At 64.6% G+C, this 47,902-nt stretch carries 45 protein-coding genes, 1 tRNA gene and 2 pseudogenes; 17 read left to right on the forward strand and 31 right to left on the reverse strand.

The window, feature by feature from the left end:
• Positions 1-122: 122 nt before the first annotated feature.
• The 3 genes from ruvA to dnaA are packed head-to-tail and all read right to left on the reverse strand — an operon-like array spanning position 123 to position 2,750.
• Positions 123-743, reverse strand: a complete 621-nt coding sequence (ruvA, locus tag ACE3OG_RS14525; RefSeq protein WP_374309889.1) for a Holliday junction branch migration protein RuvA — start codon at positions 741-743, stop codon at positions 123-125.
• A 7-nt stretch (positions 744-750) separates the two neighbouring features.
• Positions 751-1,272 (reverse strand): crossover junction endodeoxyribonuclease RuvC, encoded by a 522-nt coding sequence (gene ruvC, locus ACE3OG_RS14530; protein WP_374309891.1) that lies wholly within the window; start codon positions 1,270-1,272, stop codon positions 751-753.
• Between the two features lie 23 nt (positions 1,273-1,295).
• A complete protein-coding gene (gene dnaA, locus ACE3OG_RS14535) occupies positions 1,296-2,750 on the reverse strand; it encodes a chromosomal replication initiator protein DnaA (protein ID WP_374309893.1) in 1,455 nt (484 codons plus the stop codon).
• A gap of 303 nt (positions 2,751-3,053) precedes the next feature.
• Between dnaA and ACE3OG_RS14540 the strand changes: the two genes are divergently transcribed.
• Positions 3,054-3,200 (forward strand): hypothetical protein, encoded by a 147-nt coding sequence (locus tag ACE3OG_RS14540; RefSeq protein WP_374309895.1) that lies wholly within the window; start codon positions 3,054-3,056, stop codon positions 3,198-3,200.
• A 384-nt stretch (positions 3,201-3,584) separates the two neighbouring features.
• Here ACE3OG_RS14540 and rpsT read toward each other — a convergent pair whose 3' ends face one another.
• The 10 genes from rpsT to ACE3OG_RS14590 all read right to left on the reverse strand — a co-directional run bounded on the left by rpsT (position 3,585) and on the right by ACE3OG_RS14590 (position 16,826).
• Positions 3,585-3,851, reverse strand: coding sequence for a 30S ribosomal protein S20 (gene rpsT, locus ACE3OG_RS14545; RefSeq protein WP_374309897.1), 267 nt, complete (start codon positions 3,849-3,851; stop codon positions 3,585-3,587).
• Between the two features lie 110 nt (positions 3,852-3,961).
• A complete protein-coding gene (treS, locus tag ACE3OG_RS14550; protein WP_374309899.1) occupies positions 3,962-7,225 on the reverse strand; it encodes a maltose alpha-D-glucosyltransferase in 3,264 nt (1,087 codons plus the stop codon).
• Positions 7,226-7,398: 173 nt separating this feature from the next.
• Positions 7,399-8,961: a trehalose-6-phosphate synthase gene (locus ACE3OG_RS14555; protein WP_374309902.1), complete on the reverse strand. Its 1,563-nt coding sequence runs from the start codon at positions 8,959-8,961 to the stop codon at positions 7,399-7,401.
• A gap of 186 nt (positions 8,962-9,147) precedes the next feature.
• On the reverse strand, positions 9,148-10,788 hold the full coding sequence (locus ACE3OG_RS14560; RefSeq protein ID WP_374309904.1) for an ABC transporter ATP-binding protein: 1,641 nt from the start codon (positions 10,786-10,788) through the stop codon (positions 9,148-9,150).
• A gap of 7 nt (positions 10,789-10,795) precedes the next feature.
• Positions 10,796-11,431, reverse strand: coding sequence for a hypothetical protein (locus ACE3OG_RS14565; RefSeq protein WP_374309906.1), 636 nt, complete (start codon positions 11,429-11,431; stop codon positions 10,796-10,798).
• Positions 11,432-11,457: 26 nt separating this feature from the next.
• Positions 11,458-11,841, reverse strand: coding sequence for a hypothetical protein (locus ACE3OG_RS14570; RefSeq protein WP_374309908.1), 384 nt, complete (start codon positions 11,839-11,841; stop codon positions 11,458-11,460).
• Between the two features lie 71 nt (positions 11,842-11,912).
• Positions 11,913-13,073, reverse strand: coding sequence for an ABC transporter permease (locus tag ACE3OG_RS14575; protein ID WP_374309910.1), 1,161 nt, complete (start codon positions 13,071-13,073; stop codon positions 11,913-11,915).
• Positions 13,073-14,167 (reverse strand): microcin C ABC transporter permease YejB, encoded by a 1,095-nt coding sequence (locus tag ACE3OG_RS14580; RefSeq protein ID WP_374309912.1) that lies wholly within the window; start codon positions 14,165-14,167, stop codon positions 13,073-13,075. Before ACE3OG_RS14580 ends, ACE3OG_RS14575 begins: the two co-directional genes overlap by 1 nt.
• A 6-nt stretch (positions 14,168-14,173) precedes the next feature.
• Positions 14,174-16,105: an extracellular solute-binding protein gene (locus ACE3OG_RS14585; RefSeq protein ID WP_374309914.1), complete on the reverse strand. Its 1,932-nt coding sequence runs from the start codon at positions 16,103-16,105 to the stop codon at positions 14,174-14,176.
• A 178-nt stretch (positions 16,106-16,283) separates the two neighbouring features.
• Positions 16,284-16,826, reverse strand: coding sequence for a cytochrome c family protein (locus tag ACE3OG_RS14590; protein ID WP_374309916.1), 543 nt, complete (start codon positions 16,824-16,826; stop codon positions 16,284-16,286).
• A gap of 212 nt (positions 16,827-17,038) precedes the next feature.
• On the opposite strand from ACE3OG_RS14590, the gene ACE3OG_RS14595 reads away from it, so the two are divergent.
• On the forward strand, positions 17,039-17,899 hold the full coding sequence (locus tag ACE3OG_RS14595) for a prephenate dehydratase (protein ID WP_374309918.1): 861 nt from the start codon (positions 17,039-17,041) through the stop codon (positions 17,897-17,899).
• Between the two features lie 14 nt (positions 17,900-17,913).
• Here ACE3OG_RS14595 and ACE3OG_RS14600 read toward each other — a convergent pair whose 3' ends face one another.
• From ACE3OG_RS14600 to ACE3OG_RS14615, 4 genes are all read right to left on the reverse strand, one after another.
• Complete coding sequence (locus tag ACE3OG_RS14600) at positions 17,914-19,161, reverse strand: TIGR03862 family flavoprotein (protein WP_374309920.1); 1,248 nt, start codon at positions 19,159-19,161, stop codon at positions 17,914-17,916.
• Positions 19,162-19,179: 18 nt separating this feature from the next.
• Complete coding sequence (locus ACE3OG_RS14605) at positions 19,180-19,557, reverse strand: response regulator (RefSeq protein ID WP_374309922.1); 378 nt, start codon at positions 19,555-19,557, stop codon at positions 19,180-19,182.
• Positions 19,554-19,844, reverse strand: a complete 291-nt coding sequence (locus ACE3OG_RS14610) for a chaperone modulator CbpM (RefSeq protein ID WP_374309924.1) — start codon at positions 19,842-19,844, stop codon at positions 19,554-19,556. Before ACE3OG_RS14610 ends, ACE3OG_RS14605 begins: the two co-directional genes overlap by 4 nt.
• Positions 19,845-19,994: 150 nt before the next feature.
• On the reverse strand, positions 19,995-20,894 hold the full coding sequence (locus ACE3OG_RS14615) for a DnaJ C-terminal domain-containing protein (RefSeq protein WP_374309926.1): 900 nt from the start codon (positions 20,892-20,894) through the stop codon (positions 19,995-19,997).
• Positions 20,895-21,176: 282 nt separating this feature from the next.
• On the opposite strand from ACE3OG_RS14615, the gene ACE3OG_RS14620 reads away from it, so the two are divergent.
• Both ACE3OG_RS14620 and ACE3OG_RS14625 read left to right on the forward strand, forming a co-directional pair.
• Complete coding sequence (locus ACE3OG_RS14620; protein WP_374309928.1) at positions 21,177-21,644, forward strand: DUF1236 domain-containing protein; 468 nt, start codon at positions 21,177-21,179, stop codon at positions 21,642-21,644.
• Between the two features lie 169 nt (positions 21,645-21,813).
• A tRNA-Met gene (locus ACE3OG_RS14625) sits at positions 21,814-21,890 on the forward strand.
• Here the strand turns inward: ACE3OG_RS14625 and ACE3OG_RS14630 are convergent.
• Positions 21,847-23,463 (reverse strand): recombinase family protein, encoded by a 1,617-nt coding sequence (locus ACE3OG_RS14630; protein ID WP_374309978.1) that lies wholly within the window; start codon positions 23,461-23,463, stop codon positions 21,847-21,849. The two genes, ACE3OG_RS14625 and ACE3OG_RS14630, sit on opposite strands and share 44 nt — an antisense overlap.
• 665 nt (positions 23,464-24,128) lie before the next feature.
• On the opposite strand from ACE3OG_RS14630, the gene dcm reads away from it, so the two are divergent.
• The 3 genes from dcm to ACE3OG_RS14645 are packed head-to-tail and all read left to right on the forward strand — an operon-like array spanning position 24,129 to position 27,085.
• Positions 24,129-25,397, forward strand: a complete 1,269-nt coding sequence (gene dcm, locus ACE3OG_RS14635; protein WP_374309930.1) for a DNA (cytosine-5-)-methyltransferase — start codon at positions 24,129-24,131, stop codon at positions 25,395-25,397.
• Between the two features lie 28 nt (positions 25,398-25,425).
• Positions 25,426-25,857, forward strand: a complete 432-nt coding sequence (locus tag ACE3OG_RS14640; RefSeq protein ID WP_374309932.1) for a very short patch repair endonuclease — start codon at positions 25,426-25,428, stop codon at positions 25,855-25,857.
• Positions 25,844-27,085 (forward strand): type II restriction endonuclease, encoded by a 1,242-nt coding sequence (locus tag ACE3OG_RS14645; RefSeq protein WP_374309934.1) that lies wholly within the window; start codon positions 25,844-25,846, stop codon positions 27,083-27,085. The genes ACE3OG_RS14640 and ACE3OG_RS14645 overlap by 14 nt, the downstream gene beginning before the upstream one ends.
• 20 nt (positions 27,086-27,105) lie before the next feature.
• Here the strand turns inward: ACE3OG_RS14645 and ACE3OG_RS14650 are convergent, their stop codons facing one another.
• Positions 27,106-27,381, reverse strand: coding sequence for a hypothetical protein (locus ACE3OG_RS14650; protein ID WP_374309936.1), 276 nt, complete (start codon positions 27,379-27,381; stop codon positions 27,106-27,108).
• Between the two features lie 279 nt (positions 27,382-27,660).
• Here ACE3OG_RS14650 and ACE3OG_RS14655 point away from each other — a divergent pair, with 279 nt between their 5' ends.
• Positions 27,661-27,825: a hypothetical protein gene (locus ACE3OG_RS14655; RefSeq protein WP_374309938.1), complete on the forward strand. Its 165-nt coding sequence runs from the start codon at positions 27,661-27,663 to the stop codon at positions 27,823-27,825.
• 75 nt (positions 27,826-27,900) lie between these two features.
• Here the strand turns inward: ACE3OG_RS14655 and ACE3OG_RS14660 are convergent, their stop codons facing one another.
• Positions 27,901-28,548, reverse strand: a complete 648-nt coding sequence (locus ACE3OG_RS14660; RefSeq protein WP_374309940.1) for a recombinase family protein — start codon at positions 28,546-28,548, stop codon at positions 27,901-27,903.
• 52 nt (positions 28,549-28,600) lie between these two features.
• On the opposite strand from ACE3OG_RS14660, the gene ACE3OG_RS14665 reads away from it, so the two are divergent.
• Both ACE3OG_RS14665 and ACE3OG_RS14670 read left to right on the forward strand, forming a co-directional pair.
• On the forward strand, positions 28,601-28,957 hold the full coding sequence (locus ACE3OG_RS14665; protein ID WP_374309942.1) for a hypothetical protein: 357 nt from the start codon (positions 28,601-28,603) through the stop codon (positions 28,955-28,957).
• Entirely contained in the window at positions 28,954-30,498 is a 1,545-nt protein-coding gene (locus tag ACE3OG_RS14670; protein WP_374309944.1) for a beta strand repeat-containing protein, read from the forward strand. The genes ACE3OG_RS14665 and ACE3OG_RS14670 overlap by 4 nt, the downstream gene beginning before the upstream one ends.
• Here ACE3OG_RS14670 and ACE3OG_RS14675 read toward each other — a convergent pair.
• Genes ACE3OG_RS14675 through ACE3OG_RS14690 form a run of 4 tightly spaced genes read right to left on the reverse strand, consistent with a single transcriptional unit; the run spans position 30,495 to position 33,030 of the window.
• Complete coding sequence (locus ACE3OG_RS14675; RefSeq protein WP_374309946.1) at positions 30,495-30,866, reverse strand: hypothetical protein; 372 nt, start codon at positions 30,864-30,866, stop codon at positions 30,495-30,497. The genes ACE3OG_RS14670 and ACE3OG_RS14675 overlap by 4 nt on opposite strands.
• Positions 30,847-31,068: a hypothetical protein gene (locus ACE3OG_RS14680; protein ID WP_374309948.1), complete on the reverse strand. Its 222-nt coding sequence runs from the start codon at positions 31,066-31,068 to the stop codon at positions 30,847-30,849. Before ACE3OG_RS14680 ends, ACE3OG_RS14675 begins: the two co-directional genes overlap by 20 nt.
• Positions 31,061-31,366, reverse strand: coding sequence for a hypothetical protein (locus ACE3OG_RS14685; protein WP_374309950.1), 306 nt, complete (start codon positions 31,364-31,366; stop codon positions 31,061-31,063). Before ACE3OG_RS14685 ends, ACE3OG_RS14680 begins: the two co-directional genes overlap by 8 nt.
• Positions 31,363-33,030: a type IV secretory system conjugative DNA transfer family protein gene (locus ACE3OG_RS14690; protein WP_374309952.1), complete on the reverse strand. Its 1,668-nt coding sequence runs from the start codon at positions 33,028-33,030 to the stop codon at positions 31,363-31,365. Before ACE3OG_RS14690 ends, ACE3OG_RS14685 begins: the two co-directional genes overlap by 4 nt.
• Before the next feature lie 148 nt (positions 33,031-33,178).
• Here ACE3OG_RS14690 and ACE3OG_RS14695 point away from each other — a divergent pair, with 148 nt between their 5' ends.
• From ACE3OG_RS14695 to ACE3OG_RS14710, 4 genes are all read left to right on the forward strand, one after another.
• Positions 33,179-33,637 (forward strand): helix-turn-helix domain-containing protein, encoded by a 459-nt coding sequence (locus ACE3OG_RS14695; protein ID WP_374309954.1) that lies wholly within the window; start codon positions 33,179-33,181, stop codon positions 33,635-33,637.
• Between the two features lie 234 nt (positions 33,638-33,871).
• Positions 33,872-34,231, forward strand: coding sequence for a MobC family plasmid mobilization relaxosome protein (locus ACE3OG_RS14700; RefSeq protein ID WP_374309956.1), 360 nt, complete (start codon positions 33,872-33,874; stop codon positions 34,229-34,231).
• Positions 34,194-35,597 (forward strand): relaxase/mobilization nuclease domain-containing protein, encoded by a 1,404-nt coding sequence (locus ACE3OG_RS14705; RefSeq protein WP_374309958.1) that lies wholly within the window; start codon positions 34,194-34,196, stop codon positions 35,595-35,597. Before ACE3OG_RS14700 ends, ACE3OG_RS14705 begins: the two co-directional genes overlap by 38 nt.
• Before the next feature lie 338 nt (positions 35,598-35,935).
• Positions 35,936-36,658: a hypothetical protein gene (locus tag ACE3OG_RS14710; RefSeq protein ID WP_374309960.1), complete on the forward strand. Its 723-nt coding sequence runs from the start codon at positions 35,936-35,938 to the stop codon at positions 36,656-36,658.
• Positions 36,659-36,747: 89 nt separating this feature from the next.
• On the opposite strand, the gene ACE3OG_RS14715 is transcribed toward ACE3OG_RS14710, so the two are convergent.
• The 6 genes and pseudogenes from ACE3OG_RS14715 to ACE3OG_RS14740 form a co-directional block, all read right to left on the reverse strand.
• Complete coding sequence (locus tag ACE3OG_RS14715; RefSeq protein ID WP_374309962.1) at positions 36,748-38,088, reverse strand: hypothetical protein; 1,341 nt, start codon at positions 38,086-38,088, stop codon at positions 36,748-36,750.
• An 801-nt stretch (positions 38,089-38,889) separates the two neighbouring features.
• Positions 38,890-39,537, reverse strand: a complete 648-nt coding sequence (locus ACE3OG_RS14720) for a hypothetical protein (RefSeq protein WP_374309964.1) — start codon at positions 39,535-39,537, stop codon at positions 38,890-38,892.
• 222 nt (positions 39,538-39,759) lie between these two features.
• Positions 39,760-39,921, reverse strand: a complete 162-nt coding sequence (locus tag ACE3OG_RS14725; protein ID WP_374309966.1) for a hypothetical protein — start codon at positions 39,919-39,921, stop codon at positions 39,760-39,762.
• Between the two features lie 137 nt (positions 39,922-40,058).
• A pseudogene (locus ACE3OG_RS14730) lies at positions 40,059-40,334 on the reverse strand (recombinase family protein); the annotation flags it as partial.
• A gap of 140 nt (positions 40,335-40,474) precedes the next feature.
• Positions 40,475-40,846, reverse strand: a pseudogene (locus ACE3OG_RS14735) (recombinase family protein); the annotation flags it as partial.
• Entirely contained in the window at positions 40,846-41,031 is a 186-nt protein-coding gene (locus ACE3OG_RS14740; protein ID WP_374309968.1) for a hypothetical protein, read from the reverse strand. The pseudogene ACE3OG_RS14735 and the gene ACE3OG_RS14740, both read right to left, overlap by 1 nt.
• 360 nt (positions 41,032-41,391) lie before the next feature.
• Between ACE3OG_RS14740 and ACE3OG_RS14745 the strand changes: the two genes are divergently transcribed.
• Positions 41,392-42,648, forward strand: a complete 1,257-nt coding sequence (locus tag ACE3OG_RS14745; RefSeq protein ID WP_374309970.1) for a DNA cytosine methyltransferase — start codon at positions 41,392-41,394, stop codon at positions 42,646-42,648.
• Here the strand turns inward: ACE3OG_RS14745 and ACE3OG_RS14750 are convergent.
• Positions 42,635-43,174 carry a very short patch repair endonuclease gene (locus ACE3OG_RS14750; protein ID WP_374309972.1) on the reverse strand — a complete coding sequence of 180 codons (540 nt, stop codon included), beginning with the start codon at positions 43,172-43,174 and terminating at the stop codon, positions 42,635-42,637. The genes ACE3OG_RS14745 and ACE3OG_RS14750 overlap by 14 nt on opposite strands.
• Positions 43,175-43,181: 7 nt before the next feature.
• On the opposite strand from ACE3OG_RS14750, the gene ACE3OG_RS14755 reads away from it, so the two are divergent.
• Together ACE3OG_RS14755 and ACE3OG_RS14760 are read left to right on the forward strand one after the other, a co-directional pair.
• Positions 43,182-44,672, forward strand: a complete 1,491-nt coding sequence (locus ACE3OG_RS14755; RefSeq protein WP_374309974.1) for an ATP-binding protein — start codon at positions 43,182-43,184, stop codon at positions 44,670-44,672.
• The gene (locus tag ACE3OG_RS14760; RefSeq protein ID WP_374309976.1) at positions 44,669-46,897 is read left to right on the forward strand and encodes a Z1 domain-containing protein; all 2,229 of its coding nucleotides are present in this window, start codon (positions 44,669-44,671) and stop codon (positions 46,895-46,897) included. The genes ACE3OG_RS14755 and ACE3OG_RS14760 overlap by 4 nt, the downstream gene beginning before the upstream one ends.
• The last annotated feature ends 1,005 nt before the right edge of the window (positions 46,898-47,902 follow it).

Consider the following 47,902-nt stretch of genomic DNA (forward strand, 5'->3'; position numbering starts at 1 on the left):
CTCCACTGAGCCTCGTTCAGCTCATAGCGTCGCACGCCCATCGATGCGCTCCGAATCAAAAAAATCCGCAGCCCATTGATTCCGCGCCAAACGCAAAAATGAACCCTGAATGTCGATTGGTCCTAGGAGAGGTTCTGCGCGAGCTCCTTCAGCCCGCGCCGGATGAGCTCGCCGGCGCCCGCCTCCGGCCCCAGCGCCTTGAGCGAGGCCGCGACCGCCGACGAGGCCTGCGCGCGGGCGTAGCCGAGATTGACCAGCGCCGAGAGCGCGTCGGCCGCCGCCCCGCCCTGCGGCGCGCCCGCGCCGGACGCCTCCGAGAGCCCCGCGAGCGGCGCGCCCGAGGCCGGCGCCCTGTCCTTCAGCTCGGCGACGATGCGGGCGGCGAGCTTGGCGCCGACGCCCGGCGCGCGCGAAAGCGCCGCCCTGTCCTGCGCCGCGACGGCCGCGGCGAGCTCGTCCGCGCCGAGCGCCCCGCCGATGGCGAGCGCGACGCGCGCGCCCACCCCCTGCACCGACTGCAGCAGGCGGAACCAGTCGCGCTCGGCCTCGCCGAGGAAGCCGTAGAGGCGGATCTGGTCCTCGCGCATCTGCGTCTCGACATGCAGCGCGGCCGCCTCGCCGCGCCCCGGCAGCGCCTGCAGGACGCGCGGCGAGCAATGGACGAGGTAGCCGACGCCCTGCACGTCGAGGACGACGTGGTCCTCGCCCTTGGCGTCTATGAGGCCCCTGAGCCTTGCGATCATCGCGGCCTCATCGCGCTCTGGCGGCAGCCGCCTGCGCCAGCGCGCGGCTCGCGCGCAGCCGCGCATGGGTCAGCGCGACGGCGAGCGCGTCGGCGGCGTCGGGCGTGCCGGCGTCGCTTCTCGGCAGCAGGAACTTCACCATGAGGCCGATCTGCGGCTTCTCGGCGTGGCCGTTGCCGGTCACCGTCTTCTTGATGAGGTTGGCGGCGTATTCGGCGACCGGCAGGCCGGCGAGCGCGGGGGCGAGCAGCGCGACCCCGCGCGCCTGGCCGAGCTTCAGCGCCGACTGCGGATCGGCGTTGACGAAGGTCTCCTCGACCGCCGCCTCGTGCGGGCGCAGCTCCGCGATGACGCGCGCGAGCCCCTCGTGGAGGGTCCGCAGCCGCTCGGCGAGGCTGAGGTCGGAGCGCGAGCGCAGGCTGCCGCAGGCGAGGAAGGCGAGCCGCGAGCCCTGCGCCTCGATCACGCCCCAGCCCATGTTGCGAAGGCCGGGATCGACGCCGAGGATGCGGATTGGCGGAGCGCTCATCGGCGCAGCCTAGCAGAAAGGCGTCACTCCATCAGCATGCGCTTCAGGAGCTCGAGCTCCTCGGTGAGCGCGGCGTCCTTGGACGCGAGGCCGTCGATCTTGCGCACGGCGTGCAGCACCGTCGTGTGGTCGCGCCCGCCGAAGCGCCGGCCGATCTCGGGCAGCGAGCGCAGGGTCAGGGACTTCGCGAGATACATGGCGATCTGGCGCGGCCGCACGACGTTGGCCGTGCGCCGCGAGGACAGGATGTCGGCGCGGCTGACGTTGAAATGGCTGGCGACGAGCTTCTGGATGTCCTCGATCCGCACGCGCTTGGGCTCATGCGAGCGCACGAGGTCGCGGATGGCGAGCTCGGCGGTCGAGACCTCGAGCGGCGCGCCGCTGAGCGAGGCGTGGGCGAGCAGGCGGTTGACGGCGCCGTCGAGGTCGCGGCCGTTGGTCTGGATGGTTCTGGCGACGAAGGCGGTCACGTCCTGCGGCACGTCGAAGGCGGGGTTGGCGCGCCGCGCCGCGGCGATGCGCCCCTCGAGGATGCGCACGCGCAGCGCCTCGTCGAGGCCGCCGATCTCGACGCACAATCCGCCGGCGAGGCGCGAGCGCACGCGCTCGTCGAGGCTTTCGAGCTCGGACGGCGGCCGGTCGGCGGCGATGACGATCTGCCGATGCGCGTCGATCAGCGCGTTCAGCGTGTGGCAGAACTCCTGCTGGATCGACTTGCCCTGCAGGAACTGGATGTCGTCGATGACGAGGATGTCGATGCCGCGCAGCTTCTCCTTGAAGGCGATCGCCGTCTGCGCCTTCAGCGCCGAGACGAAGCCGTACATGAAGCGCTCGGCGGTGAGATAGACGACGCGGCGCCCGAGCGACTGCGCGTCATGCGCGGCGGCCTGCAGGAGATGCGTCTTGCCGAGGCCGACCGCGGCGTGGAGGTAGAGCGGATTGTAGGTGAGGCGCTCCTCGGGCGTCGCGGCGGCGACGCGCTGGGCGGCGGCGAGCGCGAGCTGGTTGGAGCGGCCCGCGGCGAAGGTGGAGAAGGTCAGCCGCGGATCGAGCGGGGAGCCGGCGAGGATGTCGGTTTCGGCCTCGGCTTGCGCCTTGCGCGGGGCCTCCGGCGCGCGCGGGGCGGGCTTTTGCGCGGGCGCCGCGGGGCGCGCCTCCTCCTCCGCCTCGGGCGCCGCGCCCTGCGGACGGTTCGAGGAGCGCACCGCGAGCGCGAGCGTGCGCACCTGTGGCAATTCGGCGGCGAGCGCGGCGAGGAGCTTCTCCGCGTAATGCGACTGGATCCAGCTTTTCAGGAAGCGCGTCGGCACCGACAGCGACGCGACGCCGTCCTCGACCGTTTCGAGCTCGAGACGACCGAACCACGAGGAATAGACGTCTTCGCCGACGTCGGCCCTCAGGCGGCGTCGGACGCGCATCCAGGCCTCGCCGTCGCCGCGATCTTGGGAATGGTCCTGAAAGGTGCGCAAAGTGAGCATCGGCCTTCTTCTAAGCGATACGGACGCTTCGCGCCGCGGCGACGCGGCGCGGCGACGGCTGGTCGGTGGGAAAAGGGGTGCGCCGTCTAGAGGCGGTCGGGAGGCGCCGTCGTGGCGGAGGGCGCGCCAAGGTCGGTCGCCGGGCCGGAGGCGCCTTGCGGCTCTTGTGCTCTGCGTCGACCCATGACCTGTTTCTCCCCTCTCGCGGCGCCGCCGCGGACGCCCGCGGCCGGCGAAATTATAGCGCTATACTTATAGAGGCAGGACTTCGCGCGCCCGCGCGAAGTTGCGCGAACTAAAAGCATGCGCTCCTATTATGAAGAAAAAGTTCGCCGACTTTGGAACAAGATGGCCGCCTTGTCGTTACGCCGACTCATTGTCGTTTTTGCGAAAAGCGAGTCGAAACAACAGGCCGAGCACTTGGCCCCCGCCGCCGTCGAGCGGATTTGACTCTAGCATAGGAAGGACCGGCCGCAAGCCGCCCGCCGTCCGAAATTTCCGCGCCGCGGGCGCAAGCGCCGCCGCGAAACGTAAAAACGTCGAAAAACTGTCACTAAGAGCCTGATTCCACGCTCTCGGCCGCAGACGCGGCGAAGATGCCGCAGACGGTTTAAAAGAATCCGAAGCCCGACCTGAATCACGGGGAAAACTCCCCTTCCCCCGCGCGCGCCGCGGGCGGCCGCGCGCTTTGTCTACAAGTCGTTGTGAATCATGGCGAATGACTGTGCGGAACGCGTCACGACGCGAACGCAAGCGATCGACGCAAGCGCGGCGCGAACGCGAAAAGCCCGGCTTTCGCCGGGCTCGGGGCCGTCGCTGAAACGTCGGATTCGGCTACTTGCCGAGGGCGCTCACGCGGGCGCTGAGGCGCGAAACCTTGCGCGAGGCGGCGTTCTTGTGGACGATGCCCTTCTGGGCGGCGCGCATCACCAGCGGCTCGGCGGCGCGCAGCGCGCTGAAGGCGGCGTCCTTGTCGCCGGAGGCGATCGCCTCCTCGACCTTGCGCACATAGGTGCGCATCTGGCTGCGGCGCGACTTGTTCACGGCGGTGCGCCGCGCGATCTTGCGGACGGCCTTCTTGGCCGACGGGGTGTTCGCCATCTTGATAAAGGTCCTGGACGAGCTTCGCCGAACGCCGCAGGCAGGCCCGGGCGCGTCAAATCGGAAGCCGCGCTTATAGAGGCCGGGCGCGGCCGCGTCAACGCGTCGGCCTAAATCATGCGCGCCGCGCGGTCGAGGATGGCGTTGAGCGATTTCGCCGCGGTCGCGAGCTTCTCCTCGTCCGTGTCCGGCGCCTCGACGTCCTCGAAGGCCGCGCCGATCATGTGCAGGACCAGGAGCCGGCGGCGCGTGTCCCTGTCCTCCACGGCGGCGGGGCCGCCGCGCACGGCGCTCATGTAGGAGTCGACGAAGATCTCGGAGAACTGCACGAGGTTCTCGGCGAGCCGTTCGGACGCGGCGACCGGGTCGGGCACGAGGGTCGCGACGGCCCGCTCCGCCGCCGCCACCACCTTGGCGAAGGACACGATCATGGTCGCGACGTCGCGCAGCGGCGAGGCCTTGACGCGCGTTCCGCCCGGCCCCGGCGCGCCGCCCCTGAAGCCGACGATGATGACGTCGTCCTTGACCACCAGCGCATGGGCGAGCCGGTAGTCGCCATGCGCGCAGATCTTGCTCGCTCCGACCGGCGGCGCGGCGTCGAGCGCCGCAAGGAGCGCGAACATCTCCTCGCGGCGGTCGAGCAGCCGTTCGGCCTCCGATCCGCCGCCGTCGCCGCTCGCCTCCTCGTATCGGTCGAACACGCGCTCCGCCGCGGCGCGCAGGCTCCCGACGTCGGCGCGAAGGTCGTCCTGGGTCAGCGGCTCGGCGGCGAGCGCCGCGTCCGTCGTCGGGCTGGCCAGCGCCTGATGCATCTGCGCGGTGCGAAGGCCAAGACGCTGCATGTGCGGCATGTAGGTCGAAAAGCTCGGCGTCTCGGGCGAGGCCTCGGCGTCGGGGCTCGCGGGCGAGAAGGCGTGCGCCTCGAGGATGCGCTTCAGGGCGTCGAGCGTCCAGGTCCAGGCGTCGCCCTGGCAACGCGTGAAGGTTTCGAGCGAGGCGAGCGCCTGGCGCGTCCCGTCAGGGCCGACGCGCCAGGCGACGCCGAGCAGGCGCGGCGTGTTGGGGAAGCGCCCCTCCTGAGTGAGGAAGCGCCGCACGCGCAGGTCCGGCCGCTCGCCGTCCTCGAGCCTGCGGACGATCTTCAGCGACAGCTGCTTGTCGAGCACGAGCGTCGAATGGCCGCGCGCCGCCGCGAGCTCCTCGACCTCGTGCGCCGCGACGGCGAGCTCGGGCGCGGCGGCGTCGAACGGCGAAAAGACGATCTCGCCGCCGCGCCGGGTGGCGATCCGCGCTTCGGCCCGGAACGCCTCGAGCATGGCGCGGGCGAACGGCGGGCAGCTTTCGGCGTCATAGAGCAGGCCCATCTGGGCGCCGCGGCGCAGCTTGGCCGCCGCGGCGAGAGGGGGCGGCGCGCCATCGCCGCCCTCGCGCTCGGCCGCGAGCGGGGTGAAATAGGCCGCCCTCTCGCCCGCCTGATCCTTCACGTCGAGCAGGGCGAGGAGATGGCGGCGCTCCTCGCCGTCGCCGTCGCCGACGAGGACGGCGCTGTCGGCGAGCGCGACCGTGAAGCGCCCAAGGCCCGCCGGAAACCAGCGCCGCGAGCGCAGGAACTGCGGCGCGACGTCCCGCTCGAAGGCGGTCAGCTCGCGGCCCGAGAAGATCGTCTCGATCGGCCCGACGGCGACGAGGGTGAACAGCTCGGGCGGGCTCTCGAGGCGCCCGCGCTCCTGCGGCAGGGGCTCGAGGCGGAACCAGTAGAAGCCGTAGGCCGGCAGCGTCAGCATGTAGGGGAGCTCGCCGATCGGCGGGAACTCCGAGCCGGCCGTCATCTCGACCGGCTGCGCGCCGCGGAATTCGGAGAGGTCGAGCTCGACCGCCTGCGGCGCGCGCGAGACGTTGACGACGCACAGGATGCGCTCGTCCTCGCTCTCGCGCAGATAGGCGAGCGTCTTGCGGTTGGCGGGATAGAGGAAGCGCAGCGTCCCGCGCCCGAAGGCGGCGGTCGAACGGCGCACGGCGATCATCCGCCGCGTCCAGGTGAGCAGGCTCGACGGGCTCGCAAGCTGCGCCTCGACGTTGACCGCGTAGAAGCCGTAGACGGGATCCTGGATCGCCGGCAGGAACAGCCTCGCCGGGTCGGCGCGGCTGAAGCCGCCGTTGCGGTCGACCGACCATTGCATGGGGGTGCGCACGCCGTCGCGGTCGCCGAGATAGATGTTGTCGCCCATGCCGATCTCGTCGCCGTAATAGACGACCGGCGTGCCCGGCATCGAGAACAGGAGCGAGTTCAGGAGCTCGATCTTGCGGCGGTCCTTCTCGAGCAGCGGCGCGAGGCGGCGCCTGATGCCGAGGTTGATGCGCGCGCGCTTGTCGGCGGCGTAGAACGACCAGAGGTAGTCGCGCTCCTTGTCGGTGACCATGGCGAGGGTCATCTCGTCATGGTTGCGCAGGAAGATCGCCCACTGGCCGCCTTCCGGCAGGTCGGGCGTCTGGCGCAGGATGTCGGTGATCGGATGGCGGTCCTCCTGCGCCAGCGCCATGTAGATGCGCGGCATCAGCGGGAAATTGAACGCCATGTGGCACTCGTCGCCGTCGCCGAAATATTCGCGCGCCTCCTCCGGCCAGACGTTGGCCTCGGCGAGCAGCATGCGGTCGGGATAGTCGGCGTCGATCGCCGCCCGGATCTTCCTGATGATGGCGTGCGTCTCGGGCAGGTTCTCGCAAGGCGTGCCGTCGCGCTCGACGAGATAGGGCACGGCGTCGAGCCGCAGGCCGTCGACGCCCATGTCGAGCCAGAAGCGCATCACGTCGAGGACCGCCTCGATCACCTTCGGATTGTCGTAGTTGAGGTCGGGCTGGTGCGCGTAGAAGCGGTGCCAGTAATAGGCGCCGGCGACTTCGTCGTAGCTCCAGTTCGACTTCTCGATGTCGCAGAAGATGATCGGGACGTCCTTGTACTTCTGGTCGGTGCCCGACCAGACGTAGAAGTTGCGCGCCGCCGAGCCCGGCTTCGCCGCCCGCGCGCGCTGGAACCACGGATGCTGGTCCGAGGTGTGGTTGACGACGAGCTCGATGATCACCCTGAGGCCGCGCTGGTGCGCCTCGCGCACGAAGGCCTTGAAGTCGCGCAGGCTCCCGTAGGCGGCGTTGATGTCGCGATAGTTCGAGATGTCGTAGCCGTCGTCGCGCAGCGGCGACGGATAGAAGGGCATCAGCCAGATGGCGGTGGCGCCGAGATCCTTCACATAGTCGAGCTTCTGCGTCAGCCCGGCGAAGTCGCCGACGCCGTCGTTGTCGCTGTCGAAGAAGGATTTGACGTGAAGCTGGTAGATGATGGCGTCGCGGTACCAGCGCACGTCGCTGCGGTCGATCATGAAGCTCGCTCTTTCGGGATTGCGTCGACGGACGGGCCGCGCGGCCGCGCCCCGCAGCCTTGAACGGCGCAGCGCCCGGGAAGGATCCCGGGCGCCGAGGATGGGACGAAGGAAAGAGCGGAATCAAGACGGCGGCGATCAAGAAATCGTCGCCTTGAGGGACCCGGCCGGCGTCAGTTGGGCCGCGCCGGCTTCGGGCGCGCGGAGCCAAGGTCCTGCGCGCAGAACCACGGCTCGGCGTCGGCGATCGTCCCGGAGCGGACGATCGAGCCCGCCGGATGCAACGAGCTCTCGACCTCGGCCTCGTCCTCGCCGGCGATGGCGGAGAGGCAGCGCGCCGCCCAATGGTCGATGCTGTTGTCGCGCAGCGCGCCCATCAGCTCGCGCCAGCGCTCCCGCCGCTCCTCGAGCGGCATCGCCACCGCCCGCGCGATCGCCGCCGCGGTCGCCTTGACGTCGTAGGGGTTGACGATGAGCGCGGCCTTCATCTCCTGCGCGGCGCCGGCGAATTGCGAAAGCACCAGCACGCCCGGATCCTCCGGCGACTGCGCCGCGACGAATTCCTTGGCGACGAGGTTCATGCCGTCGCGCAGCGGCGTGACGAGGCCGACCCTGGCGAGCCGGTAGAGGCCGGCGAGCGCCGACTGGCCCATCGGCTTGTTGATGTAGCGCAGCGGCGTCCAGTCAAGGTCGCCGAAGCGGCCGTTGAGCGCGCCGACGGCCTCCGCCACCTCGCGCTCGATGCGGGCGTATTCGGGCACCTCCGAGCGCGACTTGGGCGTGATCTGCAGCATGGTGACGCGCGCCTTCGCCGCCTCCGGGCAGGCCTCGAGAAAAGCCCCGAAGGCCTCCAGCCGATGCGTGATCCCCTTGGAATAGTCGAGCCGGTCGACGCCGATGACGAGGTCGCGGCCCTCGAGGCTCGCGCGCACGCGCTTGACGAGGGCGTTGCGCTCGGCGAGCCTCGCCTCGAGCGCGAAGGCCTCCGGATCGATCGAGATGGGGAACGCCTCGACCTCGAAGGCGCGTCCGAAGGCCTCGATCCGCCCGTCGGCGAGGACGCGGGCGGCGCCCGCCTCGATCAGGCAGTCGCGGAAATTGTCGGCGTCGGGCCGGGTCTGGAACCCTGCGACGTCATAGGCGCTGAAGGCGCGCAGCAGCCGCCGGTAATGCGGCGTCGCCGCCGCCGTCGCCGGCGCCGGCCAGGGGATGTGGTGGAAATAGCCGATCCGGTTCTTCGCGCCGAGCTTGCGCAGCTCGTCCGCCAGCGGGATCATGTGATAGTCATGCACCCAGACGATGTCGTCGGGGCGCAGCAGCTTCATGAGGCGGCGCGCGAAGAATTCGTTGACGCGGAAATAGCCCTCGGCGTGCCGCTCGCTCATATGGGCGAGGTCGAGCCGGTAATGGCAGATCGGCCAGAGCACGCGGTTGGCGAAGCCGTGGTAATAGTCCTCGACGTCGCGCCGCGTGAGGTCGCTGACGGCGAAGGTGATCGGCCCCTGCGTCCTCTTCTGCGTCTCGCGCGATTCGGCGTCGGCCGCGGTCTTGCCCGACCAGCCGAACCAGACGCCGCCCCGAACGTGCAGCGCCGACTGGAGCGCGACCGCGAGGCCGCCCGCGGCGGGCGCGCCGTTGGAGGGAGCCGGAACCCTGTTCGACGCGACGATCAACCTGCCGACAGACTCGCCGGCCCTGGCGAAGACCGGCTTGTAGAGAAGGTCGAGGTTAACCATGGTCGGGCTTGTCTCCTCTTCTGGCCTGATCCTTGCCTCGTCAAACGCCCAAGCGGCGAAATCGTTGCGAAGTCCGGGACGCGCCTCCCTGTCGCCGCCAAATCTTGGCGCTGAACATGGCGAAGCTTTGGCTCGCCGGCGGCCGCGGCGCGGCGTCCTCGCGACAAAGTGAGGTTTTGGCTGGCCTTACGTGGCGAGCTCGGCGCCGGCCTCAGCCTTCATGTCGAAGGCGGCGGCGAACAGGGCCCGCGTGTAGTCGCTTTGCGGGTCGGCGAGCAGGCGCGCGGCGGGCCCCTGCTCGACGAGCCGGCCGGCGCGCATCACCATGATCTCGGTCGAGAGCGCGCGCACCACGCGCAGGTCGTGGCTGATGAACATATAGGCGAGGCCGCGCTCCCGCTGCAGATCGCGCAGAAGGTCGACGATCTGCGCCTGCACGGACATGTCGAGGGCCGACGTCGGCTCGTCGAGGACGACGAATTTGGGCTCGAGCGCCATGGCCCGGGCGATGGCCACGCGCTGGCGCTGGCCCCCCGAGAACTCGTGCGGATAGCGGTCCATCGCCGCCGGATCGAGGCCGGCGGCCTCGAGCGCGCGGGCGACGATCTCGCGCTTCTCCTCGTAGGAAAGACGTCTTCTCTGCACGGAAAGCCCTTCGGCGACGATGTCGACGATCGGCAGGCGCGGCGACAGCGAGCCGTATGGGTCCTGGAAGACGATCTGCATGTCGCGCCGGCGCGGGCGCAGCTCCTTCTGGCGCAGCCCGTCGATGCGGTTCCCCATGAACACGATCGGACCTTGCGAGCGGATCAGCCGCAGCAGCGCGAGGCCGAGCGTCGTCTTGCCCGACCCCGACTCGCCGACGACGCCGACCGTCTGTCCCTCGCGGATGGCGACGCTCACCCCGTCGACCGCCTTCACATGGCCGACCGTGCGGCGGAAGAAGCCGCGCCGGATCGGGAACCACACCCTGACGTCCCGCGCCTCGAGGATCGGCCGCGCCTCGGGGTCGAACGGCGGCGGCGCCCCCCTGGGCTCTGCGGAGAGCAGCGCCTTCGTGTAGGCGTCGCGCGGATGGGCGAACACCTCGCCGACCGGCCCCGCCTCGACGATCGCGCCCTTGCGCATCACCGCGACGTCGTCGGCGATCCTGCGCACGATGTTGAGGTCGTGGGTGATGAACAGCATCGCCATGCCGTGGCGGGCCTGAAGGCTTTTCAGAAGCTCGAGGATCTGCGCCTGCACGGTCACGTCGAGGGCGGTCGTCGGCTCGTCGGCGATGAGCAGGTCAGGCCGGTTCGCCAGCGCCATGGCGATCATGACGCGCTGGCGCTGGCCGCCGGAGAGCTGGTGCGGATAGGAGGAGAGCCGCTCGGCCGGGTCGGGGATGCCGACCTCCTCGAGCAGCTCGACGACGCGGGCGCGGATCCTGTCCGCCCCGCGCGCGCCGTGCAGCTCGAGGATCTCGCCGATCTGCCGCTCGATCGTATGCAGCGGATTGAGCGAGGTCATCGGCTCCTGGAAGACCATGGTGATCCGCGCGCCGCGGATCGCGCGAAGGCGCGGCGCGGGCAGGCTCAGCAGGTCCTCGCCGTCGAACAGCGCGCGTCCCGCGATCTGCGCCCCCTGCGGCAGCAGGCGCACGAGCGAGAGCGCGGTCACGGATTTGCCCGAGCCCGATTCGCCGACGAGCGCGAGGGCGCGCCCGCGCGCCAGCGAAAAGGAGACGCCGCCGACGGCGCTCGTCAGCGCGTCGCCGGAGCGGAAGGCGACGGAGAGGTCCTGAACGTCGAGGAGCGGGACGTCGGCCGTGGGGCGTTCCGGCAATAAAGGCTCACCAGTTGTTCTGGATCAGCGTGATCGTTGGGCCGGCGAGGACGATGGGCGGCATGACCGGCGCCGTCAACCCCCACGGATGCAATGTGTCCGCGGCCGGCGCCGTCCCCTGCTGCGCCTCCATCGGGCTGCTGAAGAGATCGGCGCTGGAGAGGGAGCTATGGTCCGAATTGTCGAGTCCGAGGGCGTGGATCAGCTCATGCGCCGCGATCACCAGCCTGCCGGGATCGCCGAGCAGGCGTCCCTTCGCTCCGCCGATCTTCGGCGTCGCCGGCACATAGGTGAAGGCCTTGGCGACCGTCGCGTTCGAGCCGAAGACCTGCTTCACGAGATTGGTGTGGCCCTCCATGGCGTCGCCGCTCAGCTTGTCGCTGAAGGACTGGTTGAACGCCGTGAAGCTGGCCGTCCCGTTGATCGTGTCGAACTGGACGTCGGCGCCGCCGACGCCGCTCGGGTCCGGCGGGCTCGTCGCGAGAACGAAGACGACGCCGAGCGAATGCTTCGCCGAAAGGGCGTTGACGTCCGCCATGGCCTTGGCGAAGACCTTGCCCCAGGCGCCCTTGGCGACATTGGGCGTCGGGAAAATCGAAAGCCGCCCCGCGGCCTTTACGGCGGCTGTCCATGGCGTCGGCATCGTCCGCCCTCCCCGGCGATCGTCCTTCAGGCGTTGCGGTCGTCGTCCTTGTGGAAGCAGCAGACGCAGCCCGAAACCATGATCTTTCGTCCGCGCTCACGCTCGAGCATTTCGTCGTCGAGCGCGGCGATCGTCATCTTGCCGACGATGTCGTCGGCCTGCGACTGATAGGAGCGGTTGACGATGTCGCGCGCCTGCTTGAAGCCGAGCGCCGCGGCGGCGGTGGAGGGGCCATAGAGCTTGGCGGCGAGTTCGCCGGATGCGATGCGCGCGCCGTCGATCTCGATGAGGGCGATCTGGATGCGGTGCACGTAATCGCCGGCGCAGCCCTGCGTCACATGCCAGCGATCCTCGGCGAGGCAGCCCCGCAGCCTCGCGTCGTTGCGGAACAGTTGCGAGCGCAGCGGCATCGCCTCGATCCTCCCGGAAGGACCTTCGCACAAAAGCGCCGGACGCAGAAGCGCCTCGCGAACGGCCGGCGCTAGCGCAGCGCCTTCCTCGGATCGAAGGCGTCGCGCACCGCCTCGCCGATGAACACCAGCAGCGAGAGCATGAGCGCGATGACGACGAAGCCGGTGAGGCCGAGCCACGGCGCCTGAAGGTTCGACTTGCCCTGCAGCAGAAGCTCGCCGAGCGAGGGCGAGCCGGGCGGCAGGCCGAAGCCGAGAAAATCGAGCGCCGTCAGCGTGGTGATCGATCCGTTCAGCACGAAGGGCAGGAAAGTCAGCGTCGCCACCGTGGCGTTGGGCAGGACGTGCTTCAGGATGATCGCCGGATCGGAGAGGCCGAGCGCCCGCGCGGCGTTGACATATTCGAAGTTGCGCGTGCGCAGGCATTCGGCGCGCACGACATGGACGAGCGACACCCAGGAGAACAGGAGCAGGATGCCGAGCAGCACGAAGAAGCTCGGCGTGATGATCGAGGAGATGATGATGAGGAGATAGAGCTGCGGCAGCGACGACCACACCTCGATGAAACGCTGCGCGACGAGGTCGGTCCAGCCGCCGTAATAGCCCTGCAGCGCGCCGGCCGCGACGCCGACGATCGAGGAGACGGCCGACAGCGTCAGCCCGAACAGCAGCGACAGCCGGAAGCCGTAGATGAGCCTCGCCAGCACGTCGCGGCCCTGGTCGTCGGTGCCGAGCCAGTTCCATTCGATCGCCCTGCAGCCGCCGTCGGGATCGGTCTTGCTGAAGCGCTTCGAGGCGGCGAGGCACTGCGCCTTGCTCAGCATCCAGGTCGGCGGCGAGGGCGCGGGCGTCGGCAATTGCCGGTTGATGGTGCGGTAGGAGAAGCGGATCGGCGGCCAGACGATGAAGCCGTTGGCCTTGATCTCGCTCGCGATGGTCTCGTCGCGATAGTCGGTGCGCGCCAGGAAGCCGCCGAACTTCTCCTCCGGATAGTCGCGCAGGATCGGGAACAGGGCTTCGCCCTTGTACATCACGAAGATCGGCCGGTCGTTGGCGATGACTTCGGCGAACAGCGACAGGACGAACAGGGTCATGAAGATCCAGAACGACCAGTAGCCGCGCCGGTGCGCCCTGAACAGGGCGAGGCGGCGCCGGTTGATCGGCGAGAGGCCGCGCTTGGCCTCCCGCACGACCGGCGCCGTCGCCTGCGCTTCGAGGACCGGCGCGTCCATCACGCCTCCCGCGTCGAGAAATCGATGCGCGGATCGATCCACATATAGGTGAGGTCCGAGGCGAGGTTCACGAACAGGCCGATCAGCGCCATGATGTAGAGGTTGGCGAACACCACCGGATAGTCGCGGTTGACGATCGACTCGAAGGAGAGAAGCCCGAGCCCGTCGAGCGAGAAGATCGTCTCGATGAGCAGCGAGCCGCTGAGGAAGGCGGCGACGAAGGCGCCCGGAAAGCCGGCGACGACGATCATCATGGCGTTGCGGAAGACGTGGCCGTAGAGCACGCGCCGCTCGGTGAGGCCCTTCATGCGCGCCGTCAGCACATATTGCTTGCGTATCTCGTCGAGGAACGAGTTCTTGGTGAGGAAGGTCTGGGTGGCGAAGGCGCCGAGCGTCAGCGCGGCGACCGGCAGGGTGATGTGCCAGAAATAGTCCCTGACCTTGCCGACGAGCGAGAGCTGGTCGAAATTTTCGGAGGTCAGGCCGCGCAGCGGAAAGATCTGCCAGAACGAGCCGCCGGCGAACAGCACGATCAAGAGGATGGCGAACAGGAAGCCCGGGATGGCGTAGCCGACGATGACCAGCGCCGAAGTCCACACGTCGAAGCGGGAGCCGTCCGACACCGCCTTGCGCACCCCGAGCGGGATCGAGATGGCGTAGGACATCAGCGTCATCCACAGGCCGAGCGAGATCGAGACCGGCAGCTTCTCCTTGATGAGGTCGATGACCGGCGCGTCGCGAAAGTAGGAGCGGCCGAAATCGAACAGCGCGTAGTTCTTCAGCATCATGAAGAAGCGCTCATAGGCCGGCTTGTCGAAGCCGAACTGCTTTTCGAGCTCGGCGATGAATTTCGGGTCGAGCCCCTGCGCGCCGCGGTATTTCGCCGAAAAATCCCCAGCCGCCGCGGCGCTCTCGGCGGCGCCCCCTCCCCCGCCGAAATTCGCCGTCGCCCCGGCGTCGAGCCCCTGCAATTGCGCGAGGATGCGCTCGACCGGGCCGCCCGGAGCGAACTGCACGATGACGAAGGAGATGAGCAGGATCCCGAAAAGGGTCGGAATCATGAGCAGGACGCGGCGCGCGACATAGGCCAGCATCGCGCGTCACCGGCCGGGGAATTTCATGGCCGCCGCCTTGCCGGCGTCGATCCACCAGTTGTTCACGACGCCCATCTCGTAGCGCGGGCCGCGCTCCGGCCGGCCGAACACGTCCCAGAAGGCGACGAGATGGTTCGGCTTGTTCCACATCGGGACCCATGGATGCATGGCGCGCAGGATGCGGTCGATGGCGCGGCAGATTTCGACGAGCTCCTCGCGCGTCTCGACCACGAGCGCCTTCTCGATCAGCGCGTCGACGACCTTGCTCCTGATCCCCGAGATGTTGCGCGAGCCGGGCAGGTCGGCGCTCTGCGAGCCGAAGGTCGCGCGCATCCCCTCGCCCGGCGCAAGGCCAAGGCCGAAGCGCGAGGTCACGACGTCGAAGTCGAAATCGTCGAGCCGGCGCTTGTACTGGGCGGCGTCGACGATGCGGTAGCGCGCCTCGATCCCGAGCAGGCGCAGGTTCTTGATGAAGGGCGCGGTGTGCGGCTCGAGCGCGCCGTCGAAGTCGAGGAACTCGATCTCGAAGGGCTTGCCGTCCGGCAGCAGCAGGCTCGCGCCCTGGCGCTTGCAGCCCGCCGCCGTGAACAGCTCGTTGGCCTGGCGCAGCAGGGCGCGGTCCTGCCCGGAGCCGTCGGAGACGGGCGGCGTCGCCGCCTCGCCGAACACCTTCGGATCGAGCTCGGCGCGAAAGGGCTCGAGCAGCGCGAGCTCCTGCGGCGAGGGAAGCCCCGAGGCGGCGAAGGGCGAGTTCTGGAAGAAGGAGACGGTGCGCGAATAGACCCCATACATGATGTTGCGGTTGGTCCATTCGAAGTCGAAGGCGAGGCCGAGCCCCTCGCGCACGCGCTCGTCCTTGAACTTGTCGCGGCGCATGTTGAAGAACCAGCCCTGCGTGCCCATCGGCGACTCGTCGGGCAGGCTCTCGCGCCTGACGCGCCCGTCCTTGACGGCGGCGAAATCATAGCCGGTCGCCCAGACGGCCGAGGTGAACTCCTCGCGGAAGGTGAAGGTCCCGGCCTTGAAGCCCTCGAAGGCGACCTTGCGGTCGGCGAAATATTCGAAGCGCACGCGGTCGAAATTGGACTGGCCGACGTTCACCGGCAGGCTCGCGCCCCAATAGTCGGGGACGCGCTCGAAGACAATATAGCGGCCCTGATCGAAGCGGCCGACCTTGTAGGCGCCCGACCCCAGCGGAGGCTCGAGCGTCGTCTGGTCGAACTCATGCGCCGCATAATAGGCTTTCGAGAAGATCGGCTGGCCGGCGACGATGAGCGGCGCCTCGCGGCTCCTCTGCGCCTTGAGCCTGACCATCACCACGTCGTCGGCCTCCGCCTCGGCGGCGTCGAGGTCGCGCAGCGCCTGGCGGATCGAAGGATGGCCCTTGTCCTTCAGGATGTTGAGCGAGAAGGCGACGTCCTGCGCGCTCAAGGGCGAGCCGTCGTGGAAGCGCGCCTCCCTGCGCAGGAGGAAGCGGTAGGTCGAGCGGTCGGGCGAGACGCGCACGGCGCGCGCGACGAGGCCGTAGAGCGAATCCGGCTCGTCGGCGTTGCCGGTCATCAGCGTGTCGAAGACGAGGCCCATGCCGGCCGCGCCGTCGCCCTTCAGGATGAAGATGTTCAGCGTGTTGAAGGTCGTGAAGTTCTGGTTGCCGGACGTCGAGCTGACCTGCAGCGAGATCTCGCCGCCCTTGGGAGCGTTCGGATCGACGTAGGCGAAATGCGGAAAGTCCGGCGGCAGGGCGAGGTCGCCGAAGATCGAGAGCCCATGCGTCTCGCGCTCCGCGTCGGGCGCTCTCCCCTTCGGCGCGGCATCCGCGCCCGCGTCGGCGAAAGCGTCGAAGCCCGCGAGCTGCGGCGCGGCGAGGCCGAGCGCGGCCGGGGCGAGCGCCGCCCGGCGCAAGAGCAGGCGACGCGTGAAGGGCAGGGAGAAAGGCAAGGAGCGTCCCTCGTTCAGGCGGCGCAGGGAGCCTAAGCAGACCGCGCGCGAATGGAAACCCCCCGCCGCGGGCGCGGCGGGGCGCGCAAGGATGCGCCGCGCCCGCCTGCCCGAGGGTAAAAAGCGCGTGTCGTGGAGAGAATTTAACGCGAAGCGCGCGGAGCGCCCGCGACGGCTCCTATTTCGCCGGCAGCGGGACGGGGCTGTCGGACAAGGTGTGGAGATAATTGATGATGTCCGCGCGCTTCTGCGGATCAGGCTCGCCGGCGAAGGACATCTTGGTGCCGGCGACGAAAGTCTTGGGCGAGGCGATGAAGTGGTCGAGGTCGTCGAAGGTCCACTCGCCGCCCTTGGCCTTCATGCCGTCCGAATAGCCGAAGCCGGCGATCGAGCCCTTCGCCCGGTCGACGACGCCAAAGAGCGGCGGGCCCGCCTTGGCGGCGCCGCCCTTCTCGAAGCTGTGGCAAGCCTGGCAGGCCTTGGTCAGGCCCTGCCCCTTGGCCGGATCCGACTTCGCCAGCCGCTCGGGCAGCGGCGCGGCCGCGGCCGGCGCCTCGCCGCCTTCATGCGCCGCCGTCTCGACCGGGACGGGGAGAGCGTAGCCCGGAGTCTTGAGATGCGAGTGCGAGAAAATCATCTGGCCGATGACGCCAAGGCCCATGGCGAGCAGCAGCGAGCCAAGGACTGCGCCCGCGATCTTGTTGGCTTCGAAGGTGAACAAAGGCGTCTTCTCCCGTAATTTGCCTGTCTTGACCGATCTGGGGATCGCGTCCGAGCTTGACCGGCGCGCAGGTTATCCGCTCGTCGGGGCTTCCCACAACAGGATTTGCGAAGCGGCGCGCCTTCGCAAATCGCGCCGCCCGCCCGCGCCTTCCCGAGCGGCGCTCGCCGTGCCATAGAGCGGGCCGCGAAAGCGTGAGGAAACCTTTGTCGATGTCAGCCAAGACCATCGCCTATCAGGGCGAGCCCGGCGCCAATTCCGAGATGGCCTGCGAGGAGCGCTTCCCCGGCCATGCGCGCCTGCCCTGCGACACCTTCGAGGACGCGCTCGGGGCGATCGGCGACGGACGCGCCGAGCTCGGCATGATCCCGATCGAGAACTCGATCGCCGGGCGCGTCGCCGACATCCACCATCTCCTGCCCTCCGCCAACCTGCATATCGTCGGCGAGCATTTCCTGCCGATCCGCTTCCATCTCCTCGGCGTCAGGGGCGCGCGGCTCGAGGACGTGCGCGCGATTTACAGCCACGTCCACGCCCTGGGGCAGTGCCGCAAGCTCATCCGCGGGCTGCGGGCGGCCGCTCACGTCGCCGCCGACACGGCCGGCGCGGCGCGCGAGGTCGCCGAGTGGGGCCTGCGGGACAGGGCGGCGCTCGCCACCGCCCGCGCCGGGGAGATCTACGGGCTCGACGTCCTCGCCCGCGACGCCGGCGACGAGCCCGGCAACACGACGCGCTTCGTCATTCTCGCGCGAGAGCCGGCCCACCCTCCTCCAGGAAACGGCCCGACCATCACGACCTTCGTGTTCCGCGTGCGCAACGTGCCGGCGGCGCTGTACAAGGCGCTCGGCGGCTTCGCCACCAACGGCGTCAACATGAGCAAGCTCGAGAGCTACATGATCGGCGGGGCGTTCGCGGCGACGCAGTTCCTCGCCGACGTCGACGGCCACCCCGAGGATCCCGCGCTCGCCCGCGCGCTGGAGGAGCTCGCCTTCTTCTGCTCCGAGGTGAAAATTCTGGGCGTCTACCCGGCCGATCCCTACCGGCGCGAGGCGGCCGGATCCGCCGCGGCCTGACGAGGCGTCCCGGCTCAGCCGCGCGCCGCGGCGCCGGCCCACGCGGCGGCGCCGCGGCCGGCGACGGCGCCGGTGGCGAAGCAGGCCTGCAAAAGATAGCCTCCGGTCGGCGCCTCCCAGTCGAGCATCTCGCCGGCGACGAACACGCCCGGAAGCTTTCGCAGCATGAAGGCGTCGTCGACCTCCTCGAAAGCGACGCCGCCGGCGGTCGAGATCGCCCGCTCGAGCGGCGCGGCGCCCGACAGGCGCACCGGGACCGCGTTGACGAGGCGCGCGAGATAGGCGGCGTCGCGCTCGCCGAGGGGCGCGCCGCCCTGTCTGCGCGCGGCCTCCTGCAGGAGGCCGGCGGCGACGGGGGAAAGCCGCAGGCTCTTGCGCGCGAAGGCGCCGAAGGATTGCTTGCGGTCGCGGGACGCGATGCGGCGCGTCAGCTCCTCCTGCGCCGCATCGGGCTTCAGCGCGATCTCGAGCATGGCGAAACCGTTCGCCGCGACGGCCTCGCGCAGCGGCGCCGAAAGCGCGTAGAGCGCCCCGCCTTCGAGCCCGGCGCGGGTCACCACGACGTCGCCGCGCGCGGCTGCGCCCTCGAACATGACGGCGACGCCCTTCAGCGGCTCGCCCTCGAACAGGTCGCGGAAATGCGCGGACCAGTCGACGAGGAAGCCGCAATTGGCGGGCCGCAGCGGCCGCGTCTCGATTCCCGCCTCGCGCAGCGGCGCGAGCCATCCCCCGTCCGATCCGAGCCGCGGCCAGCTCGCCCCGCCGAGCGCCAGCACGACGGCGTCGACGGCGACGCGCGCCGCGCCCTGCGGCCCCTCGAACAGCAGCGCGCCGTCGTCGAAGCCGCGCCAGAACTCGCGTCCGCGCAGGACGACGCCCTGCGCGTCGAGGCGTCTTCGCCACGCGCGCAGCAGCGGCGAGGCCTTGAAGGCCGAGGGAAAGACGCGTCCGCTCGTGCCGACGAAGGTCGGCTGCCCGAGCTCCTCGCTCCATCGCCGCAGCGCGGTCGGCGGGAAGGCCTCGAGCGCCGCGCGCAGGCGCTCGCGCGCCGCGCCGTAGCGCGCGAGCAGGATCTCGAAATCCTCGCTGTGGGTGAGGTTGAGGCCGCCGCGGCCGGCGAGCAGGAACTTGCGGCCGGGCGCGGCCATGCGGTCGTGGACGGTGACGCGCGCCCCGCGCGTCGCCGCCGCCTCGGCGGCCATCAGACCGGCGGGGCCGGCGCCGATGACGGCGACGTGAGGCTGACGGGAGGCGACGGCCATCGGGAGCCAGCCCGGACGTCAGGAGGTCAGCCGCAGCTCGGCGCGCGCGAGGAAGGCGGCGAGCGCCTCCTCGGTCGCCGGCCGCGGGATGAAGGCGACGTCGAGCGCGCGCGCCCGCGTCCAGGCGTCATCCTGCGAGCAGATGACGGCGAGAGGAATGTCGCTCCGCGCGCGCCGGATCAGCGCGGCGAGCTCGAGCCCGTCCGCGCCGGGACGGCCGAAGTCGATCAGCGCGAGGTCGACCGCCCCCTGCGCCACCGCGCCGAGCGCCTCGTCGGCGTTGGCCGCCTCCTCGAGCACGGCCTGGGGGCGGATGCGCGCCGTCGCCAGCGCGAGCGGCGCGCCGGCCTCGCAATCCTCGGCGACGAGGATGCGCAGCCTCCGCGCCGCGCTCATCGCCGGCCGCTCGCGGGCGTTCGGCCGGCCTGCGCCAGCGCCTCGCCGAGCGCCCGGCGCAACCCGTGCATCTGGTCGATGAGATGCAGGATCACGTCGATTCCCTCGTCGTTGACGCCAAGGTCCGCCCTGAGCTCGCCGATCAGCTGCGCGCGCGCGAGGTCGCCCTCCGAGAACGTCTCCTCGCCGTCCGGCCGCGGCGGGCTGACCCACCGCTCGGCGATATAGGCTTCGAGCGTCGCCGCCTCGATGCGCGCGCGGACCAGGAACTCCCGCCGTTCGATCATCGCTTCCTCCGTCTTCGCCGCCTTCATGCGCCCGCACGCCGGCGGCCTAGGACGCGCTCCGAGCTTCCCTGTTCGCAGAACGCGCTTCAACCATTTGTTTAAACGCGTTTTTCCTCAACGCAAAAGTGTGCGACTTCTTCTGAAAATACGTTAGAGTCCGAGCTTGCCGCGCGGATCATAGCCCGCGCCGGCCCAGCCGGAGACGAACGCCTCGAGGTCCGCGTCAGGCTTGTCGGGCAGGGCGATCGAGAGCGTCACATATTCGTCGCCCCGCCCGCCCTCGCGACGCGCGGCGCCCTTGCCGCGCAGCCGCAGCTTCGTCCCTGAGTTCGCGCCCTTCGGCAGCTTCATGCTCACTGCCCCGGTCGGGGTTGGCACCGGAACCTCGCTGCCGAGCACGGCCTCGGCGAGGCTCACCGGCAGGGTGAGATGGATGTCGTCGCCCTCGCGCGTGAAGAACTTGTGCGGCGCGACCTCGATCTCGACGAGCGCGTCGCCGGGCTCGCCGCCGTCGCGGCCGGGCTCGCCCTCCCCTTTCAGCCGCAGCGTGCGGCCGTCCTCGGTCCCCGGCGGGACGGCGACCTCGATCGAGCGCCCGTCGGGCAGCATGACGCGGGCCGAGCCGCCGTTGACCGCGGTGAGAAAGTCGACCCGCAGCCGGTAGCCGACGTCGCGCCCGCGCAAGGGGCCGCGCCGGCGCGCGCCGCGCAGGATGCTCGCCAGCGCCTCGTCGTCGAGGAAATCGGCGTAGCCGGCGTCGCTGGCGTAGGGCTCGCCCTGCGGCCCGCCGGCGTAGGAGCGGTAGTATTGATGCTGCGGGCGCTCGGCGCCGGAGGCGTCGATTTCGCCCGCGTCGAAGCGCCGGCGCTTCTCCGGATCGTTCAAAATATCGTAAGCGGAGGCGGCCGCCTTGAAGCGCTCCTCGGCGGCCTTGTCGCCCGGATTGAGGTCCGGGTGATGCGCCTTGGCGAGCTTGCGGTAGGCCTTGCGGATCTCGTCGGACGTCGCTGAGCGGGGGACGCCCAAAACCTCGTAGGGATCTGCGCTCACCGCCCGTTCTCCCGTCGCGCCGCCGTCTCGGCCGCGAGCCTGATTACACCAAAGCCGGCGACGTTGCAGCCCGATTCGTCAAGTTCGCGTGAGCGCGAAAGTCGGCCCGCGCGCTTGAAGCGCATGTGAATTCATGCTTGACCAGAAGGGTTCGCCGCGCTTCGCCCGCCGGCGCAAGCCCGCCGCCGGCGGGCGCGAGGCGAAGCGGCGACCGTCCGTCGCCCTCGAGCGGCGTCCGTCGCCCGATCCGCCAGATTCAATCCGCCAGGGGATTCCTCACCAATGACCTCGAAGCTCACTATGCTCGGCGCTCTGCTGCCGCTGCTCGCTCCCGTCGCGGCGTTCGCCGACGACCCCATTTCCGGCATGCAGTACGGCTGGAGCGAAGGAGAGCGCTCCGGCGGTCCGATCGGCGGCCTGATCGGCGGCGCCGGCGGAGCGCTCGTCGGCGGCGTCGCCGGCGGAGCGCAGGTGGTCGGCGGCGTCGTCGGCGGCGGCGCCCAGATCCTGACCGGCGTCGCCCCGGCGCATTGGCCGAGCCTGCAGACCTACGTCCATCAGTACGGGATTCCGACGCATTCCTATTCCGGCCCGGTGGCGGTCGGCATGCGTATCCCCAAGGGCGTTCCGCTCTATCGCGTGCCGGAGCAGTACGGCGATCCCCGCACGCTGTTCACGGTCGTGAACAATCAGGTCGTGATCGTGCATCCGGGCACCCGCCGCGTCGTCCAGGTGCTTCCGGCCGCCTGACGCGGACAGGACGCGCGAGGACGCTTTCCGCCTCGCGCGCCCGCCCAAGCGTGGCGCATGCGGAGCAGCCCATGCCGGCGCGGGCCCGTCGCTCGACGCTTCGTCGTCCGCTTGACACCTGACGCCCCTTGCGCCTATCCAAGCCGCGCATCGCGCCGCAAGGCGTCGGGGCGGAGTAGCTCAGCCGGCTAGAGCAGAGGAATCATAATCCTTGTGTCGGGGGTTCGAGTCCCTCCTCCGCTACCAACGTTCCCCCCCACATGCGCGCCTGCGGGAACACATCGTGACCGATGAGCGCCGCGAGACGGCCGCGCACCTCGATATTGAGGCGTTCGCCTGTCTGCGTCGGGTGAACGATGATTGCGGCCACCAGCTCGCGCAGCGCCCGCACCGGTTCCTGATCGTCGCCCAGCGTTTCGGCGCTCAGCGCCTGGTTCAGGTTCTCGACCTGTTGCCGGTACCGCAGGATCGCGGCCGGGTGCAGGCTGACCATCTCCGGCGGCTTCTCGGCACAGGCAAGATCGCTTTCAAGCTTTTGCCGTTCCGCGCGCAGCGGCGGCAGCCGAAGTTTCATTTCCTCGTCTTCGCTGAAGCCCTTCGCATAGGAGTCGATCAGGCGGTCAATCTCGCGCGTCACCTGTCCGATGCGGCGCTCTATGCGCGCGCGGCTGACATTCAGACTCGCGGCGAGGCGCTTGCGCTCGTCGTTATACGTCCGGACGTATTCGGCAATCAGCGCCGGGTCAGTCAGGTTCGCTTTCAGACCGTCGAACACCGTCCGCTCGACGGTCTCAAGGTCATAGGCGCGCCGGTGATCGCAGGCACCGCCTTCCTTCATCTGCGTGCACTGGATGCGGACGCGGTTGTTGCGCCTGTCCTTCATGGACATTCCGGCACCGCAATGCCCGCACCGCAGAAGGCCGGACAGCGGACGCCGGGGCGTCCGTTTCTGGTGCGGCTTCGGACCGCCGCGCTCCAGTTTCGTGGCGACCGCCTTCTCGTAGATGTCCTGATCGACGATGCGCAGATGCGGCGCGTCAATCGCCTGCCACTCGGAAGGCGGGTTCGGCCGCGACACGCGCTTGCCCGTGTCCGGATTCTTGATCATCCGCACCTTGTTCCAGACGATGCGCCCGGCATACAGCTCGTTCAGGATCAGCCCGTTATGGCGCGCCAGCGAACCGTTGATCGTGGACGCCATCCAGTGCCCGCCGCGCGGCGGCGGCACCTTCCGGCCGTTCAGCGACGCCGCGATCTCGCGCGGCGTCCTGCCGCCGACATAGGCGGCAAATATCTCCCGGATGATCTCCGCCTCGGCGGCGACGATTTCCAGCTCGCCCGGTTTTCCGGGTACGGCGCGATAGCCATAGGCGCGCCCTCCGGGATGCTTCCCGCCGCGCACCACGCCCGAGAGGCCGCGCCGCACCTTGTGCGCGAGGTCCTGAAGGTAGAGCGCGCCGACCAGACCGCGAATGCCGATCTGGATTTGGTCGGCCTTGCCGTCATGAACGGCAAGGACATCGACGCCGAGAAATTTCAGCCGCTTCCAGATGCCCGCAAGGTCTTCCTGATCGCGCGACAGACGGTCAAGCGCTTCGACGATCAGCACGTCGAAGGCGCGATCCCGCGCGGCGTCCATCATGCGCATGAGACCGTCACGTCCGAAGATCGACGCGCCGGAACGCGCCCGGTCGTCATAGACGGCGACGACCTCAAGGCCGCTCTTGAGCGCGAACGCGCGGCAGAGCGCCACCTGATCGTCAACCGACCGTTCGCTTTGCAGTTCGGAAGAAAAACGGGCGTAGATCGCGGCGCGCATGTCACTCGCCTTTCCCGGCGGCCGGTTGTCCGGCGCGGTCGATGAAAGCCTGATGATCCGCCCGCGCGGCGGCGCGTGCAAGAGTCCGCACGAATTCAAGGATTTTTGGATCGAGGCCAGCAGACCGGCCTCCGGGTCGATTGTCGTTTGCGCGGTTTCCCGCGACCACAGGCGTCGTCAGACTTGCAACCGGCGTATTGCTGGACACGGCCCCCTTCCTCTGGCCGCTTCCAGCCAGTCTAGAGCTTCGGGAACTGACTTTGGGCCGCTATATACACGATGCTCGACGCGCATTGAAGGGCTGGCAAGATAAACAATTCGTGGGCGGCGGATTTAGACAGGCGTAAAGCTTCATCAAATCACGAACAGCGAGCAAAGCACGACGCGGAAACCCGTCAACGGCTTCGCCGTCCTGCGCTTCGCTGCGGCCCTTCGGGTGACAGATTCCCGCTTTCGTGCTGCGCGGGATGCGTCGGCTCCGGGGGAATGTCAGGGCTTCATCTCACCAAGGGAATGGCACCAGGTCTGAAGGCGGATCGGTCCCGTGCGGCCTGACTTGCCGCGACAAGCTCAAGGGGTGAACAAAGCCGCGAATTTTCGCTTTTTGTTCTTGTTGATTGGGCGGCGGCCTGCCACAATGGCAACAATCTACCCAGAGGGGCCGCATGCGACCGATTCACCAGTCAGAGTTTTCAAAGCTTCGGGAGCGGGCGGGCATTTCAATCGAGCAGCTTGCGGGTGAGGTCGGTTTCTCCATCCGGACCCTGTACCGGTGGGAAAACGGCGAGGCATCCCCTAGGAAAGCGGCGCTTCGCGTTCTCCAGGAAAAGGTAAGGACCGGACACCGCCAGCCGGAAACCCGGCCGCTGTTCAGTTTTGTCGATCTGTTTGCAGGCATCGGCGGCCTGCGGCGGGGCTTCGAGCCTCTGGGCGGCAGATGTGTCTTTACCAGCGAATGGGACCGGTATTCTCAGGCCACCTACAAGGCCAATTATGTCTGTGATCATGAAGTATACGGCGACATCACGAAGATTGCCGCCAAGGACATTCCGCAGCACGACGTGTTGCTGGCAGGCTTTCCCTGCCAGCCATTTTCGATTGCAGGCGTTTCGAAAAAGAACGCGCTCAAGCGCCCGCATGGTTTTCGATGCGAGGCGCAGGGGACGCTGTTCTTTGATGTCGCCAGGATCATCGAGCACCACCAGCCGAGGGCGTTTGTGCTTGAGAACGTGAAAAACCTCGTCAATCACGACAAGGGCCGCACGTTCGATATCATCCGCCGTACGCTGACCGAGGAACTCGGTTATCAGGTGCACTGGAAGGTGATCGACGCCAGATCATGGGTTCCGCAGCACCGTGAACGCATCTTTATTGTCGGCTTCCGCGAGCCCAATGATTTCACCTTTGCAGATTTTTCCCTGCCGGACCCGCTGAACGGTCCCCGCCTCGGAAGCATTTTTCATCCGGAGGACGGCAGCGAGACGGCAGAAAAGCCTTTCACCACAGGCCCGAATGGCCGCGTTGCCGAGAAATACACGCTGACGGATCATCTCTGGCGCTATCTCCGGGACTATGCCGACAAGCACCGCGAGATGGGCAACGGCTTCGGGTTCGGGCTGGTCGGGCCGCAGCACGTCGCGCGCACGCTTTCCGCCAGGTACTACAAGGACGGTTCGGAAATTCTCGTGCAGCAGGGCCGCCGCAATCCCCGGCGGCTCACGCCTCGCGAGTGCGCAAGGCTTATGGGCTTTGACAGGCCGGGCGAAAGCCGGTTCGTGATCCCGGTTTCGGACACGCAGGCCTACAAGCAGTTTGGCAACGCCGTCGTCGTCCCTGTGGTCGAGGCGGTCGGCCGTCATATTGCGCCGTGGATCGGGGCTGAAGCGGCCGTCGGTCCCGGACACCTTCAGCGCCGGTTGCCCCTCATTGGCTGATAATGTCGATCCCGCAACGCGCAGCCGGATGATGGCCGGTATCCGGGGCAAGGACACCAGGCCCGAAATCCTCATCCGCCGGGGAATTCATGCGAGAGGTTTCCGGTTTCGCCTGCACGCGCGGACGCTGCCCGGCCGTCCCGATCTCGTCTTTCCGGGAAGGCGCGCCGCGATCTTTGTTCACGGCTGTTTCTGGCATGGCCACGACTGTCATCTGTTCAGGTGGCCCGCCTCGCGGATCGAATTCTGGCGGCAGAAGATCGAAGGCAACCGCAACAGGGACGGCAAAGCTGTGGCCGACCTTCTGGCGACCGGCTGGCGCGTCATGACCGTCTGGGAATGCGCGCTGAAAGGACGTGAGCGCCGATCTTCGGAACTGGTGCTCGACGAGCTGGCGGACTGGCTGCGGTCCGAGCGCCGCACGGGAGAGATCAGGGGGAAACGACGTGCCGCTTGCTGACTTTACCGACTGGCTGGACGAGTTCACCGGCCCGTCATTCATCTGGTACGTCAAGCGCCTCACAGGCAACGACACGCTGGCGAACGGCACGCATCAGGCCGGCCCCTACATTCCGAAAGAATTTCTTTTCGGCATTTTCCCGGCGATCAATCGCAGGGACATCAAGAACCCCGACACCAGGTTTGATCTCTACATCGACTCGCATGCCGATCATCGCCAGGTCAGGGCGATCTACTACAACAACAAGTTCCACGAGAATCCGACAGGCGGCCGGAACGAGGCGCGGCTGACCGGCTTTGGCGGGGCCAGTTCGGCGCTTCTCGACCCGGACAGCACCGGATCGCTGACAGTGTTCGCGTTTGCGCTCGACGGGAGCGGCGCGGCCACGGAATGCCATGTGTGGGTATGCCGCCACGAAACCGAGGAAGAGCTTGTCGAAGACCGGATCGGCCCGGTCGAACCCGGCAAATGGGCAATCTGGTCGCCGGTAAGCTCGACCCTGCCCAGCCTCTTCCCGCCAGCGCCCGCGCCGCGCGCCAGCTGCTGGCTTGAGCCTTCGGAAATTCCCCCGGCGTGGCTGACGCGGTTCCCGTCGGGAGTGGAGATCATCCGCAAGACAGTCGAGCTTAGGCCCGATGCGGGGCGTGATCCGGATCATCGGCTGATCCGCAGGCGAGAATGCGAGTTCCAGATTTTTCGCAGCGTAGAAGAGGCTGTCGAGCTTCCGGCGATAACCGCCGGATTTACGAATGTGGATGACTTCATCGCGCGGGCGCAGACGATCCTGCAAAGGCGCAAGGCGCGTTCCGGCCGTTCGCTTGAGCTGCACACGCGGGAAATTTTCATTGAGGAACGCCTGCGCGAAGGCGACGACTTTGCCCACCAGCCGGAGTCGGAGCCGGGCAAGCGGCCCGACTTCCTGTTTCCGTCACAGCCCGCCTACAAAGACCGGCATTTTCCCGATGCGAGGCTGCGAATGCTGGCCGTGAAGACGACATGCAAGGATCGCTGGCGTCAGATCCTGAACGAGGCGGACCGGATACCGGTCAAGCATCTGCTGACTCTTCAGGAAGGCGTGTCCGAAAGCCAGTTCCGCGAAATGACCGGCGCGGGCGTTCAGCTCGTGGTTCCGATGCCGCTGGTGACGGCGTTTCCGAAGTCGGTGCAGCCCCATCTCCAGACCCTGGAAAGTTTCATCGCAGACGTCCGGCTGCTTGGGGTTCCCTGAAAGCCTCTATTGGCGGCCGTCTAGGGTTCGTGTTCGAGCGACGGCACGGGCCGCGTGTCCGGCATGGGCGCATCCGTGTTGTCCGGCCCCATGATCGTTCCGGAGTCGTCGGCATTGCCGACCAGCCGGTTATACGCCCCGGCATGAACGCGCCGCAGGAGCGACTCCGCGCGCGGGTCGCCGGGGATTTCATCGAGCGCCTTGAACGCAGCGCGAAAAAGCGCGTCGGCCAGCAAGGGCCAGTCGGCCGCGCGGCCGTCCTCGCGGTCGAACAGCTTGATCGCATACGTCAGCACCGCCGCCGATCCCTCTATGGCGTCAGTCGGCTTTTTCGGTGCAGGACGCGCAGTAAATCCACGGCGTTTTGCCATGCCGCCACTGTATCAGCAGAATGTTAAAATCACTTTAGCCCGTGAATAGACGGCGCGCTAGCGTTGTCGGCAGCCAAAGGCGGACGCGGTACCTGTTCTCGGGATAGGTATTCTGTTATAATTCGACATATGACGACAAAGAAACCTGAGCCGCATGATTTGATACTGGATCACCTTCGCGCCATACGCGGAGATGTCGGCGAGATGAAAGACAACATCCGCGATCTTCAGGGCAGCGTGCATGCACTTCGCACCGAAGTCCATGCATTGCGCGGCGACGTCTTGCGCCAGGAGCGCAGCATGGCGGCGCTCGAACTGGACGTTGACCGCATCAAGGTCCGTCTTAGCCTCAACGACACCCAGCAATAATCTTTCGCGTTTTAAGGCCCGTACAGGCGGTTTTCGGTCCGGAAGGCAAGGGTACACCCGAGACGCCGACTCGGCTCAAATCGCGCCCGTACCGCCAGGCGGGGCATTCAACAGCCGACGTAGCGATGACGGGTCAATCCCGAGCTTGCGGGCGACAGCCGCGCGGCCCTCTCCGGCCTCGATCCTCTCGCGGGCGTAATCGAGTTGGTCGGGCGTCACTTTCGGCGGGCGGCCGATCCTTTTTCCCCGCCGCCGTGCGGTCGCAATGCCCGCCCTGGTCCGCTCGGAAATCATGCTGCGCTCGAACTCGGCAATCGTGCCGATCATCGTGAACGCCATGCGGCCCGCCGCCGTCGTCGTGTCGATCCCGTCCATGATCGAGAGAAAGCCGACGCCCCGGCCGCGCAAATGGTCAAGGAGCTGCAACAGGTGCAGCGTGGATCGGCCGAGCCGGTCGATGCGCCATACAACGAGTGTATCGCCTTCTTTGGCCGCCGCCAGCGCCGCCAGGAGGCCCGGCCGCTGTGAGCTGGCCCCGGAGACGCCGCGATCCTCGAACACGGACTCGCAGCCCGCCTGCGCCAGCGCATGCAGTTGCGGGTCCAGGTTCTGTTCGTCGGTCGAGACGCGCGCATAGCCGATTTTCATGGCAGCATTATAAGCGCAGGGTTTTGAGCGGTCCAGCCCCTTTGTTTTCAGCGGGTTGGCGAGGGTGAAAAACACCGCTCACAAATGTTCCATTTTACGCGCTCTGGAAATGAGGGCGTCTTTCGCTGTGCTTAAGCTGATTTACAGTCTTTCGACGTATAAGTATCAATGCTACGGTATTCGCGTAGAAAGGACCGGTTTAATGCGGATTATACTATTTGCGTTTCTAGCCGCGTTGCTTCTAAGTTCGGCCGTTATGGCACAGGAACAGCCCGCAACAGCGGCAAACGCGCTGCCGCAGACCCGAGTCGAGTCCGACGACGAAAACGGCGTCATCCGGTTTATCGTTCAGGGCAGAGAGGCGGCTTTTCTTGACGCCTCCGGCCTGCACGTCCGCGCCGGAATCCACTACGGCGCGTCAATGGCGGACTACGGCAGCAAAGGTTTCGATGCATACGCAGACCAGAGGGAGACCGCGCCATGAAAATCGGCGTTGCAGTCTTTGCTCTGGCGCTCATCGCCGCTGGGCCAATCGCGGCTCAGGAGCCAACACCGGGAAGCTCATGCGCGGGAATTGCCGCTAACGCCGTTCGATGGAGTGGCGGGCCTGAAAATTCAGGGATGTATTATAACTTGCGATGCCAGTCGTCCGTCTGGCAGTCGCAGGTGATCTTCTCTTCCACCAATGTCGGATTCGGTTACCAAGTATTGCAGAACTCGGTTGGTGCCAGCAATACAGGCGTAGGATACAACGCGCTTAGCGCCAATACAAGCGGTGCCTACAACACGGCACTGGGCCGGAGTGCGCTCGGATTAAATTTAACGGGCGAGAACAACACGGCCGTCGGCTTTGCCGCTCAGCGCGATAATACGACTGGCACGGACAATACGGCCATCGGCTATTACGCGCTTACCGGCAATACCACCGGCACCGGTAATACGGCGCTGGGCCGGAGCGCGCTCAGATCGAATTTAACGGGCGGGAACAACACGGCCGTCGGCCACATGGCGCTTTATAACAATGTTGACGGACAAAATAATACCGCCCTAGGCTACTACGCCTTGAGAGAAAACACGAGCGGCGGCGCAAACACGGCGGTCGGCTTTACAGCGCTGCAAGATAACACAACCGGCGCAAACAACACGACGATCGGGTTTTACGCGCTCAGCGACAATACAACCGGCACCGGTAATACAGCACTTGGCGTACAGGCTTTGCGATCAAATACAACGGCAAGCAACCTGACCGCAGTGGGTTATAGTGCACTTTATAGTAATACGACCGGCGCATCCAATACGGCAATCGGCGTGGACGCCCTTGCATACAACACAACCGGCGGCAGCAATACGGCAGTGGGGCAGCAGGCGCTGCGCAGTAATACGACCGCGTTTGGAAATACGGCTGTCGGCGCAAACACTCTCACGAACAACACGGGCGCGGACAATGCAGCGCTTGGGTCCGGAACGCTTTTTAACAATACGTCAGGGCGATATAATACGGCGCTCGGCGCGGGTGCGATGTTCACCAATTCCACGGGCGACAGCAACACTGCAGTTGGTAAATATACTCTCTCTTCAGCCACAAACTCGGGGAATACGGCGGTCGGCGCTGACGCGCTGGTTAGTTTGACAAGCGGCGCTAATAATACTGCCATAGGTAACAGCGTCGGCAGCACAACGCTGGCAACAGGCAGCAATAATATTCTGATCGGCACTAACAATACAGTGGATGCACCGGCCGCCGGCACCAGCAATTTCCTCAGCATCGGCAATACCATTTACGGGACCAACCTGGCGGCGGGCAATGCCCGCATCGGTATTACCGTCGCGGCACCGGAGTCGGCGTTTCATGTCCCGGATGGAAAATACGTGCAGTTCGAGGATAACAACGCCGGAGCGCCGCCCGCCGCCGATTGCGACAACAACGCCGAGCGCGGCAGGCAAAGCATCGATACCACCAACAACCGTCTTTATATCTGCAACGGTGCGACGCGCGGTTGGGACTATATCGCGTTGACCAATTAGCGCCCTCTGACGACCAGCCGATTAGCGAGGGCCTGCAATTCGGCGACTGTCATGCGCGGGGTTGATCCCGCAGGGCGACTAGGCCGAGGGATGACCGGGCGGCCGCGCGAGGCGGTGGGAGGCGGCGGCTTGTCGCTTGGGAGTTTCAGCACGGGCAGAAGCGTGGCCGCGACGGCCGCCAGCGTCTCGACCGGAATTCCCGTTTCTATCGTCAGATCGAACAGCGTGCGGCCGAGCACACCATCCCGCTCTTGCAGCGGTACGGAATAGACCGCGATGAACAGCCGGGCTTGCAGCTCGACCAAAAGATCAGGATGGAGTGACGCCAGCTGGTCAGTAGGGAATGTCTCAGAAGGGAATGTCATCATCCATCTCGTGCGGGTCGGCGCTTGGCTTGCGCTCGAACATCGGTTCGGGATCATCACGTAATTCTTTTAGCGTTTCGGCTTGCTCAATGCCGCCCTTGAAAACGTCGCGCAGAAATTGGTCGTGCGTCTGCTTGAAATAATCCGCCAGCTCTTTCGCGCGCGCCGCCTGTTCGTCGGTGATCTCGATCTCGACTTTAGGCATGTTTCCGCCCTCGCGGTTTGTAGAGCCACGCCTTCACGCCTTTCACGGCGAACAGCCAGACCAGGACGGCGAGCACCGCAACCGGAGCCATCGCCACCGATCCCGCCATGTCGGGATCGGCGGGCGCTGGTTCCAGCTTGCTGATGATATCGATCATGCCGAGACCGGCGAGCACGATCATTCCCAGGGTATAGCCCGCCATCAGCATCTCGATGACGAACGCCAGCACCCGCCGCCACCAGGCAGGCTTTGCAGGCGCGGCGTCGGGCGTTTCGACCGCGGGCGTCTCGGCCGTCATGACTGCCCCCTGTAGGGATTGGGATCGACTAGCCTACCCCATTCCGGCCGCTTGAAGAACGGCAGCGTGTGCGCCGCGATCGGGCGCAACCCAGCGCGCAGGATGATCTGCCGGTCAGGCCCCATGCGCAGCAGCTCGTCCGGCCGGATCAGGGGGACACCGATATAGGACTCCGACTCGTCGCCTTTCGGATTGTAGCTGTAATTCTTGGTCTGGCGTTCGCCGATCCAGGCCGACAGCTCGGCCGACTGTTGCGGGTCCGTCATCCTGAAAAATTGCTTGTTTTCGCAGGCCCCCCAGAAGCGCCGCAGGCCGTCCGCGCCGTAGATGGTGATGATCTGGCCGGGGTTTTGCGCGATCAGGTGCGCGCGTAAGCCCGCTTCGCGGAACTGTTCGAGCGCCCCGGCCAGGTTCGGCAGATAGCCGAGCGCCGGAAATTCATCCATCAACAGCACGGTCTCGACGGCGCGGCCGGGCTTGCCGACCTGCTGGCAGATCATCGAGAGGATGAGGTTGAGCCATTTGCGATCATCGCCGACCAGGTGATCCGGCGGGCAGATGACGAACACGGTCAGCGGCCCCCCGGCCTTCAGGTCCGCGAGGCGAAAGCCGTCGCGGCTGACATGGGCGGCCAAACGGGTATCCTCGTCATAGATCGCCAGCTCGGCCGTCGCCATGCCGATGATGCCGGAGAGCTGCGCCCCTGCCCCCGTGTCGATCATGCCGTAAAATTTTCCCGCGCCTTTCTTCAGCGCGCCGATCCCCGGCCCGTCGCGCACTGTCGTCGTGCAGGCTTCCATGATCTTCACCAGCTCGCCGGTGTTGAACAGCAGATCATGCAGGCGCGGCAGCGTGCACGCTTTCGGGCGGTGGACGGCCAGCCAGAGCATCCCCCATTCGAGCAGGGACCGGGCTTCGCTGGTCCAATAGCTCTGTTCGCCCGGCCGGTCCGGCGAGAGCAGCGCCGCGACCGTGCGCGCCACTGCCATGCCGTCCTGAGTCGCGTTCACCCCTTGCAGCGGATTGAACCCGTCATCGCCGAGATCGAGGCCGAAGGACGGATCGGCCGCCAGCTCGTCACGCCAGGGGTTGAGGACGACGACGCGGCCGAGCGACGCGCGCCAGCGCCGCGTCTGTGCCGTGATCGCCCCTTTCGGGTCCGTCACCACGACCGGGCCTGTCGTGTAGGTGAGTAGCGTCGGGATGATCAGGCCGGTCGTCTTGCCGCCGCCCTGCGCCGCAATCGTCAGCACATGGCCTTCGCCGTGCAGGCTGATGTCATGGGCTCGGCGGCGGAACCACCCCCGCACGAACTGCCCCATGAAGCGCCCGCCCGGCCGCAGCAGCCCGGCGCGGCGCAGCTCGCGGTAGCTGGCGAAGCGAGCCTGTCCGAAGATGACCGGCGCGCCCAGGATCAGGCGCAGGATTCGGCGCATCACCTTGCGGCTCAGAAGGATGAACGGCAGCCCGAAATAAAACGCCGTCAGGGCATAGCGCGCCAGCGGCGGCCAGCTCGACGGCGTATAGCTGAAGAGAAACGGAACGACCTGTTGCGCGAGGAAGACCAGCGTGAACCACGCGATCCACTCGTAAACGTCCTTGATGGTGATGAAAATATCTTCGAGCCATACCGGCATCTGTGGCTGGGTTTGCCTGTAAGACATCGCCGGACGCCGTTCTTACGTTAAATCACCAATATTTTGCGGGGTTATTTCAGACGTTGATATTGCAGCAAAGCAACGGCCGGAGGATAATCACGCTGTTGTTACTGTAACTGTTTCACACGACAATTTTGGAAGGAAACGTAACCCTATGACTTACACCCTCGGAACCGCCGCGCAGGCAACCGGCGTGAGCAAGACATCCATTCATCGCGCTATCAGGAACGGCCGGATTTCCGCCGTGAAGGGCGAGGCAGGAGACTGGCGGATCGAGCCGGCGGAGCTTCACCGGGTCTATCCGCCCGTAACCGTTGCGGAACCCGTTGCGCCCGGAAAAACGGAACAATCCGTAACCCCCGGCGGAACGGACAGTAACGCCCTTGCCGCGCAGCTCGACGGCCTGAAAGCTCTGCTAGCCGAGAAGGACCGGCGCATCGGCGACCTTGAAACCGACCGCGACCGGTGGGCAAGGCAGGCGGAGCGGCTGGCGCTCACCCACCAGCCTGTTGTCACGCCCGCTCCGGTCACGCCGCCGACCGTTTCACCCGTTCCGAGTCTGTGGAGCCGCATACTCGGGCATGCTGTCCGCAACCGCCCGGAAGCCGCCTGATCGCCTTCAATCCGGATTCGCGCAATGGGGGGAACGGTAGCGCCCCAAGTATAGTAATGGTAGCGTTTTCATAACGACTGCGTTATACAGCGCCTTAATCCCGTTTTAACCGCAATCTGGTAGCCTTATGTCTCGGAAGAGGCATAGCCAGATGTGTTTTTGCTGTGCAAAACCTGGCTCTGCGAGGCAAGAGGGCGGCCCAATTCCGGGCCATACGTGCGGCGGACGTGATGCATGGCGCGACCGAGGAAAGAAGCGGGCGAGCTGCTGCTGGCGGGTCCAAATCCCCGTCTGACGCTGGCCGAGCGCGTGCGGGTAGAGCAGGCCGCCGCCGCTCTCGGAATCTCCCCGTCCGAGTTCATGCGCCGCCGCGCGCTCGATTACCGCATGCCGGTTGCCGCCGCGCAGCAGATACCGCTGGCGAACGTCGCGACCGCGCTGATCCGTCTCGGCAACAACCTCAACCAGATCGCGAAGCACATGAACGCAGGCCGCGCCGCGCCGCCCGACCTGTCCGACCTGATCGCGCGCATCAACGGCGAGCTGGACCGGCTCTATGAATCCCGTCGTCCAGACAACCGGCCGGTCGTTTAAGGGCGCAGCCGCCTACTATCTGCACGACAAGCGGCAGGAGGGCGAGGCGGCGCGCACGACGACGGAGCGCGCGGCCTGGGTTGAGACCGTCAATCTGCCGACGGCCGACCCGGACCGCGCATGGCGCATGATGGCGCATACCGCCATATCAGCCCCCGAGCTGAAAAAGGCGGCGGGGCTGAAAGCGTCGAAGCGGACGACACGGCCGGTTTTCACCTATGCGCTGACCTGGCACCCCGACGAGAAGCCGACGCGGGAGCACCAGCTTGAATGCGCGCGCGAAACCCTGGACCGCCTCGGCATGGGGCATTGCCAGGCGCTGATCGTGTCGCACAACGACACGCCGCACGCCCATGTGCATATCATCGTCAACCGCGTGAACCCCGAGAACGGCGTTGCGGCTGACGACGGCAACAGCGCCAAAATTCTCTCGAAATGGGCGCTCGAATATCAGCGCAGGCACGGGCAGACCTACAGCCCGAAGCGGGAGGAGAACGCCGCAAAGCGTGCGGCGGGCGAACAGGTGGACGGGTCGCGGAAGCCCCGCCACCAGTTCGAGGCCGACCGCACGACCGGCAATGACAGCCTGTCGGCGGATTTCATCCGCGCCGAGCAGCGCGCGAAATACGCTCAGCTCGAGCAGCGCGACCGGGATATGAAGGCCGCCCACGCGCACGCGTGGGCCGATGCGAAAAAGCTCTACGAGACCGGCAAGGCCAAGCTTGCGGATTTCCGCGACCAGACGACGACGCGCGCCATCGTCGCGGCCGGGCTGAAGCACGCTGCGCAGTGGGAAGCGCAAAAGCAGGCGCATCGCGAGGAACGCCACGCCTTCTATCGCCGGGAGGGGACGCTGCTCGGCAACATCTGGAACGCTTTCCAGACGGTGCGCGAACTGCGCAGGCAGGAAGAGGACAAAGGCGCACGCACGGCGGTCGGGATCGACGCCATGACGCTGCTTTACGTCGCATTGAGCGGCCGGGAAAGAAAGAACGGCCTCGACCTGGCCCAGCAGCGGGAGCGCCGCGAGCTGGGCCAGGCGCAGCGCGCCGAAATCAGGCATATCCGACACACGCACGGCCAGACGCATGACGCCAGCCTGTCGAAGCTGCGCGAACGCTATCTGGCCTTCTGCGCCGACCTGAAAGGCCAGCAGGCGGCGGAACGTGCCGCCCAAAAGCACGCCCGGAAAGAGCGCGGCGCCGAGTACCGGGCCGCCATGGCGCCGATCAAGGCGAGGGCCGAAAAGTGGCGGAAGCAGGAAGGCGGCTACAAACGCCATCCGGCGCAGTGGCAGGGACCGGCGCGGCGGATGGAGCGCACCCGCGTCCCGGAGCCGCCACTCCCGCCGAAGCCGAAACCGTGACGCGGATCATGAAGATTCGGGCAGCCACCGTCTTCGCCGGAGGGATCGCGTCCGGCGAAAGCCGCGCTCAGTGCGCGTTTCGACGTGCGCCTTGATCGTTACAAGGTTATTCAGGCACAATAGACGCGTTATGCGCCCACAACTTCACATTTATCCATGAAATAAAAAAGAGAAAGCCCGCCGAAGCGGGCCTTACACTGCATCAGTGCGGGAAGCACCAATCAAATCTGACAGTTTGAATATCCCGCACTTCACGAGAGAAGGCAAGAACTTCTTTCGGTGCGGTCGTGCGCCTTTGTTTTCTGCGGGTTTTCCTCAACTGCATTCGAGGAAATACCATGCTGCAAACCTGTCTACCGACCGAATCAGAACTGATGGACATGGCGAGGACCGCCCTGCGCGCCCGCGCCATTGTCGCATCCGCGCTTCCGACGATCCCTGCAAGCGAATACAGTCACTTCCTTGCCGACCGGGAGGCCCGGCGGCAGCGATCTCTGCGCCATTGCCATCTGCCTGGCGCTGCCGAACGCCCGCGCCACACGCCGCCGAAGGACTCGGGCGCGTTCGTTCCGGCGACCGCCGCGCGGATCGAGGACGACCGCAATCTGACGGACGGCGCGCGCCGATGCGCCCGCAAGATCATGGAGACGGCCTATCGCGCCAACCGCGCAGGCCGGTCTCTGGAAATCACCGTCAGCTATCTCGCGCGCGGGATGGGCCGCTGTGGTCGGACGGTGCAGCGCTATCTGCGGCAGCTTGAGCGGGAGGGCTACATACAGGTGCATGTCATGACCGGCCACCGGTCGCGCATGTGCGTCGGCCTGGTCGTCAGGCTTCTAGCGCCGCTGTTTCCGCGCCATCACCGGCAGGATTGGCCAGAACCGCCCGGAAATCCAGGGGCGACACGAGAGTCACAGAACAAGAGATACAGACACTACCGGGCCGCAGGGAGCTGCGAAATCGCCGTTGGGCAATGGGCTGGGCGCTGCATGGACGGCATTTTTCGCGCCCTTATGAAAACCATACCGCCTGTCGAGCGACCGGAATTGCTTTCCGGGTAAAAAAGGGCTTCCACATCGAGCCGGACCAGACCGCCGCCGCCAGTGGCAACATTCCGCGTAATGATCGAACACTGCAACGTATCAAGCCATCAACGCGCCGGAACAATAGGCTGGATGAAGGCTTTTTTTGCGGCGTTACTCACCTCCAAGCGAACGAACGGTGAGATTGAAACAGACTTGTCCAGCGAGATCGATCTGCGCGGTCCTCCGAATATTGAAATATTCAACGTATGACCTTGAATGTCGCTATCAAGCTTTATTTCAGCATCATCCCATTTAAGGTCAGTTAATCTGTCCGCAAATGGCCTCTCAGTCGTATACTTTCTAACAGTTTGCGCAACAATTTTACCTACTGACCTTGCAGGACAACCCTTGCAGCCAGTACCTGCGGTTACAAGAAGGCAGATCATTTTCTTATCGATGGCGTATCGCGGATCAAAGATAACTTGACCGATGTTGACATAGGGATTCAATTTCCCTGCCCCGCCGCCAGGCTCTGCGCCGTAGCGCTCGATCCATTCCGGCCGCGCCGTGCTCAGGTCAAACTCTGTTCCCTCAGGCGCATGGTAGCAGTGACCTTCCGGAGTGCCCATTCCAGGGCCGCCCGTTGCAGTAAGATGAGGAGGCTTCGGGACAAAGTCTTCTCTTATTGTACCCTCCAAAGATACTGCACCTGAGATAAAAAAATCTCCAATCTTCTCAGGCAAAACAATCATGCTCAGTTGATATTCAACAATTTGTGGAATATTCAACCATCTTTTTGCAAATGTTTCTGACTTGCCTTCAAGAGTAAGCTTCATGGTGGAGTAGGCGGGTCGATCAGCCAACTTACCAAATATGTCGCGAGGAAGGTCAAAAGTGATCGATCTGTCCGTAGATGCGCCATGAAAAATTTCTCCAGCCAATTCCAACTTTGGCTTGGCAAACTCAGCGGTATGCAGCCTCAATCCACCAATCGCAACTCGGACAACGTCTGTAGAAAGAGCGGGACCAATATAATTTGGACTAAATCTTGTAACAATCGGCTTATTGCCGAATACATTATCAGCTACCAGCGCCGTAATATCTTCGATGGCAGACAGCGGTCTGTCCAGAACTCTATCGGCACCAGTCTCCAATTCGTCTAGCAGAGAGGCTAACCTCTCAAAAGCGTCCTTCTCAATGTTACTTAAATCTTTGACAGTCTTATCCACTGTATCAGCGTATGTCTCTTCAACGTTTCTAAGTAAAATATTTGAGTTATTTACAGCCTGTGCTGTAGAAACTTGAAACTCCCAGCTAGCAGTTGAAATTATGCTTTGGATGGCAGCTCTAAATTCTTGGATTAGTTTTGATATAGACTTCTCGGGATTAAGTGATATTTTAGCCTCAGCTGTGAAAGATGTGAATATAATAGCACAGACAATTATAAATACCCGTACTAGCCTCATAATAGCCTCCCATGGCCAACACGTTATCTGAGTGCCTGTTGAAGGCTTTAATGTAGTTTTCTATGAGGCTAAGCTACCGCGTGCAGCGCCAGCGATTTCGATCTTCATCACACTTGCCATATCGAGTATTTACGCCACCGCCGTATTTAATCGTGCATGCTGCACGACCGGCCTCCCCGCCAATCCACGTCCAGCAACTTTCGCAACGAACACTAAGGCGCTCAGTTATGCGTGCGCAATACCAATACTTCTTTGCTTCAGCCTCAGTGATGATCGTGGACGTGCAAATTACAAACCAAAGAACGAGGTGCAGACGCATTGGACGCCTCAACCGATCTTAGAAACGCGATTATGTATGACTAATTGGAACATAAGTCAAGATGAACGATGGCGACCGATGACGTGATTTTGTCGAGACCAAATGCGACGAATGTCGCAGCTCGCATTAGTGGCTTTGGCACTAGGTGTTGATCGCAAAGAATCATTGGTATGTAATATGCAATAAAAAGTAAGCAATTGATTTTGGTTGCTTGGATATGACCTTAAAAAATGACTTGATGCTGTAGAGAAAACAAAGTAAAACATCAAGAGTTTTGTCGTATCGGCGGGTAAGTCCAAGGCGATATTTAACAGACGAACATAAAGTCGGCACAATCCGATTGGGGGGATTGGCTGTAGCGGACCTCCGCTACCATATACAATTGATTTTATTGAGAAATTCGGCGTAACTGAAAATCTACCCACACATTACCCACGCCGAGCGGAAGACCGAGCGGGCCGTTACCGGCCCATTGCTACGACTCACGCTTCAATCACAATCTTGACCTTCTCGGGGTCAACGCCAAGCGATTGCGCCAAACGTCGCTTCGCCTCTGCGATGGTCAATGGTGCTGCATGGTGCGGCGTAGAAGCTTGAACCAAAGGTTCGGCGACCGCTTCGCCGTCCACGTCACCTAACTTCACGCTAAGAAGGGGCCGCTTGCCAAGCGCAATGCCGCCACCAATCGAAGACGGCGCGTCGGGGTCTTCGGCAACGAACATCGAAACCCAAACGCCGCGCCCAAGGGGGATGCTATGCCCCGCATCCATCCTTGCACGATAAGCGCGGTCGAAACGTTCCCGCATTTCGTCGCCGTCCACCATGTAGACCAAGCCGCGCTTCGGACTGTCCTTATCATCAACGGTGACGGCTACGACGTAATCCACGTCGTCCAGCGTGACCCATCCGCTGTCGTCGTCGTTCCGTGGGAAGGCAATCCATGTGTCTTGCGTCGTGCGAATGGAAACCGTGTGCTGTTCGGCCCCTTTCACGATCCTACGAACGCTAGACTTGCCGATGCCTTGGATGCGCTCGATGCGCCAGCCCGCTTGCTCAAGCGCGCGTTCCCCTAGCTCAAAAAGTTTGCGGCGGTTTGTTGCCTTCTGAGGCGTTCTAAAAACGTTTGTCATATCCTGCCATCATTCCGTGCGAGGTTTATAGGATAAATACGGACGATATGACGACGTGTCAACTTCTTCCAGGAACGTTTTTGGACGAAATACGGAACAGACAAAAAACCCGCCAGCGGGGCGGCTGGCGGGCTAGGAAACGGCGTGCCCGATCATGGGTAGGAACGACACGCCGCTATCGGCCGGGGGAAGGCAGTGCCAACCGCAACGCCCCGGCCAATCTCATTCAGTCCTTCCATCCAGCTCTTCACGCAAACCATCGAGAACGAGCGTCTCGATCGCCTCGAGGTAATAGAGCCGGCCGTGGCCGCAGGAGCCGCTCTCGCGCGCCGTCGAGCAGCGAATGCGCGTCTTGCCCGTCTTGTCCTTGTCGTGGACCGACATTCCTCCGCCGCAGGCGCCGCATTGAGCAGGCCCGAGAGCAGCCGCCTGGGCGTGCGGTGGCTGCGCGGATCGCCCGTGCGGCTCTGGCGGCGACGATTCACCATCTCGAAAACATCCTCGTCGACGATCCGCAGATGCGGCGCCTCGGCGATGCGCCACGCCTCCGGCGGCTTTGGCCGGAAGACGCGTCGGCCGGTCGACGGGTCGCGCACCATGCCGACGCGGTTGCAGACGATTCGCCCGACATAGATCTCATTGTGCGGCAACCCGTTGCGCCGCTGCGCCGAACCATTGATCGTCGAGGCGTTCCAGCGCGCCCCCCGCGGCGGCGGAATGCCCTCGCGATTGAGCTCGCCGGCGATCGCCCGCGGCGTCGCGCCGTCGGCGTAGGCTGAAAAGATGCGGCGCACCACGGCCGCCTCGGCCTCGACGATCTCGAGCTCGCCGTGCTTACGGCTACCGGGCGATAGCCGTAAGCACGTCCGCCGGCGTGTCGGCCGTCGCGGACGACGCCGGCCATGCCGCGGCGGACCTTATGGGCGAGGTCCTGAAGATAGAGCGCGCCGACAAGGCCGCGAATGCCGATCTGAATCTGGTCGGCCTTGCCGTCGTGTACGGCGCGAAGCTCGATCCCCAGGAAGTTGAACCGCTTCCAGATGCCGGCGAGGTCCTCCTGATCGCGCGACAAGCGGTCGAGCGCCTCGACGAGGATCACCTCGAAGGCGCCGTCCCTGGCCGCATCCATCATGCGCATCAGGCCTTCGCGGCCGAAGATTGAAGCGCCGGAGCGGGCCCGGTCGTCATAGAGGGCGACGATGTCGAGGCCGTTCTTTTCGGAGTGCGCGCGGCAGAGCGCGACCTGGTCTTCGATGGAGCGCTCGTGTTGGAGCTCGGTCGAGAAGCGCGCATAGATGGCGGTGCGCATCAGGATTGATCCCGCTCGGACCGGGGCAAGGCCGCCTCGGCCGCGCGGCGATGATCCTCCCGCGCGGCGGCGCGAGCAAGCGCTTTGACGAACTCCACAAGCTTCGGATCGAGCGCGCGGGTTTCGAGCCGTCGGGCCGCGCCCGCCGGCATCGCCTTCCTGCCCGATCTCCGCGCCTCGCTCATCGTCCCGCGTCACGTCGACAAACGGCGCCGTCGCCGTTTTTTCCAACGTACGCGCTTCCGGGCGCGGACTTCTGGTCACAGGCGGGTCAAAGCGAGGTGCCGCCGCTCAGGCATTTCCATGAGCCTGGCAGGTCGGGCCGATTTCAGAGAAAGGTCGGGCTCTACGCCTTCCGCGCTTTTTGGTCGTGCTAAACTGAAACAACGGAGGCCGTCGTGACCGATTCGGTTCTTTTCAATCTTGGCATTGCGGACAGTGGCCGAGTCCGAGCGCTCTGCGCGAACTCCACTTGAACGCATCCTGAACGATCTTTAGGAGACGATGAAGGTTGGAAGCGTTTTATACGGCAAGGGGGCGCTGAGGTGCTGAAGGCGCTGAGTTTGTTCACGGGCATTGGAGGGTTAGATTTCGGCTTCGAAGCAGCAGGCTTCACGACAATCGCGGCGGTTGAAGCAAATACGACTGTGGCGGCCACGATTCGGCTGAATCGCAAGTGGGATGTGCTGGAAACGAACCTCGACCCGCGTCGAGCCGTCGATATTTGTTCGTCCACAATCATCAAGGACGCAGGTCCACTCGACATTGTGATTGCGGGACCGCCCTGCCAGCCTTTCTCAAAGGCCGCCTACTGGCGGGAGGATGGGGCGAGCGGGCTCGATGATCCCCGCTCAAGGACCTTGAACGCTTTTCTGCAAGTGATCGCGCTGACACGGCCGAAGGCTTTCTTACTGGAGAATGTGCCTGGCTTCGCCGCGCGCGGTCATTCTGGTGGCTTAGATCGCGTCCTTACAGGAATAACGCGCGTAAACAGCACATTTGGGTCACGATATAGAGTGCATTGGGCGAAGCTCAATTCAGCAGACTATGGCGTACCCCAGATTAGAGAGCGAGTATTCCTTGTTGGTGCTGAGGACGGCAGGGATTTTATCTTTCCAAATCCGACCCATCGAAACGCTTCAGGCACAGACGATGATGTTAGGTTACCGTTATATACGACCTGTTGGGATGCCATCGGGGATATCCCCAGCTCAAGTGACGACAGCTTACGGATGAAAGGGAAATGGGCAGGCTTGCTGCCCTCAATACCTGAAGGTGAAAACTACTTGTGGCACACCAACAGAGGCGGTGGGATGCCGTTGTTTGGCTGGCGCACTCGGTACTGGACTTTCCTTTTGAAGCTCGCGAAGGACCGACCTTCTTGGACAATCCAATCGCAATCTGGCTCCGCGAGCGGCCCATTTCATTGGTCGAATCGTAGATTGTCTGCGACAGAGCTATTCCGATTGCAGACATTTCCCCAGAACGTGAAGTGTGATGCAAGCCGCAGCGAGATGCAACGCATGGTCGGAAATGCGGTTCCGTCATTGTTAGCTGAGGTACTGGCATGTGAGATCAAGAAGCAGTTCTTCGGCGCGAAACTCGACACAAGCAAATCACCGACGCTTGCCGTGCCGAAGAGTGAGACAGCGCCCCGTCGGACGGCCGTGCGGCCTGTGCCACCAGCCTTTCACGAGCTGGTAGGAACACACGCCGATCATCCAGGTACCGGGCTTGGACCCGGCGCTGCCGCCGGCGCCCGGGCGAAACGCGACGCGCTACGCAAGTTTAAGGCTGCATGACCATGGCACGATCCGCTATCTCTCGTAACCGCTGCTGCACGATCGTAGGATCAGCCGTCTCGCACTCCCAAACTGTCACGACTCTCCATCCCAGATCCATAAGGAGCGTTGCAGCGCGCGCGTCGCGCTCTTGGTTTCTTCGCAACTTCGGCAGCCAGTATTCTAACCGGCTCTTCGGTTGCCGGCTAAGCCGGCAGCCTTCATGCTGGTGCCAAAAGCAGCCATGCACAAATACCGCTACTTGTCGGCTGGGAAAAATCAGATCTGGCGATCCCGGCAGGTCACATCGATGAAGCCGAAACCGCAACCCGGACGCATGAGCCGCGCGACGCACAACAAGCTCCGGCTTGGTGTCTATCTTTCGAATTTTCCTCATATGCGCGCTTCGCTCCGCGCTCGTGAGATGATCACCCAAGATGCTTCCCTTCGATCCAATGGCGTCGCCTATGATATTAGGATTTCTGCTGCCTCGATAGGTAACGGCGATGTCCGTTAGCGCGGTCAATATTCGGCCAGGAGTGAGCATCCTGTCAGTGCTCCGCCACCTCAATTACCGGCCCTGGTTTGCCCTAGCAGAATTCGTCGACAACGCGTTGCAGAGCTATCTTGACAATGAGGATAAGCTGCAAAGTCTGACGCCGCCAGCGGGTTCGCTAGTCGTGAGGATCGACATCGAGGCGACTGGCGCGAACCGCATCACTATCCGGGACAACGCAGGCGGGATCGCCGAAGCGCAATATAAGCGAGCGTTCCGTCCTGCTGCGATTCCTACCAATAGCTCGGGCCTTTCCGAATTCGGGATGGGAATGAAGAGTGCAGCCTGCTGGTTCTCGCCTCGATGGCATGTTCGCACGAGCGCCCTCGACGAGCCGATCGAAAGAACAGTCAGGTTCGATATCGACCGCATTGTCAGGGACGACATCGCCGAGCTCGTCGTGGAGGAGCGCGCGGTTGCGCCAGACGCGCACTTCACGGAGGTGGTGCTTGAAGAACTCCACCGGCCGCCGATCGGGCGCACCGTCGGAAAGATCAAGGAGCACTTGACGGACATTTTCCGGGTCTTCCTACGGCGGAAACAGATGCAGCTCGTCGTGAATGGCGACGCGCTTATCTACTCGGACCCCAGGACACTCACGGCGCCGTACTTTCGCACTCCAGATGCCGCCCCAATCTTATGGCGCAAGGACATCAATTTTGATCTCGGGCAAGGCATGTCCGTCGACGGGTTCGCTGCGATCCGAGAAACCGCCAGCGTGTCGAGCGCGGGGTTCGCGCTCTTCCGCCGATCGCGCTTGATTCAGGGAAGCGCGGATGAAGGCTACCGACCCGAGTATATCTTTGGTAAGCCCAATAGCTACTGCTATCAGCGCCTCTTCGGCGAGCTGCATCTGACCGGCTTCGAGGTCGCGCAGACCAAAGACGGAATCCGCTGGGACGAGAATGAGCAGCCGTTTCTAGAACTTCTATTGGAGCGTCTGGACTCTGACGACCTTCCTCTTATCCACCAAGCGAACGGCTACAGGGCCCGCGCCTCAAGAGCGGCTGTGCAGACCGCGGCGCGGCAGGCGGTTGATCATACCGCGTCAGCCCTCGAGCGGACACTGGAGCCAGTCGCGGAAGCGATTGCCGAGAAGCCGCCGGTGAGCGCGCCTCCCCTCGAAGAGCTGCCGCAGCAGGGAAGTCTGGCAGAGCGAGAGCTTGATATCCGCTTTCATGGTATCGCCTGGCGAATTGTCATCGAGCTCAACGACGATCCCAGCATCGGCGAATGGCTCTCAATCAGTGACACCAGCCGGCCGACGAGCGATGGAGCACCCAGGTTGCTGCGTCTGCGTCTATCGCTGGCGCATCCCTTCATGGTGCGCTTCTCGGGTGTCGACAGCTCTGCGATCGAATCCCTTCTGAGGACCGCCGCAGCGATAGGACTTGCCGAGGTGCTAGCGCGAGAATCGGGTATAAACCAGGCGGGAACGATTCGGAGAAATGTCAACGATCTCCTACGCGATTCTCTATCTCAGCCATGATGCAGGGCGATATGAATTCGGTTATTCCCAATATTTCTACCCTATCTGTCGGCGCGGCGTGGGCGCCACATGTCGGCGAGGAGACTAGGGAGCTGCTACGTTCCTCGTCGGCGCCGGCAGATAGTCACGACAATATCATCGCATCCGGTAGGTCGATCCTGTCGAAATGCGTTCCGCCAACGTCTCCCGCTGGCCAGGAAACGGGCCTTGTGATTGGATATGTGCAAAGCGGTAAGACGCTCTCGTTCACCACGGTGGCGGCGCTGGCGCGCGACAATCTTTATCCCATCGTCATCGTGATCGCCGGCACGACGATCCCGCTCTTCAATCAGTCCACGACGCGGCTCCAAAGGGATTTGCGGCTGAGCACACGGCCCGATCGTCGCTGGCAGCTCTTTCCCCTTCAGAAGGAAACCCACCAAGCCAGCATGCTGAACGCTATCAAAGGCGTTTTGGCGGACTGGGCAGATGCGTCGGTGCCCGATGACGACAAGAAGACCGTGCTCATCACGGTGATGAAGCATCACAGCTGGCTCGCGCAGCTTCGCGCGATGTTGGCGAACCTCGAGCTTGGTGGCCGCCCGGTGCTTATCATCGACGACGAAGCAGATCAGGCTAGCCTAAACGCAAAGGTCAACAACGGCGAGCAGACAACGACCTACACTAGGATCATGGAGCTTCGCGCAGAGATCCCGCATCACACTTTCCTGCAATATACGGCGACGCCACAGGCTCCACTGCTGATCAACATCATCGACCTGCTGTCGCCTCGCTTCGTCGAGGTCCTTGAGCCCGGAGCCGGCTACGTCGGCGGGAGGGACTTCTTTGTCGCCTTGCGCAACTCGCATGTGAGGCAGATTCCGCCGGGCGAGGTGCCCACCCCAACGAATGTGCTGACGGAGCCACCTGGTTCGCTTCTCGAGGCATTGCGCCTTTTCATGGTCGGGATCGCAAGCCACCTCATCCGTCATGGCGATACAGGCAACCGTTCGATGCTCGTGCATCCGTCTCATAGGACTGACTCGCATCAGGAGTTCTTCAACTGGGTCCAGGGTGCCTTCAACACTTGGCAGCGCACGCTCGAGCTGGACGAAGCCGATCCAGATCGGCGTGATCTGCTGGCCGAGTTCGCCGCGGCTTATGATGACCTTGCGACCACAGCGAACGATCTGCCGACATTCGATGCCGTCACGGCGGAGCTGCTCAGAGCTTTTCGAAACGCGACCGTGATGGAAGTCAATGCGGTTCCAGGCAAGACGCCAACGATCCGATGGCAGAATTGCCTTGGATGGGTGCTCGTCGGCGGACAGGCGATGGATCGTGGGTTCACCGTGGAAGGGCTCGTGGTTACATACATGCCAAGAAGCGTTGGGGTCGGCAACGCCGACACGGTCCAGCAGCGCGGTCGTTTCTTTGGGTACAAGCAGGGCTACCTGGGCTATTGTCGGATCTACCTGGAAGCGGGGGGCCGGCAGGCGTTTCATGACTATGTCGAGCACGAGGAGGAGATTCGGACTCAGCTCGAGGACTACGAGCGCACCGGGAGGCCGCTGGGTGAGTGGAAGCGAGCGTTCATCCTGTCCCCCAACCTGCGTCCAACTCGATCGAGCGTCCTAGATCTCGACTATATGCGCGGCACGTTCTCGGACTCGTGGTTTGATCCCAAGTATGTCAACGGCCCTGCCGAACTCCTCATTGCAAATCGTCAGTTGATCGAAGCATTCCTGGTGCGGCATCAGTTCGTTGATATGGATGGGCATTTAGATCGGACAGCCATACAGCGTCACAAAGTTGCTGATGATCTCGCCTTGTCCGATGTCCTCCGGGATCTGCTGGTAGAGTTCCGTTTGGCAGAGCTGCGTGACTCTCAGAACTACATTGGCGCGCTTCTGCAGATTAGCCGTGGTCTCGATCGGAATGGCGGCGAGCGATGCACGGTGGTGCGGATGAGCGGCGGCCAGCCACGCGAACGCGGCGCGAGCGAAGATGGCCGTATCACATCGCAGCTGTTCCAAGGCGCGAACCCGTCAAGAGGGCCGACGCAGGGGAGTGTCTATCCTGGCGATCGTCACATCCACGGCTCGGATAAAGTCACGATCCAAATTCACAACCTTAATCTCACAAGGGGCACGAACGGGCCGGTGGTCGTCGAGAATATTCCCGTGATGGCCATCTGGATACCTGCGAGGCTCGGAGCGGGCTGGCTGGTCCAAGCCTCAGCATGAGCCATCATCCCATGGCTTCCGAGTGGAAAAGTGCAGCGGCGCGGGAATTGCAACGAAAATTTTAGCGCAGGCTGAACAGCCCATTCCGGAGAATGGCGGATTTTGGCGAGTTATACCGGACGCGAAATTGAAGGCGAAAAGCGTGGTTTTTGAGGTGTTTGCGGGTTGAATTCCACGGCTAAGTCCTTGATTTGACTCATGGAATGAGTGAGAGGAAACGAACCCCCATGGCCAGCTTTGAAGGCTGGGAAAAATCGCATTATTTCAAATACATGAATGTTGAAAGGCACAATTCTAGCACAGGCGAAGCACAGGTGCCTTTGGGCTTACGGCGCGCCCTGCTCTGGTGACAGCCCGGGCGTCCAGCGCGACGCCGTCGGGCAGGCGGCACCGAAAGCCCGCCGCGTGGGCGGCGAACTCGATCGCGAGGTCCGTCAGGGCTTTGGCCGCCTTTATGTCCGGCTCACCGTCCTGTTTTCTGTCGCGCATATCATAAATATATCATTGTGTTGCGGTGACTGTCCAATGATTCTGCGCCGGCTTTGTGGCCGCTTTCTTGACCGCTGAACGTCGAGTCGACCCCAATGTCTTTTCCGAGGGCGGCCGCGCCCCGCACCGTAAGCGATTGAGGGCGCGTCGATGCGCCGGGACAGACGTCATTGCTCAAGCCCCACTTGCCAACCTGCCTTCTGTGGGTCACAAGTACCCGCCCGCCGACTTTGGCGTCCTATCCCTAAAAGCGATTGTCGAAGTCAAACTCATGCGCGCCGCCGGGCAAAGAGCCTGCGCGGAGGTCGTCGAGCAGATAGCGGCCAATGCCGGTTTCTATCTTCCACGCAAATGATTGATGGACGCTGTAAAAAGCGGCCCCGGTCGCAGACTAAGAGGCCCTAACAAAACCCTTTGTTAACCATGTTTGGTTGACCGTGAGGGATGGCCAAGAAGCTGCTGCCCGACGCCCTCTGGGCGGAAATCGCACCTCTATTCCCTCCTGACCGGGCTCGC

This window comes from Methylocella sp., assembly GCF_041905455.1.
Classification (GTDB): Bacteria; Pseudomonadota; Alphaproteobacteria; order Rhizobiales; family Beijerinckiaceae; genus Methylocapsa.

Coding starts and splice junctions, on each gene's coding strand:
- ACE3OG_RS14695 (WP_374309954.1), top strand. CDS start 33,179: ATGACTTACACCCTCGGAACCGCCGCGCAGGCAACCGGCGTGAGCAAG.
- ACE3OG_RS14595 (WP_374309918.1), top strand. CDS start 17,039: ATGTCAGCCAAGACCATCGCCTATCAGGGCGAGCCCGGCGCCAATTCC.
- ACE3OG_RS14640 (WP_374309932.1), top strand. CDS start 25,426: ATGATGGCCGGTATCCGGGGCAAGGACACCAGGCCCGAAATCCTCATC.
- ACE3OG_RS14655 (WP_374309938.1), top strand. CDS start 27,661: ATGAAAGACAACATCCGCGATCTTCAGGGCAGCGTGCATGCACTTCGC.
- rpsT (WP_374309897.1), bottom strand. CDS start 3,851: ATGGCGAACACCCCGTCGGCCAAGAAGGCCGTCCGCAAGATCGCGCGG.
- ACE3OG_RS14565 (WP_374309906.1), bottom strand. CDS start 11,431: ATGCCGACGCCATGGACAGCCGCCGTAAAGGCCGCGGGGCGGCTTTCG.
- ACE3OG_RS14600 (WP_374309920.1), bottom strand. CDS start 19,161: ATGGCCGTCGCCTCCCGTCAGCCTCACGTCGCCGTCATCGGCGCCGGC.
- ACE3OG_RS14580 (WP_374309912.1), bottom strand. CDS start 14,167: ATGCTGGCCTATGTCGCGCGCCGCGTCCTGCTCATGATTCCGACCCTT.
- ruvA (WP_374309889.1), bottom strand. CDS start 743: ATGATCGCAAGGCTCAGGGGCCTCATAGACGCCAAGGGCGAGGACCAC.
- ACE3OG_RS14710 (WP_374309960.1), top strand. CDS start 35,936: ATGCTGCAAACCTGTCTACCGACCGAATCAGAACTGATGGACATGGCG.
- ACE3OG_RS14685 (WP_374309950.1), bottom strand. CDS start 31,366: ATGACGGCCGAGACGCCCGCGGTCGAAACGCCCGACGCCGCGCCTGCA.
- ACE3OG_RS14690 (WP_374309952.1), bottom strand. CDS start 33,030: ATGTCTTACAGGCAAACCCAGCCACAGATGCCGGTATGGCTCGAAGAT.
- ACE3OG_RS14760 (WP_374309976.1), top strand. CDS start 44,669: ATGATGCAGGGCGATATGAATTCGGTTATTCCCAATATTTCTACCCTA.
- ACE3OG_RS14670 (WP_374309944.1), top strand. CDS start 28,954: ATGAAAATCGGCGTTGCAGTCTTTGCTCTGGCGCTCATCGCCGCTGGG.
- ACE3OG_RS14725 (WP_374309966.1), bottom strand. CDS start 39,921: ATGTCGGTCCACGACAAGGACAAGACGGGCAAGACGCGCATTCGCTGC.
- dcm (WP_374309930.1), top strand. CDS start 24,129: ATGCGACCGATTCACCAGTCAGAGTTTTCAAAGCTTCGGGAGCGGGCG.
- ACE3OG_RS14705 (WP_374309958.1), top strand. CDS start 34,194: ATGAATCCCGTCGTCCAGACAACCGGCCGGTCGTTTAAGGGCGCAGCC.
- ACE3OG_RS14750 (WP_374309972.1), bottom strand. CDS start 43,174: ATGCTCACTCCTGGCCGAATATTGACCGCGCTAACGGACATCGCCGTT.
- ACE3OG_RS14740 (WP_374309968.1), bottom strand. CDS start 41,031: ATGAGCGAGGCGCGGAGATCGGGCAGGAAGGCGATGCCGGCGGGCGCG.
- dnaA (WP_374309893.1), bottom strand. CDS start 2,750: ATGCTCACTTTGCGCACCTTTCAGGACCATTCCCAAGATCGCGGCGAC.
- ACE3OG_RS14715 (WP_374309962.1), bottom strand. CDS start 38,088: ATGAGGCTAGTACGGGTATTTATAATTGTCTGTGCTATTATATTCACA.
- treS (WP_374309899.1), bottom strand. CDS start 7,225: ATGATCGACCGCAGCGACGTGCGCTGGTACCGCGACGCCATCATCTAC.
- ACE3OG_RS14555 (WP_374309902.1), bottom strand. CDS start 8,961: ATGGTTAACCTCGACCTTCTCTACAAGCCGGTCTTCGCCAGGGCCGGC.
- ACE3OG_RS14700 (WP_374309956.1), top strand. CDS start 33,872: ATGGCGCGACCGAGGAAAGAAGCGGGCGAGCTGCTGCTGGCGGGTCCA.
- ACE3OG_RS14620 (WP_374309928.1), top strand. CDS start 21,177: ATGACCTCGAAGCTCACTATGCTCGGCGCTCTGCTGCCGCTGCTCGCT.
- ACE3OG_RS14720 (WP_374309964.1), bottom strand. CDS start 39,537: ATGACAAACGTTTTTAGAACGCCTCAGAAGGCAACAAACCGCCGCAAA.
- ACE3OG_RS14570 (WP_374309908.1), bottom strand. CDS start 11,841: ATGCCGCTGCGCTCGCAACTGTTCCGCAACGACGCGAGGCTGCGGGGC.
- ACE3OG_RS14540 (WP_374309895.1), top strand. CDS start 3,054: ATGCGCTCCTATTATGAAGAAAAAGTTCGCCGACTTTGGAACAAGATG.
- ACE3OG_RS14605 (WP_374309922.1), bottom strand. CDS start 19,557: ATGAGCGCGGCGCGGAGGCTGCGCATCCTCGTCGCCGAGGATTGCGAG.
- ACE3OG_RS14610 (WP_374309924.1), bottom strand. CDS start 19,844: ATGATCGAACGGCGGGAGTTCCTGGTCCGCGCGCGCATCGAGGCGGCG.
- ACE3OG_RS14630 (WP_374309978.1), bottom strand. CDS start 23,463: ATGCGCGCCGCGATCTACGCCCGTTTTTCTTCCGAACTGCAAAGCGAA.
- ACE3OG_RS14675 (WP_374309946.1), bottom strand. CDS start 30,866: ATGATGACATTCCCTTCTGAGACATTCCCTACTGACCAGCTGGCGTCA.
- ACE3OG_RS14575 (WP_374309910.1), bottom strand. CDS start 13,073: ATGGACGCGCCGGTCCTCGAAGCGCAGGCGACGGCGCCGGTCGTGCGG.
- ACE3OG_RS14680 (WP_374309948.1), bottom strand. CDS start 31,068: ATGCCTAAAGTCGAGATCGAGATCACCGACGAACAGGCGGCGCGCGCG.
- ruvC (WP_374309891.1), bottom strand. CDS start 1,272: ATGAGCGCTCCGCCAATCCGCATCCTCGGCGTCGATCCCGGCCTTCGC.